This window comes from Salmonella sp. SAL04213 (assembly GCF_046550535.1).
GTDB lineage: Bacteria > Pseudomonadota > Gammaproteobacteria > Enterobacterales > Enterobacteriaceae > Salmonella > Salmonella enterica.
Genome location: NZ_JBGDXS010000015.1, coordinates 1 through 57,671 on the forward strand (window position 1 = coordinate 1; position 57,671 = coordinate 57,671).

Below are 57,671 nucleotides of genomic sequence, written 5' to 3' on the forward strand. Positions count from 1 at the left end.
AGCTGATAGAAACAGAAGCCACTGGAGCACCTCAAAAACACCATCATACACTAAATCAGTAAGTTGGCAGCATCACCGGTCATCTCTATCTCAATACCCAACTGGGCGATGACAGCTCGCCCACCGATAAACTGATCGTCACCGGCGACACCGCCGGCAGCACCACGCTGCATATCACCAACGTCAATGGCCTGGGCGCACAAACAGTTAACGGTATTGAAGTTATTGAGGTGGGCGGTCAGTCCGACGGTGATTTTAGGCTCTACAAAGGGCATGTTGATATTAACGCCTGGACCTATACGCTGAAACAAGACGGCGGCGACTGGTACTTGCGCTCCGAGTCTGATGACGTGCCGGACGACGGCGGTGATGTTATCCCGCCGGACGACGGCGGCGATGTCACTCCGCCGGACGATGGCGGCGATATCACCCCGCCGGACGACGGCGGCGATATCACCCCGCCTGACGATGGCGGCGATGTCACTCCGCCAGACGATGGCGGCGATATCACTCCGCCTGATGATAGTGGCGATATCACTCCACCTGACGGCGGCGACGTCACGCCCGTGGCGCCGCAGTACCGCGCCGACATTGGCGTTTATCTCGGCAACCAGTGGATGGCGCGCAACCTGCAAATGCAGACCCTCTACGACCGGGAAGGCAGCCAGTACCGTTCCGCCGACGGCAGCGTCTGGATGCGTTTTAAGGCCGGTAAAGCCGAATCGCTGGCGGTTAACGGCAATGTAGATATCGACAGCGACTACTCGCAGTTCCAGCTCGGCGGCGACATCCTGACCTGGAGCGACGGCGCGCAGAGCGTCACCGTTGGCCTGATGGGCAGCTACATCAACGCTAACACCGACAGCACCGGCAACCGGGGGGCGGACGGCAGCCAGTTCTCCGCCAACGGTAGCGTGGACGGCTACAATCTCGGCCTCTACGCCACCTGGTTTGCCGATGCGCAAAGTCATCGCGGGGCTTACATCGACAGTTGGTATCAGTACGGCGTTTACAACAACAGCGTGGATAACGACGGACTCAGCGCCAGCCGTTACGACTCCGCCGCGCACGCTGTCTCGCTGGAAACGGGTTATCGTTATGATATTGCGTTAAGCAACCGCAACACGGTCAGCCTGACACCGCAGGCGCAGGTCACCTGGCAGCGCTACAGCGCCGACACGGTTATTGACGATGGCGGTACCCGCATCAGCGGCCAGAACGATGATAGCTGGACGACGCGCTTAGGCGTGCGTGTGGACGGTAAACTGTACAAAGAGAGCGGCAGGATCCAGCCGTTTATGGAGGTCAACTGGCTGCACGCCAGCGACAATGCCTCGGCTACCTTTGGCGACACGAAGGTATCGCAGGATTTGCCGAACGACCGCGTGGAAGTGAAAGTGGGGATTCAGGCAAACGTCAGCGAACGGCTAAGCGTCTACGCCCAGGCCGCCGGTCAGAAGGGAAAGAACGACTACGGCGACGCCAGCTTTAGCCTGAACATGCGCTATAACTGGTAAGTTGCACACCAGGCATAGTACAACATTTATGCCGGATGGCGGCTACGCCTTATCCGGCCTATAGGGTTATCAATATGTGATAATTCGTAGGCCTGATAAGCGAAGCGCCATCAGGCGTAGGTTGGGTGGAGCGCAACGCAACATTCGGTATCCGGTTCCGCAAGCAGGCAGTGGAACAACTCTCCCAACTGTTTTCGTGACCCGTTTCCCGGATAAATGTTTATTCATCGACTTCAATGGGAAAAATTTGATCTGAAGCGTATTTCTGTCAGCGTTTTTCAGGGCGTCCGATCGCGCTCAGTCCATAATTTCGTGTGACGGCGGCATATAATCTCTTTCCATCAATAACGTGAGTGTCGGCACGGCTTAATGGATTGCTGTTTGGTGGGTTGTAAAAGGAAGTATCGGCGAGGGTACAGTGCAGATAGTCCCCCATCTTATATATTCACTTTTGGTAAATCGGTCATCTGTAAATAGTGTTCTTCACGCAGAATCTGTGGGTCGAACGCCAGCAACTGATTAAGCCGTTCATCTTAAACGTAAATATTATTTGCCTCAAAAATATAATTATCTTTTTTATTATGGGTGGTTATTAACGCAGATAATACCATTTTCTACTTTCGTCATGCTGATAATAAAAGTAAAGCGGAATATAATGCAGGACATCTGCAGAGAATTACCCGAATATAATTGAAAAGGAATTTGTATGCTTAATGGAAAAACATTAATGCTGTTGTTGGGTGGGGTTGTTCTCTCGGGCTGTGGGCCGGAGCCCTCCGACCCGCAGGGAAATAATCCGGCTGAGTTAAAACAGGAGCAGGCTATCCAGAAAGAAAATAGCGCTCAGGCCGGGGATGACACTGTCCAGAAAAGACAAGCCGAGGCCGCCCAACAGGCTGCGAAAAAAGCAGCCGAATATAAAGCGAATGCTGAAGCCAAAGCCCTGGCAGATGCCAAAGCGGCATCTCTGACAACAGCTGAAGCACCGCAATATGAAATGCGGACACGTGCCGCGGCATCAAAAGCGTTCGCTGCACAAGGCGGTAATGTAATGGGGACCGCGCGTTACGAACACTACGATGAAAATCCGATTAAACAGGTAAGTCAGGCGCCGCTCGCCACGTTTAGTCTGGATGTAGACACTGGCAGCTACGCTAACGTGCGGCGCTTTCTGAATCAGGGACAACTGCCGCCGCCGGAAGCCGTGCGGGTAGAAGAGATGCTCAACTATTTTCCCGCGCCTCAGCCCGTTGCGGATAAGCAGGATAACACGAAACCCATTGCGGCCTGTATACCGATGCCATTTGCGGTTAAATACGAACTGGCTCCCTCGCCGTGGAACGCGCAGCGTACGCTATTAAAAGTTGATGTTCAGGCCCGGGACATGCAGACCAGAGATCTACCACCTGCCAACCTGGTTTTTCTCATTGATACTTCCGGCTCTATGCAGCCAGCGGAACGCCTGCCGTTGATCCGGTCGGCGCTAAAACTGTTGGTGAACGATCTGCGTGCGCAGGATAACATCACGATTGTGACCTACGCGGGCGGCACTCACGTCGCGCTGGCGTCTACAGCGGGAAATAACACAACCGCGATTAAAGCGGCAATTGATAATCTGGATGCTTACGGGAGTACCGGTGGTGAAGCGGGATTACGACTAGCCTACGAGCAGGCCGAAAAAGGGTTTATCAAAGGCGGCGTTAACCGCATTTTGTTGACCACCGACGGTGATTTTAACCTCGGTATTACCGATCCCAAAGACATCGAAGCGCTGGTAAAAAAAGAGCGCGAGAAAGGTATTACCTTATCTACGCTGGGCGTCGGCGATGACAATTTCAACGAAGCCATGATGGTGAGAATTGCTGATGTGGGTAACGGCAATTACAGCTACATCGACTCCCTCTCTGAGGCGCAAAAAGTCCTCAAGGATGAGATGCATCAAACGCTGGTCACCGTTGCCAAAGATGTAAAATCGCAAATCGAATTTAATCCGCAGTGGGTGACTGAGTACCGGCAGATTGGTTATGAAAAACGCCAACTGCGCGACGAGGATTTCAATAACGATAAGGTTGATGCCGGTGATATCGGCGCGGGTAAACACGTCACGCTATTCTTTGAACTGACGCTTAACGGGCAGAAAGCCTCGGTGGATAAACTGCGCTACGCTCAGGACAAAGCCGCCTCAAAGCCAACAAAATCAAGCGAGCTGGCGTGGATCAAATTGCGCTGGAAAGCGCCGCAGGGCAGCGAAAGTACATTAGCCGAGTTCCCGGTCGTTATGGGAAAGATGCCGATCTTTGCTGACGCCTCTGAAGATTTTCGTTTCCGCGCGGCGGTAGCGGCTTTCGGGCAAAAACTGCGTGGCTCAGAAACGCTGGCAGATACGAGCTGGCCGCAAATTATTAAATGGGGTGAACAGGCGCGCGGGGAAGATAAACAAGGCTATCGCGCGGAGTTTATTAAACTGGTAAAACTGGCGGAAGGCTTGTCTCACTAAGCGTCAGGGGATGCCTGTACTGTAGGCATCCCCTGTTACGTCAGGCGCTTTTGCGGCTGATCAGTGGTCCCTGGCTGTTTGTTGCTGCGCGCTCCAGCACTTCCTGAATGACCGAAGAGAGTTCGTTAATCTCAAACTTGGCCACGTAGCCGTCGGCCTGCACTTTACGTATATGATCTTCGTTGGCGCTGCCGGAAAGGGAAGAGTGAATAACGACCGGGATCTTTTTCAGCCGTTCATCGGTTTTAATTTTACGCGTTAACGTAAAGCCATCCATCTCCGGCATCTCAAGATCTGTCAGGACCAGCGCGATTTTCTCGCTAATTGGCTTACCTTCGGCCTCCGCTTCCTGCGCCAGTTGCTGGATTCTCTCCCATGCATCCTTGCCGGTCACATGCATCTGATGCGGAATTCCCATCGCGTTCAGCCCTTTTTCCAGCATCGCGCGGGCGACTTTGGAGTCTTCCGCCACAATGGCTACCGCGCCAGGGGTAATATAAAATTTATTGGTCTTCAGATTGGTGGCGCGCAGATCGTGGCTGGAGGGGACAATATCATAAAGAATCTGCTCAACGTCGAGCACCAGCGCCAGGTTGTTGGTTTCTTTGTTGTCATCCAGGCAGGCAATACTGGTGATGTAGCGACCGTTGACGGCTTTCTCGGCGGTATGCACCTGTTGCCAGTCAAGACGCATAATATTTTCCACCGACTCGACGGCAAATGCCTGTACGCTGCGCGCATATTCGGTGATCAGCAAAATATTCAGCCCGGTTTCCGGCTTGCAGCCCGCTACCGCTGGTAAATCAATTACCGGAATGACCTGATCCCGAATATTGACCATGCCCAATAGCGGCGCTTTCATGCCTGCCGGGCGCGTAAAGGCGGGCATTGGTACGATTTCGCGCAGCTTAAATACATTGATGCCGAACAGCTCTGACTTCTGTTCATGCAGCGATGTACCAAGACGGAATAACAGCAGTTCAAAACGGTTGGACAGGGTTAAATTGGCCCTGTCATCAATATCTTTCTGAAAATTGTCCATCCTAACCTCATTATGAAAGCCTGCCTTTTTTAGTGTTATCGGCAATGAGGACAAAAAATGGAGCGCTAAACCGGGAAAACAGAAAAATCGTAAGCCAGCTCCGTCGCCGGGAAAATAGCGCGGCATTCCGCCAGTAAGCGCTGACAGCCTTTATCGTCATAGCGTGAGCTAATATGGGTCATGATCAGCCGACCGACGGCAGCTTCCCGCGCCAGCGTCGCGGTTTGACGGGTGGAGCTGTGTCCGCGAGCGTTGGCTTTCTCCTCCATTGACGCATCCAGCGTGGTTTCATGGACCATCACATCCACGCCTTGCGCCAGCGCGAGGGCGGCCTCGCAGGGCGCGGTATCGCCGAAAATCGCCACTGATTTCCCGGCCACGGCGGGAGCAAGGTAGTCGGCGCCATTGATCTGCCTTCCATCGGCAAGCGTGACGGTTTTTCCTGCCTTCAACGCCTGAAACAGCGGGCCGGGCGTAACGCCTGCGGCTTTTAACGCCCTGGCATTCAGCGCGCCAGGCTTGTCATGTTCAACAACACGATATCCGTAGCACTCCAGTGGATGCTCCAGCCTGAACGCGGTCACTTTACGCAGACCGTCGTCAAGAATATCGCCTGCGCTAATTTCTTCAATTTGCAACGGAAAATCGGTCCATGAACCGCTAAGGCGCAGTGTGGTTGCAATAAACTCACGCACGCCTTGAGGCCCGTATACGGTTAGCGGATGGGGATTCCCCGCCATCGACCGGCTGCATAGCAGACCCGGCAGGCCAAACAGATGATCGCCGTGAAGATGGCTGATAAAAATGCGCTCAAGCTTACCGGGATGAAACGCGGTATTAAGCATTTGATGCTGTGTCCCTTCGCCGCAATCAAAAAGCCATACTCCCGGCTGCGTTGGATGTTGCAGATGTAATAAAATTGCCGTTACATTGCGTGAGCGCGTGGGAACGCCTGCGGACGTACCTAAAAAAATTAATTCCATCTTGTCCATACACGTTTGGTTATCGTTTAACCCAAGATTACCACAACACAGGAGCGCATCATGATTGACTGGCAGGATCTCCACCATAGCGAACTTACCGTTCCTCAACTTTACGCGTTACTCAAATTGCGCTGCGCAGTCTTTGTGGTAGAACAGCGCTGTCCTTACCTGGATGTGGATGGCGATGATTTAGTCGGCGACAATCGGCATATTCTGGGCTGGCATCAGGATGAGCTGGTGGCGTATGCGAGGATTCTGAAAAGCGATAACGAATCAGACCCGGTTGTCATTGGCCGGGTGATCGTCAGCGATGCCTGGCGAGGGGCGAAACTGGGCCAGCAATTAATGGCGAAAACGCTGGAATCTTGTGGGCGGCACTGGCCGGATAAGCCGCTATATCTGGGGGCGCAGGCGCATCTGCAACCTTTTTATGCGCGGTTTGGTTTTATTCCCGTCACCGATGTTTATGACGAAGACGGCATTCCGCACCGGGGAATGGCGCGGGAGGTTCATCAGGCATAAACCGAAACCGTTGACTATAGTTAGGAGCAGGTGTTAACACAACGGAGAATGAGAATGTCATATCAATTTGGTGAATCACGTGTTGATGATGATCTGACTTTGCTCAGCGAAACGCTGGAAGAGGTTTTACGTTCCTCAGGCGATCCCGCCGATCAAAAATACATTGAGCTGAAAGCCCGCGCGGAACAAGCGCTGGAAGAGGTGAAAAACCGCGTAAGCCATGCGTCGGATAGCTATTATTACCGGGCAAAGCAGGCCGTTTATAAAGCGGATGACTACGTTCATGAAAAACCCTGGCAGGGTATTGGCGTAGGCGCGGCGGTAGGACTGGTACTTGGACTGCTGCTGGCGCGGCGCTAAATCCCCCACTGAACAGAATTGCAACCCTCCCTAAATGAGGTACTGCTTTTTTAGGGCAGTACCCCGTATAATGTGGGGTTTTTAACAGGGAGGGTCCGCGTGCATTCTATTACTACTGCGCTGGAAAATCTGACGCGTCAGCTATCGCAAGAGATACCGGCGACGCCAGGGCTTTGCGTTTTCGATGCGCCTTTCCCTTTAAACGATGCCTTCGATGCATTGAGCTGGCTGGCCAGCCAGTCATCCTTTCCGCAATTCTACTGGCAACAGCGCAATGGCGACGAAGAAGCTGCCGTTCTCGGGGCAATCACCGTTTTTTCATCGCTCGATCTGGCGCAACGGTTTTTACGTCAGCACGCGCAGCCTGATCTGCGTATTTGGGGGCTGAATGCGTTCGAGCCGAAAGAGGGCTACTTATTGCTGCCGCGGCTGGAGTGGCGACGTAGCGGGGGTACGGCGACCTTACGCTTACATCTGCACAGTGACGTTTCGCTACGCGATGATGCGCGCCAGGCGAAAGCGTTTCTCGCTTCTCTGGTCGGCATTAAGCCTGTTCCGGCGCTGCGCCTTTCGCTCACGAGCGAACAACACTGGCCGGACAAAGACGGTTGGGTGAAGCTGATTCAGCAGGCCACCCACACCATTGCGCAAGAGGCGTTTGATAAAGTTGTGCTGGCGCGGGCCACCGACTTACAATTCTCCCGTCCGGTCAATGCCGCCGCGATGATGGCGTCCAGTCGTCGTTTAAATCTCAACTGCTACCACTTTTTTATGGCTTTTTCCGCCGATACCGCCTTTCTGGGATCATCGCCGGAGCGGCTCTGGCGGCGGCGTGAAACGGCGCTGCGTACCGAAGCGCTGGCCGGGACGGTGGCGAACCATCCGGATAACCATAAAGCCTGGCAGCTTGGCGAATGGTTAATGAAAGACGATAAAAACCAGCGAGAAAATATGCTGGTTGTCGAAGACATCTGCCAGCGACTGCAAAACTGCACCCACTCGCTGGATGTGCTGCCGCCGCAGGTGCTCAGACTGCGCAAGGTACAGCATTTGCGCCGCTGTATCTGGACGGCGCTTAATCAGGCGGACGACACGCTCTGCCTGCACCAGTTACAGCCTACCGCAGCGGTCGCCGGGATCCCTCGTGAACCCGCGCGTTATTTTATAGAACAACATGAGCCGTTCGAACGTGAATGGTATGCCGGGTCGGCAGGCTATCTCTCCACGCGGCAAAGTGAGTTTTGCGTGACGTTACGTTCAGCCAAAGTGACGGCCAATGTGGTGCGATTGTATGCCGGCGCGGGAATCGTCCGCGGCTCCGATCCGGAACAGGAATGGCAGGAAATAGATAATAAAGCGGCCGGGTTACGTACCTTATTGCAGATGGATGCGTAATGAGTCACATATTCCCGACCCATATCAATAATCCATTTTTGCAGCTCTTTATACTTAGTCCCAATGATTGATACCGGACAAACTCATGTCAGTAAGTGCATTTAACCGGCGCTGGGCGGCGGTCATCCTGGAAGCCTTAACCCGTCATGGCGTCAGGCATGTTTGTATCGCCCCTGGTTCCCGTTCCACGCCGCTCACGTTGGCGGCGGCAGAGAATCCTGCTTTTATTCACCATACGCACTTTGATGAGCGTGGGCTTGGTCATCTGGCGTTAGGGCTGGCGAAAGTCAGCCAACAGCCGGTTGCCGTTATTGTCACTTCAGGTACCGCCGTGGCGAACCTCTATCCGGCGCTGATTGAGGCGGGTCTGACGGGCGAGAAGCTCATTTTACTTACCGCCGATCGCCCGCCGGAGCTGATTGACTGCGGCGCCAACCAGGCGATCCGTCAGGCGGGGATGTTTGCCTCGCACCCCTCCCAAACTCTGTCGTTGCCGCGTCCCACGCAGGATATTCCGGCGCGCTGGCTGGTGTCGACCATCGACAATGCGCTCGCCATGCTTCATGCGGGCGCGCTGCACATTAACTGTCCTTTTGCCGAACCGCTGTATGGCGATATGAATGACACCGGTCTGGTCTGGCAGCAGCGCCTCGGCGACTGGTGGCAGGATGAAAAACCCTGGCTGCGCGAAGCGCGTCGACTGGAAAGCGACAAACAGCGCGACTGGTTCTTCTGGCGACAAAAACGCGGCGTCGTTGTCGCCGGGCGTATGAGCGCGGAAGAAGGCAAAAAAGTGGCGCAGTGGGCGCAAACTCTGGGATGGCCATTAATTGGCGACGTATTGTCGCAAACCGGGCAGCCGCTGCCGTGCGCCGACCTGTGGCTCGGCAACGCCAAAGCGGTGACCGAACTGCAGCAGGCGCAGATTGTCGTCCAGCTTGGCAGTAGCCTTACCGGAAAACGCTTACTGCAATGGCAGGCAACCTGCGAGCCGGAAGAGTACTGGGTAATCGACAATATTGAAGGTCGTCTGGACCCGGCGCACCATTGTGGACGCAGACTGGTAGCGAAAATCGCCGACTGGCTGGAGATGCATCCGGCGGAAAAACGTAAACCGTGGTGTGTAGAGATCCCGCGTCTGGCGGAACTGGCGTGGCAACGGGTGGTCGCGCAGCGAGACACCTTTGGCGAAGCGCAGCTGGCGCACCGTATCCGCGACTATCTGCCGGAGCAGGGGCAATTGTTCGTGGGCAATAGTCTGGTGGTGCGTCTGATCGACGCGCTGTCGCAGTTGCCGGCTGGCTATCCGGTATACAGCAATCGCGGGGCGAGCGGCATTGACGGCCTGCTTTCCACGGCGGCGGGCGTGCAGCGCGCCAGCGCCAAATCGACGTTGGCTATCGTCGGCGATTTATCCGCGCTGTACGATCTTAACGCGCTGGCGTTACTACGTCAGGTATCCGCGCCGTTTGTGTTGATTGTGGTCAACAATAACGGCGGGCAGATCTTTTCCCTGCTGCCGACGCCGCAAAGTAAGCGTGAGCGCTTTTATTTGATGCCGCAAAACGTCCATTTTGACCATGCGGCTGCCATGTTTAACCTACGCTATCATCGCCCGGAAAACTGGGAAGAACTTGAATCTGCGCTGGCTGGCGCGTGGCGAACCCCGGCGACAACGGTGATTGAGCTGGTGGTAAACGATACGGATGGCGCGCAGACGCTGCAGCAACTTTTGGCTCAGGTAAGCCATCTATGATGTTGCACGCGCAGCACATGCCCGGACAGCCTGGGGCGCCCTCGCTGGTTTTCCTGCACGGTTTTTCTGGCGATTGCCGTGAATGGCAGCCGGTTGGCGAACAGTTTCACGGCTGTTCGCGGCTTTATATTGACTTACCGGGACATGGCGGATCTGCGGCTATTCCGGTCGGCAGATTTGCCGATGTCATCAGATTGCTGCGCGCTACGTTAATTAGTTACAACATACTAAAGTTTTGGTTGGTGGGATACTCTCTTGGCGGCCGGGTGGCGATGATGGCAGCCTGCCAGGGAATACCAGGCCTGTGCGGCCTGGTGGTTGAAGGCGGTCATCCGGGGCTGCAAAATGAACAGGCGCGCGCTGAAAGACGATTGTCCGACGGGCGCTGGGCAGAGCGTTTTCGTCGTGAACCCCTGACTGAGGTTTTTCACGACTGGTATCAGCAGCCGGTGTTCGCCTCGCTGACGGCGCAGCAAAGGCAGGCGCTGACGGCGCTGCGTAGCCAGAATAACGGCGAAACGCTGGCTGCGATGCTGGAGGCGACATCGCTTGCCGCCCAGCCGGATTTACGCGAGGCGCTCAACGCGCTGGCATTTCCGTTTTATTATTTATGTGGCGAACGCGACAGCAAATTCCGCGCCCTGGCGCAGGAAGTGGCGGCGACATGCCATGTCATTCGTAACGCCGGACACAACGCGCATCGGGAAAACCCCGCTGGCGTGGTAGACAGTCTGGCTCAGATTCTGCGTCTCTGACTAAAGGACACACTATGATCTATCCTGATGAAACAATGCTTTACGCACCGGTAGAATGGCACGACTGCTCGGAGGGTTACACCGATATTCGTTATGAAAAATCCACCGACGGTATTGCAAAAATCACCATTAATCGTCCGCAGGTGCGCAATGCATTTCGTCCGTTGACCGTCAAAGAGATGATTCAGGCGCTGGCGGATGCCCGTTACGACGACAACGTGGGCGTGATTATTCTGACCGGCGAAGGCGATAAAGCGTTTTGCGCGGGCGGCGACCAGAAGGTGCGCGGCGATTACGGCGGTTATCAGGATGACTCCGGCGTGCATCACCTGAACGTGCTGGATTTCCAGCGCCAGATTCGTACCTGTCCAAAACCGGTTGTCGCGATGGTCGCGGGTTACTCCATCGGCGGTGGGCATGTGCTGCACATGATGTGCGACCTGACCATCGCGGCGGAAAACGCCATCTTCGGCCAGACCGGTCCGAAAGTCGGCTCCTTTGACGGCGGCTGGGGCGCTTCGTATATGGCGCGTATCGTTGGTCAGAAGAAAGCGCGTGAAATCTGGTTCCTGTGCCGCCAGTACGATGCGCAACAGGCGCTGGATATGGGGCTGGTTAACACCGTCGTTCCGCTGGCGGATCTGGAAAAAGAGACCGTGCGCTGGTGCCGCGAAATGTTGCAAAACAGTCCGATGGCGCTGCGTTGCCTGAAAGCGGCGCTGAATGCCGATTGTGACGGTCAGGCCGGGCTGCAGGAGCTGGCCGGCAACGCTACCATGCTGTTCTACATGACCGAAGAAGGGCAGGAAGGCCGTAACGCCTTTAACCAGAAGCGTCAGCCTGACTTCAGCAAATTCAAACGGAACCCATAATGCGTAGCGCGCAGGTATACCGCTGGCAGATCCCCATGGACGCGGGGGTGGTTCTGCGCGACAGGCGGTTAAAAACTCGCGACGGGCTGTATGTTTGTCTGCGTGACGGCGAGCGTGAGGGATGGGGAGAGATCTCTCCGCTGCCGGGGTTCAGTCAGGAAACGTGGGAAGAGGCGCAGACGGCGCTACTAACATGGGTGAACGACTGGCTTCAGGGGAGCGAGGGATTACCCGAGATGCCTTCGGTCGCGTTTGGCGCAAGCTGCGCGCTGGCGGAACTGACAGGCGTATTGCCGGAGGCGGCGGACTATCGCGCTGCGCCGTTATGCACTGGCGATCCTGACGATTTGGTGCTGCGGCTTGCCGATATGCCCGGCGAGAAAATCGCTAAGGTCAAAGTGGGTCTTTATGAAGCGGTACGCGACGGCATGGTGGTTAATTTGCTGCTGGAGGCGATCCCGGATCTGCATCTGCGTCTGGATGCGAATCGCGCCTGGACGCCGCTAAAAGCCCAACAGTTCGCAAAGTATGTTAATCCGGACTACCGCGCTCGTATCGCCTTTCTCGAAGAACCGTGTAAGACGCGGGATGATTCCCGCGCCTTTACCCGTGAAACCGGCATCGCGATTGCCTGGGACGAAAGTCTGCGCGAAGCGGATTTCACCTTTGAAGCCGAAGAGGGCGTCAGGGCTGTGGTTATCAAACCTACGCTGACCGGATCGCTTGATAAAGTGCGTGAGCAAGTCGCTGCCGCCCATGCGTTGGGACTGACGGCGGTCATCAGCTCTTCGATCGAGTCCAGCCTCGGCCTGACGCAACTGGCGCGGATTGCCGCCTGGTTGACGCCGGGAACGCTGCCCGGACTGGATACCTTGCATCTGATGCAGGCGCAACAGATTCGCCCCTGGCCCGGTAGCGCGTTGCCTTGTCTGAAGCGTGATGAGCTGGAACGACTGTTATGACATTCACGGACTGGCCGTGGCGCCACTGGCGTCAGGTTCGCAGTCAGGCGCCCGCTCTGCGCCTGAACGATGAAGTGCTAAGCTGGCGCGCCCTCTGTGAGCGTATTGATGCGCTGGCGGGCGGGTTTGCCGCGCAGGGCGTACGGGAGGGCGACGGTGTCCTGCTGCGCGCCGGGAATCAGCCGCGCACTCTGTTGGCATGGCTTGCGTTGATGCAGTGCGGCGCGCGGGTTCTGCCCGTCAACCCGCAGTTGCCCCAGACGTTGCTGGAGGCGCTGGTGCCGAAGTTAACGCTGCGTTTTGCGCTGACACTGGAAGGCGAAAATGCGTTTTCCGGATTAACCGCGTTGCAGATACAAAAGAGCACAGCGGCGTATGCTGTGGACTGGCAACCGCAGCGTCTGGTTTCCATGACGCTGACATCGGGTTCCACAGGATTGCCAAAAGCGGCCGTACATACGTGCCAGGCGCATCTTGCCAGCGCGCAGGGGGTGCTTTCGCTAATGCCGTTTGGCCCGCAGGATGACTGGCTGCTATCGCTGCCGCTGTTTCATGTATCCGGGCAGGGTATTATGTGGCGTTGGCTCTTCGCCGGGGCGCGCATGACGGTACGCGATAAGCAACCGCTGGAGCAGATGCTGGCAGGGTGTACTCATGCTTCGCTGGTGCCGACGCAGCTATGGCGGTTGCTGGCGAATCGGGCGGCGGTGACGCTGAAAGCCGTTTTGCTCGGCGGCGCGGTGATTCCGGTTGAACTCACCGACCAGGCCAGCAAACAAGGGATTCGCTGCTGGTGCGGGTATGGGCTCACGGAGTTCGCGTCTACGGTATGCGCCAAAGAGGCCGATGGTTCGGATGATGTTGGCGCGCCGCTTCCCGGCAGAGAGATCAGAATCGTCGATAATGAAGTCTGGCTGCGCGCCGCCAGTATGGCGGAAGGTTACTGGCGTGATGGCAAACTGATCCCGCTGGTTAATGACGAAGGCTGGTTTGCCACGCGCGATCGCGGCGAGCTGAACCACGGCAGGCTAACCATCGCCGGGCGGCTGGACAACCTGTTCTTTAGCGGCGGCGAAGGCATTCAGCCGGAGGAAGTCGAACGCGTTATTAACGCGCATCCGCTGGTGCAACAAGCCTTTGTCGTGCCGGTAGAAGATAAAGAGTTTGGCCATCGTCCCGTTGCGGTTGTGGAGTATGCATCGCAGGCCGGAGACGTGAACCTCGCTGAATGGGTTCGCGATAAGCTGGCGCGTTTTCAACAGCCGGTTCGCTGGTTGACGCTGCCGTCAGAACTGAAAAACGGAGGGATTAAAATATCTCGCCGTGCGCTCCAGCAGTGGGTGTGTAAGATCTGTAAAAATTAATGTTAGGTTAATATACAACCATTCCATCGCTATTGCCGTTTTGTTTATCCGTTGATGTGTAACGTGTTATGAACAATCAGCGTGAAACGGGGGCGCTATGGAATGGTTGGTTAAGAAATCGCATTATGTCAAAAAGAGGGCGTGCCATGTTCTGGTGCTGTGCGATAGCGGCGGTTCGCTAAAAATGATCGCCGAGGCGAATTCCATGATATTACTGAGTCCCGGCGATATCCTGTCGCCTTTACAGGATGCGCAGTATTGTATTAATCGGGAAAAACACCAGACCTTAAAAATCGTTGATGCACGCTGTTATTCCTGCGACGAATGGCAGCGGTTGACGCGCAAGCCATCATGATCTGGCGGGCAGAAAAATCAGCATTACCCCCGCCATAATACACAATACGCCGAGCATCGCTTTTAGGCTGAAGGCGCCTTGCAAACCGGGTAACAACATTGAGGCTACCCAGACAAGCACATAACTGAGACTCAGTAGCGCATAGGCTTTGCTGAGCGCGAGCGTGTGTAATGTTTTATGCCAGCAGAAGACGGAAACCAGATACCCCGCCAAACCGGCGAATAGCGCCAGGGTCGCGGCATTAAGAGCGCCCAGTCCGGAAATAAACGCCAGTGGATGCGCTATCGATGGCAGCCGCATCATGGCGAATCCCAGACTCAACTGGGCGAGGGAGGCAATCGCAACGCTTATCAGTCCCCACATTACGCCCATTATGCCGCACTCCCCAGAATGATAATGCCGCTGATAATCAATGCGACGCCCAACCAGTGGCGGGGCGGAACCTGTTCATGCCAGATTTTCCAGGCCGCCAGCGTGACCCAGACAAAATTCAGACTCAACATCGGGTAAGCAATTCCCACCGGCAGGGTTTGTAGCACCAGCAGCCACAGCACCATCGCTGCGCCCATGCATATCAGCGCCAGGCCCAGCCACAGCATCAGGTGACGGCGGCGTCCGCCCGCCGTCAATGGCCGTGTCGCTTGCTTCTGGCAGAGCTGACCGCCAACGCTGAGCAGACTGGCAAGCACCAGAACGACGCCGATCATTTAGGCCGATACTGAATTAACACCAGACGCCCCTGATAATCAATATTGTCCGCAGGGGGAAGGGAAAGAGCGCTGATGTCTTCATCTTTGGCTATTGAAAGTACTAGCGTAATAATGCCCTCCTGACGATGCTGGTTGAGCCAGGCGTTAAAATCGTCGGCTTTAACGAATTTATCCTGCACATCAGGATAGCTAAGACCATACCTGAGTTCGCCCGCGTGTCCGTAGAGCATAATATCGTCTCGTTTCAGACTCCAGGCCAGCCCGGCGGCGACGCCCACGTTGTCGGCAAGAATATAGCGGCTTGATGCCAAAGGCGCCTGGGTCATTTCGACAAAAAACTGTGGCTGTTTTGACTCCATCACCCTGTCGGGGATGGAAAAGCCGAACAGCAGCGCCAGTCCCAGCGGACAAAACGCGGGTAATAGGTATTTTTGGCTATGACAGAGGCTATACCAGCCCACAAACGCCCAAACAGTAAAGACGCCCCAGACGCAAAACACTTTATAGGTTTCGATATGCGTCCACACCGGCGATTTCAGCGGGCCCCATGAGGAGACGACAAACGCCGCGACGATCCCGATTATCCCGAACACCAGGTTGATCCCGCCGTTGACACGTAGCGCGGCGACGCCTTCTTTTACGTTATGCAGGACGAAGCGCGCCATGAGTATCGCTATCGGTGCGAAACAGGAAAGAACATAGGTGGGCAGTTTCCCTTTCGCAATGCTGAAAAAGAGAAGCGGCATGATCGTCCATCCGAGCAAATAGAATGCGCCTTTTCGCTCGCGCCAGCCTAGTTTAAGCGCGCCAGGCAGTAACCCCAGCCACGGTAAACTTCCCGCGAGCAGTACCGGCAGATAGTACCAGAAAGGGGCTTTATGCTGGGCATCGCTCATGGCGAATCGCTGGATATGCTCCACCCAGAAAAAGTAATGCCAGAAATCGGCTTCGCGTCGCGCAATGGCGATCGCCCAGGGAAGGACAACCACAAAGCAGCTCAAAACCGCCAGCCAGCCGTAAAGCAAAAAGTCCTTCCAGCGTTTCTGGACAATGACCCACGGCAGCACGCTCACTACCGGTACGGCCAGGGCGAGGAAGCCTTTAGTTAATACACCCAGACCGCAGGTTGCGCCCAGTAGCAAAAACATCCCAATCTTGCCCGTTCGGGTCGTGGCCTGCATCCCCTGCCAGAAACAACACATCCCGGCCGTAAGCCAAAGCGCGATCATCGGGTCGAGTACCGCATACGTCCCGATACTGTAAACGGCAAAGAGGGAGAGAAAGATAACGGAGGCAAGCAACGCGGTACGTTTATCCCGCCATAAGCGGAACGTCAGCCACGCCACCAGCGCTGCAGCCAGCAATGTCGTTAAAATAGCGCCAGCCCGCACGCCAAAATTGGTAGCGCCAAAAAGCCACTGACCCAGACTGTTTATCCAGTAACCGGCTATCGGTTTTTCAAAATAACGTAATCCCAGAAAATGCGGCACGATCCAGTCGCCAGACGCCAGCATCTCCCGACTTATTTCGGCATAGCGCGTTTCATCCGGCTGCCAGAGCAGGCGGCTATTGACAGGAATAACATAGTAGAGCGCGATAAATGCGGCGAAAGCCAGATAATAGCGTATCGATTTCATCATGAGGCGCTCGCTGCCTGTTGGCACCCCAGCCAACCTTCACGGCCAGGGATGTGCCCACGTACAATTTGCCCCAACGGCAGAGACTCAGGCGATGTCGGCAGCAGTTCGCCCAGAGGACAAAAGGTGATCCCCGCGTCACGTGCACGAACGAGCAAATCTTCAAACAGCGGCTGATGGACAATACCTTCGACTTCCGCATGGATGGTATATACCGGCGTGCCTTTGTCCTGCAACATACGGGAGATAATCCAGGTATTGAACGACTGCGCCTGAACGGCGGGGCCGATAACCTCATCCCACGTGGGTAAGGTGACCGGGATTTGCGGCGTCCCTGTCTGGCCCGGCATCAGTAGCGGACGGAATAAGGTGGTTCCACGGCAATCGCTGTTATACCGCAGGTTGAACGGCTCTTTCGCACGAACAACGCGCCCATCCGCTCGCCAGCCGGCCGCGGCTGAGCAGGTGACGGGTTTTCCGATAATGGCCTCAAGCGCCGTTATGCCGCGCGCGATATCTTCTTCAAGCTGGCGGATACTCCAGTGGCCGCTGTGAGTCTGCCACGCATGGTGATCCCAGGCATGTAGTCCCGTCTCATGGTATGTTGCCGTTTCACGAATAATCCCGGCATTGGCGTTGCCGATATTTTTTCCCGGCCAGGCGGTACCGGCCAGCAGGATATCCCAGCCGTAGAGCGAAGCGGCGTTTGAACGTAGCATTTTCCATAAAAATCGCGGTCTTATCAGACGCCAAAGATGACGTCCCATATTGTCCGGCCCGACGCTGAAGAAAAAGCTGGCCTGAACGCCGTGGCGATGCAATGTCGCCAGCAGCCGGGGAACACCTTCACGCGTTCCTCGCAAGGTATCAACATCAATGCGTAAACCGACTTTCGTCATGATGCGCGTTCCGCGACATCTACGCTGCGCAGGAAGAAGTCCAGCGTTTCTTCAACCGTATCACGCATCGCAATAGACGGTTCCCAGCCCAGACAGCGCCTGGCATTGTCGATACTGGGTTTCCGGTGTGCGACATCCTGATAACCCTTGCCGTAATAACTACGGCTTTCGACGACCTGGAAACCGGCAAACGGTGGGAAATGGCAGCGCAGTGGATGCTTGTCAAAACTATCGAGCAACAGCGTCGCCAGTTCCTGAATACTGGCTTCGTTGTCAGGGTTGCCGATATTAATGATTTTGCCATCGCACCGATCGCCCTCATTCACAATAATGCGGAATAATGCTTCGATCCCGTCACGAATATCGGTGAAACAGCGCTTCTGCTGACCGCCGTCGATAAGCTTGATCGGCGTCCCTTCTACCAGGTTCAGAATCAACTGCGTTATCGCGCGTGAACTGCCGATACGCGCCGCGTTCAGGCTATCCAGCCGCGGCCCCATCCAGTTAAAGGGACGGAAAAGCGTGAAGCGCAATCCCTCTTTTTCGCCATAAGCCCAAATCACCCGATCGAGAAGCTGTTTGGAAACGGAGTAAATCCAGCGTGGCTTATTCACCGGCCCGACGATCAGATTCGATTTGTCCTCGTCAAAAGAGGCGTCCGTACACATGCCGTACACTTCAGAGGTAGACGGGAAAACCACGCGTTTACGGTATTTCACGCAATAACGGATAATCCGCAGATTTTCTTCAAAATCAAGTTCAAAGACGCGCAGCGGGTTGCGGGTGTATTCAATCGGGGTAGCAATTGCTACCAGCGGCAGTACGACATCGCATTTTTTGACATGATATTCGATCCATTCTGAGTGGATGCTGATATCTCCCTCCACGAAATGAAATCGAGGGTGGAGCAGGAATCGGCTAATGGCGTTGCTGCCGATATCCATACCGTAGACCTCGTAATTCTCTTCATTCAGTAACCGTTCGGTCAAATGATTGCCGATAAAACCGTTGACGCCGAGGATGAGAACGCGAATGCGACGTTTACCGCTGGTCGCTGGTGGACGGTTCAAACGCGCGCCCGCCACCAGACCAAGCGTCTGTGCAAGCTGCGAGCCTTGTACAGTAATACCGTCTCCGGCCTGGCCGGTAATAATCTCCAGCGCGCCATCGGCGCAGGCGACCCGCAGCGGAGAGACCGAAATTACCGAGCCGGGAAGCGCGCCCTGCGCATCCGGACAAATTCGGGAAGACCAGATAGTGAATTTTTGCGAGCCGTTATAGCTGAACGCGCCGGGCCAGGGGGCGGCTACCGCCCGCACCAGGTTATGCACCGTGGAAACCGGTTTGTGCCAGTCGATAAGGCCATCTTCCGGCCTGCGGCGACCATAATACGTAGCGTCAGACTCACGCTGGGGAACAGAAGGTATATCGCCGCATTTCATGGTGGGCAGGATGCTATTAAGCAACTGGCGCGCGGCCTGGCATAGCTTATGATGCAGGGTAAGCGCAACATCGTCCTGCGCAATAGCAACGCGTTGACTGGCGACAATCTCTCCGGCGTCGGCACGTTTGACCATACGATGCAGCGTTACGCCCGTTTCGCTTTCGCCGTTAACCAGAACCCAGTTTAGCGGCGCACGGCCACGATAGGCAGGCAATAGAGAACCGTGCAGATTGAACGCGCCAGCCGGGGCGAGGTGCAGAATTTCTTCGCTTAACAGGTTGCGGTAATAGAACGAAAAAATAATATCCGGCGCAAGCTCAGCGATGCGGTCGACCCAGATAGGATGGTTTACGTTATCCGGTGCATAAACCGGAATCCCTAATTCTGCCGCCAGCCGGGAGACGGAGCCAAAAAAGGTGTTTTCCGCAGGATTGTCGGCATGAGTAAAAATCGCGGCAATCTCATACCCGGCATCCAGTACGGCCTGCACGCCCTGACATCCCATATCGTGATAGGCAAAAATAACGGCTTTCATTGGTGACTTTCCTCAGTAAACGGCGTGCTTTCCGGGTAGATAACTTGTTGAACAAAATAGCGGGGGCGGGCGCGGACATCGTTATAAATGCGACCGATGTATTCGCCCAGCAGTCCCATACCGATGAATTGCGCGCCGATGAAGGTAAACAGGACGGCAAAGAGCATAAATACGCCTTCCGCCGCCCACTGCGGCCCCAGCGCCAGGCGAAGTACAATAAGCAATACCGACAGGCTAAACCCGCCGATGGCGATAACGCTGCCCAGCAGACTCAACAGGCGCAGCGGCGTCGTCGTCAGGCAGGTCACCAGGTCATACATCAGGTTAATGAGACGCATAAAACTGTATTTAGAGTCGCCAAATTCACGTTCAGCGTGATGCACCGGGATCTCGGTAGCCCGACGAGCGAAAATGTTGGCCAGAATAGGGATAAAGGTGCTGCGTTCATGGCAGCGCAACATAGTATCGATAATAGGGCGGCGATAGGCGCGTAACATGCAGCCGTAATCGCCCATCGCTTTGCCCGTTGTGCGCTGGATCAGCAGATTAATGATTTTTGACGCCGATTTGCGAAACAGGCTGTCCTGTCGGTTCTGGCGCACGGTGCCTACCACATCGAACCCTTCATCGGCTTTCGCCACCAGACGTGGGATCTCTTCCGGCGGGTTTTGCAGATCGGCATCCAGCGTAATGATAAGATCGCCGCTTACATGGCTAAACCCCGCCATAATTGCTGCATGTTGACCGTAGTTACGGTTGAGTAAAATAGAGATGATATGGCTATCGGCCTCCTGGGACGCCTTAACCATCAGCTCCGCCGAGCTATCGCTGCTACCATCATCTATCAATAAAATCTCCCACGCTTTGCCCAGACTCTCGCAGGCGGTGGTGGTGCGTCTTATCAATTCCGGCAGGCTTTCCTGTTCGTTATAGACAGGAATAACCACCGAGACTTTTTTTATGGGGGCGGCGTCAAACATGCTTATTGTCCTGCTATCTGATGAAGGGCGGTAATGACCCGATCAAAGTCACTCTCGGTCATGTCCGGGAAGAGCGGCAGTGAGCAGATTCGCTCGCTGTTCCACTCGGTGTCAGGCAGCGTGAGCGTTGGGAAACGTTCGCGATAATATTTTTGCGTATGCGCGGCGCGGAAATGCAGCCCTGTGCCGATGCCTTTCGTTTTCAGCGATGCCATCAGAGCATCCCGGGTAATACCGCAGCGGGCTTCATCGACCCGGATAATGAATAAATGCCAGGCGTGAATATGTTCCCACGACGGAAGGCTCAGAGGCTGAAAAGGCAGGTCTGCCATTGCCTGGTGGTACTGCGCTGCGATGGCGGCGCGGCGAGCGTTAAGCGCATCCAGTTTCTGTAACTGAGCAAGCGCGATAGCGGCGTTGAGGTCGGGCAAATTATATTTGTAGCCCGGCGCCAGGACTTCCGCTTGTGGCGCGCGTCCCCCGCTCTGTCGATCCCAGGCATCAATGCCAAGCCCGTGAAACTTGAGACTGCGCAGTTTATCGGCGAATTGCGGGTTATCCGTGACGACGATACCGCCTTCAGCGCAGGTAATGTTCTTAATGGCGTGGAAGGAGAAAATCGCGGTGCCCCTGGCGCCAATGTGGCGACCTTTGTAGCTGGTTCCTGTCGCGTGCGCCGCGTCTTCAATCACTGGAATGCCATAACGCTCGCCAAGAGCGTAAATAGCGTCCAGATCGGCGGGCGCGCCAGCGTAGTGGACGGGAATAATTGCTTTGGTTTGTGGCGTAATCGCGGCTTCGATATGTTCAGGCGTGACCATCAGCGTATCGCGATCGACATCGACCATGACGGGGGTCGCGCCGAGTAAAACGATCATATTTAGCGTAGAAACCCACGTCATTGACGGTGTAATGACCTCGTCGCCTTCACCAATGCCCAGCGCCATCAACGCGATGTGCATACCGGCAGTGGCTGAACTGACGGCAACGGCATATTGATTGCCTGTTAGCCGACAAAACGCCGCTTCCAGTTCCTGATTTTTCGGGCCAGTTGTTATCCAACCTGAGTCCAGTACGGTCTTAACGGCAGCAAGCTCTTCCGCGCCCATCGCCGGACGGGAGAAAGGCAAAAAGTCCGACATCATTTTTCCTTCAGCCATTGAAAGCCGCTTTTCAAATATTTCGGCAATAGAAAAGGGCTTATTTTTTAACGCATTTAGCTGAACCCTACTGGATGAATATTAAATTAACATTAAGAAATTAAGGTGAAGTAAAAAGATAATTTTTAACGGAATTATGCTTTGCTTTCGCCGAAAGTTTAAGGCATTTTATGCATGCCCAAAAGCTGTTTTTATGTTTCTGGCCTGGTCTTCCGTTGCGGAATTTCATTTTAATCGTATTGCTATTAAGTTAGCTGCACTGTCTGCCTGAGAGGTTAATGTGCTGGCATTTACCCTACGCTTTATTAAAAACAAACGCTATCTCGCGACTCTGGCGGGGGCGTTGGTTATTATCGCCGGGTTGACCTCACAACATGCCTGGAGTGGTAACGGTCTACCGCAGATTAACGGTAAAGCGCTGGCGGCGCTGGCGAAGCAGCATCCGGTAGTCGTGTTATTCCGCCATGCCGAGCGGTGCGATCGTTCCGATAATACCTGCCTGTCAGACAGCACGGGGATTACGGTCAACGGTGCGCAAGATGCCAGAGCGCTGGGTAAAGCCTTCAGTGCTGATATACAAAATTACAATCTCTATTCCAGTAATACGGTGCGCACCATCCAGTCGGCAACCTGGTTTTCTGCGGGCAGGTCGCTTACGGTGGATAAAAAAATGATGGATTGCGGCAGCGGTATTTATGCTTCAATCAATACGTTACTGAAAAAGTCGCAGAATAAAAATATAGTCATTTTTACCCATAATCATTGTTTGACGTATATTGCAAAAAATAAGCGCGGCGTAAAGTTTGATCCGGACTATCTTAATGCGCTCGTTATGCATTCGGAAAACGGAAAACTCTTTTTAGATGGTGAATTTGTTCCCGGCTAGCCGCATGTTAAAAGCGTAAAGACAGCCTGAAGCGGCTGTCGTCATTATAATAACCCTTTCAATGCTAATGTGTGGCGTGTCGCTACATTCAAATCATACAGCGCCAGTTCTTCTGGCTTGACCCAGGCGTAGTCCTGAAATTCGTCGTTAATACATATATCGCGATTAGCGGAAACACAGTCGAAGATGAGATAAATCATATAAATCTCTTCTTGTCTGCCATCAGCGTAGGTTTTAACGCGGATATCGTCGCGGAAGGTCCACGGCGTAATATCGCTCAGAATCAGTTGTTCGCCGAGTTCCTCCCGAATCTCCCGACGCAGCGCCTCTTCAATGCGTTCGCCCGGCTCGACCCCGCCGCCCGACAGCGCCCACTGACCGGGAAAGACGCCGCGGTTGTCGGCCATTTTGCACAGCAGATAACAGCCATCATTTTGAATTAATGGGCAAACTATAGTTCGTTGACGCATAAGTCGCTTCCTTAAACCACCAGGTCATCAGCTTAACAAATCGTTCTGCGAAATTCTTTGTGAAAAATGGAAGCGATAACGCAGACTGCGTTTTTTGTTAATCCTGTTGATGCAGGCGTCGCCATGTGATGGCGCAATGATGCGGCATGGCGAAAGTAGTATTTCGTTACAATATGTTTTTGGAATGGTTTTTTAGTGCATTGATTCCTCAGCGTCTGGCAGTACAATTCTGCCGTTTTGGGGAGTTTTTCTTTATGTGCTTGCTGGAAAGGGTAAAAATGAAAAAAAGCATATTATTAGGTTTTGCCGGAATGCTGTTCGTTTCTGCATCGGCGCAGGCCATCAGTATTAGCGGCCAGGCGGGCGAAGATTACACCAACATTGGCGTGGGTTTTGGTACGGAATCGACGGGACTGGCGCTAAGCGGCAACTGGATGCACAACGATGATGATGGCGACGCTGCGGGCGTGGGTCTGGGGCTGAACATTCCGGTGGGACCGCTGCTGGCGACGGTAGGCGGTAAAGGTATTTATACCAATCCGAAAGACAGCGATGAAGGCTATGCGGCGGCTGTCGGCGGTGGGCTACAATGGAAAATCGGCAACAGCTTCCGTCTGTTCGGCGAGTATTATTATTCACCAGATTCGCTGTCCAGCGGTATCGACAGTTATGAAGAAGCGAATGCAGGCGCGCGTTTCACCATTATGCGCCCGCTGAGCATTGAAGCCGGTTATCGTTACCTGAACCTGGCGGGTAAAGACGGCAACCGCGATAATGCGATTGCTGACGGCCCTTATGTTGGCGTAAACGCCAGCTTTTGATGCTAACGGCGCGGCAATCGTCGCGCCATATTCCTCCTTTTCCCGTCATTCTTCTTTCCACGTCATATTCGTCTTTGCGTTATAGTGTTTTCATCATAAGAGCAGGAGAACACAATGCTAAATGTGGAAATGCTATCCACCGGGGATGAGGTGTTGCACGGACAAATCATTGACACCAATGCCGCCTGGCTGGCTGATTTTTTCTTTCATCAGGGCGTTCCGTTATCACGGCGAAATACGGTAGGCGATAATCTGGACAGTCTGGTCGCTATCTTGCGTGAACGCAGTCAACATGCTGATGTTTTGATTGTTAATGGCGGGTTAGGGCCGACCAGCGATGATTTAAGCGCGCTCGCCGCGGCAACGGCAAAAGGCGAAGGATTAGTACTGCACCAGGCGTGGCTGACCGAAATGGAACGTTACTTTCAGCAGCGTGGTCGCGTGATGGCGCCGAGCAACCGTAAACAGGCGGAACTGCCTGCCAGCGCGGAGTTTATTAATAATCCGGTCGGCACTGCCTGTGGATTTGCGCTCCAGCTCAACCGCTGCCTGATGTTTTTCACCCCCGGCGTACCGTCGGAATTTAAGGTTATGGTGGAGAAGGAAATCTTACCGCGGTTACGCGCGCGTTTTTCGCTGCCGGAGCCGCCGCTTTGCCTGCGGTTAACGACTTTTGGACGTTCAGAAAGCGACCTCGCGCAGCGTCTCGATTCACTGCCGTTGCCGCCCGGCGTGACGATGGGGTATCGCTCATCAATGCCGATCATTGAACTGAAGTTGACCGGCCCGGCGACGCAACGGGAGGCGATGCTGGCGTTATGGCCAGAGGTCAAACGGGTTGCCGGGCAGAGTCTGATTTTCGAAGGTACGGAGAATCTGCCGGCGCAAATAGCCCGCCGCCTGCAGGAAAGGCAGTTGAGTCTGACGTTGAGCGAGCAATACACCAGCGGTTTACTGGCGCTACAGCTTTCCCGCGCCGGGGCGCCTGTTCTTGCCAGCGAAGTCGTTCCTTCTCAGGAAGAGACGCTGGCGCAAACGGCGCACTGGACGACAGAACGGCGCAGCAATCATTATGCCGGTCTGGCGCTGGCCGTGTCGGGGCTGGAAAACGAACATCTTAATTTCGCGCTGGCGACGCCGGATGGCACGTATGCCTTACGCGTGCGTTTTAGCGCCAATCGGTATAGTCTGGCAATACGTCAGGAGGTCTGCGCGATGATGGCGCTAAATATGCTGCGCCGCTGGCTTAATGGCGAGGACATTATCAGCGAGCATGGCTGGATAGACGTGGTTGAATCATTGACATCATAATCCCTTTCTCTTATCTGCGATGGGAACGACATCGTGAGCCGGATAAGGCCGCTATGCCATTATCCGGCAATATTATCTGCTTTTTTGTCCAGCCAATTGTACTGAATACAAAGTAATACGTGCGTTAATTCACATTTATATGGTTAACCCTTCCACTCCGTTGGAAGGCGGATAAGCTTTGACGCGCTTCACAATTTTTTCCCTGCTGACCTTTCACACTGATTCCAGTGTCTCAGACTGGAGTCCAATATGTTGGAATCAAGTAAAGTCCCGGCTCTTACTCGCGCAATCGACATCCTCAATTTGATCGCGCGTATTGGCCCATGCAGCGCGGCAATCATTATTGAAACGTTGCGTATTCCAAAAAGCACCGCGTACCTGCTGTTGAATGAATTAAAACGTCAGCGATTTATTAGCCTCGATCATCAGGAGAACTACTGCCTGTGGACTAAGCTCGTTGAATTGTCGGGTCATGCGCTCAGCAAGATGGATCTGCGGGAGCTGGCGCGTCCTCGTCTAACACAACTGATGGATGAAACCGGGCTGCTGTGTCACTTGGGGATCATCGACCACGAAAATGCGTATTACATACTGAAAGTGGAATCCTCATCCACTATCAGCGTGCGCTCGCATGAGGGGAAAAGCCTCTCTCTTTATCGTTCCGGCATCGGCAAATGCCTGCTGGCATGGCAGCCGGCCGCCGTACGCAAAGCCATTATTGAAAAAATGGTATGGGAGCGAGCCACGCTGACCACCATCACCGAGCCGCAACAATTGAATGATGAGCTGGAACGCATTCGCCAGCGTGGATGGAGCTTTGATAACGGGGAGGATTATCCGGATGTCCGCTGCGTTGCCGCACCGGTATTTAATGCCAGAAACGAACTGACCGCGGCAATTTCAGTGGTCGGCACACGCCTGCAAATCAACGAAGAGAATCTTGATTATTTGGCCGGTAAAGCTATTGCCTGTGCCAAAGATATTTCACGCCTGTTGGGATGGAAAAGTCCCTTCGACTCACTCGCATCTTAAAATGGAGAATATTATGACTCTTCCTAAAATTAAACACGTTCGAGCCTGGTTTATTGGGGGCGCTACCGCAGAGAAAGGGGCTGGCGGCGGGGATTATCACGACCAGGGAGGAAATCACTGGATTGATGACCATATCGCCACTCCCATGAGCAAATATCGCGACTATGAGCAGTCTCGTCAGTCTTTTGGAATCAACGTGTTAGGGACGCTGATCGTCGAAGTAGAGGCGGAAAATGGGCAGACGGGGTTCGCCGTTTCGACAGCAGGGGAGATGGGCTGTTTTATCGTAGAAAAACATCTTAACCGGTTTATTGAAGGCAAATGCGTAAGCGATATCAAACTTATTCACGATCAGATGCTCGGCGCGACCATGTACTACTCCGGTTCCGGCGGTCTGGTGATGAACACGATTTCCTGTGTGGATCTGGCGTTGTGGGATCTGTTTGGCAAGGTGGTTGGGCTGCCGGTTTATAAATTGCTGGGCGGAGCGGTACGCGATGAAATTCAGTTTTACGCCACCGGCGCACGCCCGGATCTGGCTAAAGAAATGGGCTTTATCGGCGGTAAAATGCCGACTCACTGGGGGCCGCACGATGGTGATGCGGGGATCCGTAAAGATGCCGCGATGGTGGCGGATATGCGTGAAAAGTGCGGGCCGGATTTCTGGCTGATGCTCGACTGCTGGATGAGTCAGGATGTGAACTATGCGACTAAACTGGCTCACGCCTGTGCGCCATTTAATCTCAAATGGATTGAAGAGTGTCTGCCGCCGCAGCAGTATGAAGGCTATCGCGAATTAAAACGCAACGCGCCTGCAGGGATGATGGTTACCAGCGGCGAACACCATGGTACGCTGCAATCCTTCCGCACTCTGGCAGAAACCGGCATTGATATTATGCAGCCGGATGTTGGCTGGTGCGGCGGATTAACCACGCTGGTTGAGATCGCCGCGCTTGCCAAATCGCGCGGGCAACTGGTGGTGCCGCACGGTTCGTCTGTCTATTCGCACCATGCAGTTATTACTTTCACTAATACCCCTTTCAGCGAGTTCCTGATGACCAGCCCGGACTGCTCCACCCTGCGTCCGCAATTTGACCCGATTCTCCTGGATGAGCCGGTGCCGGTGAATGGGCGCATCCATAAATCAGTGCTGGATAAGCCGGGCTTCGGCGTCGAGCTTAACCGTGACTGTCACTTGAAACGCCCTTATAGCCACTAATAACTCGTGCGTTGCCTTTGTACGGCAACGCCCTCATCCTGTTGAGGATATTGCTATGAGCATCACTTTACTTGACGGCGTAGTGAAGAAAAACCGCGCACGTTTAATTCCTTTTATGTTGGCGCTGTATGTACTGGCGTTTCTGGATCGTTCAAATATTGGTTTTGCCAAAGAGACCTATCAGATAGATACCGGGCTAAGTAATGAAGCCTACGCGCTAGGGGCTGGTATTTTCTTTGTGGTTTACGCTTTCCTTGGCGTACCGGCTAACCTGCTGATGCGCAAATTTGGCGCAAGAACCTGGATCGGCACGACTACCCTGCTGTGGGGCTTTCTCTCTGCTGCGATGGCCTGGGCGGATAGTGAAGCAAAATTCCTGATAATCCGCACGCTATTAGGCGCGGCGGAGGCTGGATTTTTCCCCGGCATGATCTATCTAACTTCACAATGGTTCCCGCAGCGTAACCGTGCCAGCATTATGGGGCTATTTTATATGGGGGCGCCGCTGGCGTTAACGTTGGGTTCGCCGCTCTCCGGCGCTCTGCTGGAGATGCATGGTTTTATGGGGCACCCGGGATGGTTCTGGATGTTCGTTATCGAAGGCCTACTGGCGATTGGCGCAGGGATATTCACCTTTTTCTGGCTTGATGACACTCCGCAGCAGGCGCGTTTTCTTAGCCTGGAAGAAAAGAACGCGCTTATCAGGCAACTGGCGAGCGAAGAAGAGAAAAAGGTCACGTCAAGGCTTGCGGATGCGCTGCGTAATGGACGCGTCTGGCAACTGGCTATTATTTATCTGACGATTCAGGTGGCGGTATACGGACTCATCTTTTTCCTGCCGACCCAGGTTGCCGCGCTATTGGGCACTAAAGTGGGCTTTACCGCTTCGGTGGTAACAGCGGTTCCCTGGGTGGCGGCTTTGCTTGGCACATGGCTTATTCCTCGCTACTCCGACCGTACCGGCGATCGCCGTAACGTTGCGGCAGTGACGCTACTGGCTGCGGGCATTGGCATTGGCCTGTCAGGTCTGGTTTCTCCGGTGCTCGCTATTCTGGCGCTCTGTGTTGCAGCAGTAGGATTTATTGCCGTTCAGCCCGTATTCTGGACCATGCCGACGCAGCTACTTTCCGGTACGGCTCTGGCGGCAGGAATTGGTTTCGTTAATCTCTTTGGCGCTGTGGGCGGTTTTATTGCCCCAATTCTGCGCGTAAAAGCGGAAACGTTGTTTGCCAGCGATGCGGCGGGCCTGCTGACGCTGGCCGGAGTCGCCATCATTGGCTCATTAATTATCTTCACGCTGAGCGTTAATCGTCCGGTGGCGCAATCCGGCGCTGCGCATCATTAATCTTATCTACGTTGTAAGGATCGCTATGAACGCATTGTTATCAAATCCTTTTAAAGAAGGATTACGTAAAGGGGATACGCAAATTGGTTTGTGGCTCAGTTCAACCACCTCTTATATGGCGGAGATTGCGGCGACGTCGGGTTATGACTGGTTGTTAATAGATGGCGAGCACGCGCCTAATACGGTGCAGGACTTGTATCATCAGTTACAGGCCATCGCCCCATATGCCAGCCAGCCGGTGATTCGCCCGATCGAGGGAAGTAAAGCGCTCATTAAACAGGTACTGGACATCGGGGCGCAAACGCTACTGATCCCGATGGTTGACACCGCAGAACAGGCGCGCCAGGTCGTTTCCGCTACCCGATACCCGCCGTTGGGGCAACGAGGCGTTGGCGCGAGCGTGGCGCGTGCGGCGCGCTGGGGGAGAATCGACAACTATATGGCACAGGCCAATGAGTCGCTCTGCCTGTTGGTGCAGGTTGAAAGCAAAGTGGCGCTGGAAAACCTTGACGCGATTCTGGAGGTTGAAGGCATTGATGGCGTCTTTATCGGTCCGGCAGATCTCTCTGCTTCATTGGGTTACCCCGATAATGCCGGACACCCGGAAGTGCAGCGGATCATTGAAGCGTGTATTTATCGTATTCGCGCCGCCGGAAAAGCGGCGGGTTTTTTGGCGGTCGATCCGGCAATGGCGCAGAAATGTCTGGCGTGGGGCGCGAATTTTGTCGCGGTCGGGGTAGATACGATGCTCTACACCGAAGCGCTGGACAGCAGGTTGGCGATGTTTAAATCTGTTCAGTCAGTAAGCACGGCAAAACGTAGTTATTGAGAAAAATGCCGGATGGCACGTATGCCTTACGCGTGCGTTTTAGCGCCAATCGGTATAGTCTGGCAATACGTCAGGAGGTCTGCGCGATGATGGCGCTAAATATGCTGCGCCGCTGGCTTAATGGCGAGGACATTATCAGCGAGCATGGCTGGATAGACGTGGTTGAATCATTGACGGCATAGAACTTTTAGTGGGAAGGCCTGGCCTTCCCACCCTTATATACTTATAAATTCTTCGCAGAGCATCATTTCAGGATAAGAGCCTATCCCACCAGGCGTAATTGTTGAAGCCAGTTTGGGGCCAGCCAGCGCGCAGAAACCGGAGCGTACACGTAGTACGTGAGGATTTTGAGCACTGCCCGGTCCCAAAATGGCGAATAAAATAGCCTAATGGGATAGGCTCTAAGTACTCACCATTACTGGAGACTGTATTCATATATTTGTCGCCGGGTTTGGGTGTTAAATAGTGTTTGTTCCTCTACTGGAAGCGTTAAGAAATTTTCCGCAAATTCTCGTAGTGTGGTAACAGGATCGTTTTGTCCGGCATTCGATAAGAGTTGAATTGCATGGTAACAAAATAGACCACAGCCGTTGGGTACATTATTCTGTAAATTAATTTCGATAAAATTAACCTCATCGTTTTCTGATATACCTGCAATCTTTGCTGCTTCTATAATCTCTTGCTTAGTATTTTCATTTAAATCATGATAACTGTTAAATATGAGACATTTTATTTTTTCTGCAAGTTTATAAAATAAACAGAGAAGCCAGTGATCTCCTGTATTTATCAGAAAGATTTCATTTTCACATAATCCTGATTGAGCAATCTTTTCAAGTAGCTGAGTGCTTAATATATTTTCTTTGGTGGTAGGATGAATAAGCCCAATGGGATAGTTTACCGAGAGAAAAGGTGATTCTTGAACCAGACCTTGCGTTGCAGCTGCCAGCTCATCTGACGACATCATTCGCACACCACACCAAAGATTTTCAACTCCAACCTGTTCTTTATCTGTCTGAGCGAACTGGTTGCCCATAATTTTATGTGCTATTTCTATTTTTTTAGAAAGGTCGGTTGTCGCGGAACCGGCCATATAAAGTAATCTGGAAGGGGCATGTAGCTTTTTCCACTCAGTATTATTTTTTGTTATATCGTTATTGGCAATTTGATGTAATACAAGGCAAGCCTGATTGATTTTTTTATCTATATCTGGTGAGCCCGATCTTTTTCCGCTAAAGAGTTCAAAAAGAAATTTCTCAACTCTATGTCCCAGGTCATCGTTGCGTAACGCAAGATTGCATAACAGATCAATACAATTCTGATTACCATTCTCTACTTCGCCAATCAACAACGCAAGCGTCTCATCGCTCACCTCTCCTGCATATAAACTGTGAAATTGCGGTGTGCTCAATCGGTAAAGTGAATTTACACATATATTCATTTTGCTCTGTTTCCTGGTAGGTGAAAGTAGCGAATATGATGTAATTTATAATTATTTGTAAAAATATTATTGTTAGTGGGGGATATATTAAATCAGGCATAGACCTGATTTTCTTCTTATTCACATAACTCTCAATTATTATTGGAGATATTCAGTTATCCCCCTCTTTAAAGGAGACTGGTAACGCGTCGATACAAGAGATATTGCTCTATAAACAGTAACGTCGTTATCTGTCATGCCACCGTGGGTTAGCGGTCATGGTTAACCAAATAGGGCAGGTTATTGCAAAGAGACATCCGCGTTTATACCCAAAATAATCCGTAGCCAACACATAAGCAACTTGAAGTATGAAGGGTATATGTCTGATGGAAAATCGGTCCCGGTTAGTAGGGTAATGGCGCCGGAGGGGCTCCGGCGCTTTTTACTTAGCCGAGCGCCTGGGCCAGTAGCGTAATGGGGTGTTCGCAGCGTTTGCTTGTAGACATCTCAATTTGCCACTTACAGGTTTCACAATCGGTGACGACAATGTCGGCGCCGCTCTCTTCAATCTGGCGGAACAGCGGCGCGCCGATGGACTGTGATGTCGGATAGTTTTCCTTTTTAAATCCATACGTACCGGCAATGCCGCAGCACTGTGAATCAAGTACCGTCAATTCAAGCCCCGGAATTTGCCGCAATAATTCAAGCGTGTAAAGCGTCCAGCCCATTTTTTCCATATGACACGGCGTATGGTAGACCACTTTCAGCGGCAAAGGATTAAGCGGCAGCGTTTTCCCGGCATCCAGTTTGCGCCATAGCCAGCGGGTGGCCAGCTCGATATGTTCGCGCAGCCCGGCGTTGTCCACGTCCAGCACTTCAGGATATTCATCGCGCAACGCAAACGTACAGGTGGATGACGTGGCGATGACCGGAATACCTTTGACGGCAATCGCCTCGCGTAGCGACTCCACATTGCTGATAGCCTGTTTGCGAGCTTTATCCGTAAAACCGTTAGCGATCAGCGGTACGCCGCAACACTTCTCTTTACTCAGCAGCTGTACGCCGGTACCCATTGCGTTCAGCACCTTAATCAGATCTTTTCCGAGCTGCGGATGGTTGTAATTCACAAAACAGCCATGGAAAAAGGCGACCTGATCTTTGTATTTAGCCTGCTGCGCCGCCACGCTACGATACCAGCGGCGGAAGGTGCCGAAAGAGTATTTTGGTAAGGTGCGGCGATGATCGATTTTGAGCGCGTAATCAAGCAACTGGCGCACTGGCTTTAATGCGGTGGCGGTATTGACCACCGGCGCGAACGGCGTTGAAACGCTGCCCATCAGATCGGTATGGCTGAGAATAAAGTTACGCAATGACGGGCGCGTCGTATCGTATTTCGCGCGGGCGCGCTGGATGATATCGCCAATCTTCACGTCCGACGGACAGGCGACCTCACACCGTTTGCAGTTAATGCAATATTTCAGCGCCTCATCATACAGCGCGCCGTCTTTCAGACGCAGGCGTTCGCCATCCGGTCCGGCCTGTTTAGGGCCAGGGTAGCCAGGATTAACGCGGCTGACCGGGCACGCGGTGGTGCACACCGTACATTTAATACAACTTTCAAAACGTGTGTCGCTCATTGCTGTTCTCCTGCACGCTCAGCGATATGGTGCGCGGCCTGGAGGGCGCTGACTGCGCAGACGCCGCCGCCGCATCCCTCAGCTATAGGATCGAATCCCGCCAGCACAGAACCTATTGCATACAGATTTTCTACCGTGTTGCCCGCAAGGGAGGGGCGGAAAGCGTCATCCGTCACGACGCCAAACTGCTGCCAGGGCTGTGGGTCGAAGAAATGTTGTTGATACCATTCGGCGCGGGTGGCCGTTTGCTGTACGTCGAGCCCTAAAATAGGTTCGCGGATCCCTTCGCGCTCGGCAACCAGACCGCTACTAAAGAAGCTACCGCTGGCAAGTACGGCAAAACGCGGGCGCAGTGGGATATCGGCATGGTTGCGGGTCCATATTTCGCTCACGGTACCGCGACGGCAGGTGACTTTCTTCACTTCATCGCCCGGCATCCAGATGCCGCCCTGACGGACAAACTGGCGCTGGAGCTGATTGTGCAGACGAATACCGAGCACCGATGGCGGCAGCGTCGGCAGCAGCGTGAGCGCGCAGGGCAGACGTTCGTTAAGCCAGCGCCACAGCGTATCGTTCGCCAGCCCGAAACAGGCGGGCATGATGATCATGTCGCAGTTTGTCGCTATTGGCGACAGCGCGTCGTACAACAGTGGCCATTTTTCTTCGTTATCAAGCAGACGCGCAATATTGACCGCGCGAAATTCCGTCGGGTTATCACGCAGTACGTCCAGTTCCGGAAGGTCGATTTCTGCGGTTTCCACGTTGAGGTCGCGTTGGCGCAGCGACGCTGCCGCAAGGTGCGCCTGGAAATCCAGTAATCCGCTAACGCCGACGACGCAAATTCGCTGTGCGGATAACGGCCAGACCGGTACTTCCGGCGAGCTAAGCCAGGTTGAACGCAATGTGCCAAGCGGCGTGACACGCTGGTGCGCCTGCTGTACGTCGCCGTATAACTGCGCGCCGCTGGCGTTAAGTAGCGTTTGCGCCTGTTGCGCCAGCGTAAGGACTTTTTGCGCGCCTAAACGCGAATAAGGATGTTCAGGCGCCTGGCGGCGCAGCGCATCAAGCCCGGCGGTAATGTCGGTCACCGGTTGGCCGTCGGGCAGGGCGCTGAGTAGATCCAGCGAGCCGGAGGAAAAATGCAGCGCGCTTTGTCCGCGGGTGACGATGGCGCAGCGTAATCCATGCTGCTGGAGCTGCAGTCCGCATAGCAAACCGGCGAGACCGCCGCCCATAATAACCGTATCAAATTTCATCCTGGTGCTCCTTCTCCAGACCGCATAATCCCTGATAAACCCAGCGCGTGAATTCGCTTTCGCGTAGCGCGTCTCCCCAGGCGACAGGTTGTACGCCTTTCCAGCGCTCATTCAGAAATTCAGAGAGTTGCGTAATAGATTGCGCCGCGGTCGTCACATTAAAACGCTGCAATAGCCCGGCCGCGCGGCAGGCGCACAGTTCGCCCTGGCAAGTGCCCATCCCTACGCGGGTGCGACGGCGCAGATCCAGCAGGCTGTTCACGGTTAAGTTTTCGACGGCATACTGCACTTCCCCCGCCGTGACGGCCTCGCATTCACAGACCAGGCTACGGTGTTGGCGGCCTTCACTCAGCCACCCCGGCGTGCGATCGCCATGCCGATAAACCGCCGATCCGCGTAGCGGCGCGGGAAGCGAGATAATGCGTTTCAGCGTATGTTCCGTAGACTCTTTTGAGCCAGGCAACGGCGTATCCGCCGTGATGCAGGGGCGAGTATTGCCCAACTTGCGGCACACGGCGTCGGTCGCCCATTCCGCCATCAGGCGGTAAGTCATTAGCTTCCCGCCGGTAATGGTAATGAAGCCATCAAGCCCGTCGCGTTCGGCGTGGTCGAACAACACAATACCGCGGCTGACGTTACGACCGCTGGGATCGTCATCGCTGGCCACCAGCGGGCGGACGCCGGAATACGCGCGCAGAATACGCGTCTTCGCCATGACAGGGGCCAGTTTTTCCCCTTCACGCAGCAGGATATCGACTTCATCTGCGGTGACGCGGTTGCTGTCTATCTCATTGTAATCAATATGGGTAGAGGTGGTGCCGATCAGTGAAATCGTATCGCCAGGTACCAGAATGTCGGCATCCGATGGTTTCCGGCAGCGGTTAATGACATGCTGGTTGATCCGATGGTCCATGATCAATAGCGAGCCTTTCGCCGGGAACATGCGAATACTCAGGTCGGCGTATTCGGCGATCCGTTGCCCCCAGATACCTGCCGCATTGACCACCACCGGCGCGTGAAGCGTCTGGGTTTCGCCAGTGAGATGGTTGCGCACATGGACGCCGCAGACCGTTGCGCCTTCACGAATGAGCCCGGTCACTTCATGCGCCGTTAACACGATTGCGCCATGTTCTCTGGCATCCAGCATATTGGCGGCGGTAAGGCGGAAAGGGTCCACGGTGCCATCCGGCACTTTTACCGCACCGATGAGCGCAGGGTTAACGGAAGGTTCGATGATGCGAGCCTGCTGCGGATCGATGGCTTCAGCGCGAATGCCTGCCGCTTCACAGGCGCGAATAAAGGTGGCCTGAAACGCAAGATCATCTTCCGGCAACGTAATAAACAGACCATCCGTCGGTTCGACGCAATGGCGGGCGATCCGTTTTAAAATCTGGTTTTCACTAATGCACTCGCGCGCGGATTCCGCGTCGGTAACCGCATAACGAGCGCCGCTGTGCAGCAGCCCGTGGTTACGCCCGGTTGCGCCGGTCGCTATATCATGCCGCTCCACCAGAATGACACGTAAACCGCGCAGCGCGCAGTCGCGGGCGATCCCTGCGCCTGTTGCTCCACCGCCAATGATAATCACGTCACTTGCTTGCGAGTCGCGAGTTTTCATTGTTTTTCCTCACAGTTCGTTTTTTATCATTTAGCCATACAAATCATATGGAATGTTTGATTTCGCGCATAATCGCTCACTATTCGAAAATGAAACGTGATTTCGTGCGCCTTTCTGAACATTAGTCATAAATCTGTAACAATATGTGCTGTAATTCACATTAACGTGACGTATCTTTACTTAACATCGCGGCCACACTGGGAGCAGCGGGGTTGTTTGAACGAACTGCGGTGTTTACCTCTAAATAAAATATGGGCCACGGAGGCTACAATATGTTGAGTATTTTTAAACCAGCGCCGCATAAAGCGCGCTTGCCAGCGGCGGAGATTGATCCGACCTATCGCCGATTACGCTGGCAGATTTTCCTGGGGATATTCTTTGGCTATGCCGCGTATTATCTGGTGCGCAAGAACTTTGCCCTCGCGATGCCCTACCTGGTAGAACAGGGTTTTTCACGCGGCGATCTGGGCTTTGCGCTGTCCGGGATTTCCATCGCTTATGGTTTTTCGAAATTTATAATGGGTTCGGTGTCCGATCGCTCGAATCCGCGCGTTTTCCTGCCGGCAGGGTTGATTCTGGCCGCAGCAGTCATGTTGTTTATGGGCTTTGTGCCGTGGGCGACATCCAGCATCGCCGTGATGTTTGTGCTGTTGTTCCTTTGCGGCTGGTTCCAGGGGATGGGGTGGCCGCCGTGCGGTCGTACGATGGTTCACTGGTGGTCGCAGAAAGAACGCGGCGGCATTGTGTCGGTCTGGAACTGTGCGCATAACGTCGGCGGCGGGATCCCGCCACTGCTGTTCCTGCTGGGGATGGCGTGGTTTAACGACTGGAAAGCGGCGCTCTATATGCCAGCCTTTGGCGCGATTGTGGTGGCGCTGTTCGCTTTCGCAATGATGCGCGATACGCCGCAATCCTGCGGTCTGCCGCCTATCGAAGAGTATAAAAACGACTATCCGGACGACTACAACGAAAAAGCGGAAGAAGAGCTGACTGCGAAGCAGATCTTCATGCAGTACGTACTGCCAAACAAACTGTTGTGGTACATCGCTATCGCCAACGTGTTCGTCTACCTGCTGCGCTACGGTATCCTCGACTGGTCGCCGACCTACCTGAAAGAAGTGAAGCATTTCGCACTGGATAAATCCTCCTGGGCCTACTTCCTGTATGAATACGCGGGTATTCCGGGCACGCTGCTGTGTGGCTGGATGTCGGATAAAGTTTTCCGCGGCAACCGTGGCGCGACGGGCGTATTCTTTATGACCCTGGTCACTATCGCGACCATCGTTTACTGGATGAACCCGGCAGGCAACCCGAACGTTGATATGGCTTGTATGATTATCATCGGCTTCCTGATCTACGGCCCGGTAATGTTGATCGGTCTGCACGCGCTGGAACTGGCGCCGAAAAAAGCGGCGGGTACGGCGGCGGGCTTTACCGGTCTGTTTGGTTACCTGGGCGGTTCTGTCGCTGCAAGCGCCATTGTGGGTTATACCGTTGACTTCTTCGGTTGGGATGGCGGCTTTATGGTGATGATTGGCGGCAGCATTCTGGCGGTAATCCTGCTGGTGGTCGTGATGATTGGTGAAAAACGCCATCATGATGAGCTGCAGTTAAAACGCAACGGAGGCTAATAACATGAAAACCACACTGAAAAACCTTAGCGTGGCGTTAATGTTGGCAGGAATGACCATCGGAAGCGGCGCCGTGGCGGCTGAAAAAGTCGTTATCGCCCACCGTGGCGCCAGCGGTTATCTGCCGGAGCATACGCTACCGGCGAAAGCGATGGCGTATGCGCAAGGGGCAGATTATCTGGAACAAGATTTAGTGATGACAAAGGACGACCATCTGGTCGTCCTCCATGACCACTACCTTGACCGGGTAACTGACGTCGCTGATCGTTTTCCGGACCGGGCGCGTAAAGATGGGCGCTATTACGCTATCGATTTTACGCTGGATGAAATTAAATCCCTGAAGTTTACCGAAGGGTTTGATATTGAAAACGGCAAAAAAGTACAAACTTATCCGGGCCGTTTCCCGATGGGAAAATCTGATTTCCGCATTCATACCTTTGAAGAGGAAATTGAATTCGTTCAGGGATTAAATCACTCTACCGGTAAAAATATCGGTATTTATCCGGAAATTAAAGCGCCGTGGTTCCATCATCAGGAAGGGAAAGATATTGCCGCGAAAACGCTGGAAGTGCTGAAGAAGTATGGTTACACCGGCAAGCAGGACAATGTCTATTTGCAGTGTTTTGATGTCGCTGAACTGAAACGTATTAAGAATGAACTGGAACCCAAAATGGGGATGGATCTCAATCTGGTTCAACTTATTGCGTATACCGACTGGAATGAAACACAGCAGAAACAGCCGGACGGTCGTTGGGTAAATTACAACTACGACTGGATGTTTAAGCCGGGCGCCATGAAGCAGGTGGCGGAATATGCGGACGGTATTGGTCCGGATTACCATATGCTGGTCGCGGAAGGCTCAACGAAAGGGAATATCAAGCTGACTGGAATGGTGCAAGACGCGCATCAGAATATGATGGTAGTGCATCCTTACACTGTGCGTGCCGATCAATTGCCGGACTATGCCACAGACGTCAATCAGTTGTACGACATCCTGTATAACAAGGCGGGCGTCGACGGGCTGTTCACTGACTTCCCGGATAAGGCGGTCATGTTCCTGCAAAAAAATGACTAAAGGTTTGCCATAGTCGAAGTGACGCGCCGGATGAGGGCATAAACGCCTCATCCGGTCTGGCGCAACGTTTGCCAGCGTAAGTCTGGTAAACGCAATGCCATCAGGCGGGGTTGTTTTATAGCAACCCCTCATCGGTCAGTGTTTCCATACATTTTTGTAATAAAAATAACGGACTTCCTTCTACCGGCGGTTCTTTTGCTAACAGGGAAATTTGTCGATAAAAGGTGGGTTCCAGCGCCACGGAGCATAATTTTCCTGTCGTGGCTTTTAAGGTTAATTCTGGCAATAAGGCGATACCTAATCCCTGGCGAATAAAATTCAGCGCAGTATCGGGATGGTTAAATTCATATTTAAATATCGGCTCAATACCCTTTTCTTTAAACAACGCCATAATGCTTAATTCATAACGACCTTTACTGACAATAAGTGGTTCGTCCATCAGTTCTTCGACCGTGACTGTACTATTGGCCGCCAGGGGATGATTTTCAGGCACCACTACGGTGAATTTATCCCGGTAAATGGGGACGCAATACATACCGTTGACCGGAAAAGGAACGAAACCGGCATCAATACTTCCGTCCTGCAGCGAATCAATAATAGCCGTACTGTTCTCTTCATAAGGGATAATTTTTACATTTGGATGATGGCTTTCAAAATAGCGAATGACGCCGGGTAAAATGCAGGCGCAGGCGCTGGGAAAACAGCCAATCCGTAGCGTACGGGCCGGGTTCTTTTTTTCTTGTTCGGCAATCTCTTTTACCGCGTTGACGTCGCGCTGGATCGCGCGTAAGTGCCTGACGATGCGGCTACCGGCGGCGGTAAGCTCAATCTCTTTACGACGCTCACGAATCAATATGTCAACGCCGAGCTCCTCCTCAAGCGCGGAGATGGCCTGGCTGACGGCGGATTGCGTCATGTATAGCCGTTTGCTGGCTTCGGTAAATCCGCCGTACTCCAGTACGGCAAGCAGGGCGTGGATTTGGGTTAGTGTCATTAGTAAAACCTAATCAATATAATTAAAACGATTAATTTTTCTAATAGAGTGCACTTGTTTATACTGCGATTCTATCGAATACATCACATTTTGACGCACCTGATAGGTGTTCAGTTGAGCTGAGCGTTGCCTGCGTGCGCCATCTGAGCGGGTCGTTAAGAATGAAAGAAAAATTATGGACGAAGGATTTTTGGGCAATCACCATAGTCAGTTTTATTATCTTTTTTGTTTTTTATGTACTGCTAACTTTATTACCCATTTATATCGCTGACCGCCTGCATGCTTCTGCAGATAAGGCCGGGCTGTTAGTGACATGTTTCCTGGCCGCGGCAATTGTTATTCGGCCGTTTGCCGGGCAGTGGGTGGGAAAATATTCGAATAAAAAGATTCTGGTGCTCTCTTCTCTGGCTTTTTTGGTGATTACTGCGCTGTATCCGGTTTGCCATTCTATCGAGTCGCTGCTCTTTATCCGCGTACTTCATGGGATTACGTTTGGTGTTATTACCACGGTAAAAGGAACTATTTCAGCGCGGTTAATTCCGGCCTCCCGACGTGGAGAGGGCATCAGCTTTTTCTCTTTAGCGATGGGCCTGGCGATGGTCGTAGGACCGTGGATCGGTTTGAATATGGCCCGCTGGAACGCGTTCACTGCCGCATTCTGGCTTTGTTCCGCTGTAGCGGCGTTAGGGATTGTACTTTCCCTGATTGTGACGGTCCCTCCGGTAATTCGTCATGCCGATGGTTCGAAACCGAATCTGGGTTTTGCCGCGATGTTTGACCGCGCCGCCTTGCCTTTTGCGCTGGTCACCTTTTTTATGACTTTCTCCTATGCCGGCGTGTCGGCTTTCCTGGCGCTGTATGCTCGTGAGCTGGATTTAATGGCGGCGGCCAGTAATTTCCTGCTGTGCTACGCGATTTTCCTGATGATATGCCGTACCTTCACCGGGAATATTTGTGATAAAAAAGGGCCGAAATACGTTGTTTTCCCATGCCTGTTGGCTTTTACCATCGGTCTGGTGGCGCTGGGCTACACCAATGGCAGCATCATGATGATTATTTCCGGCGGTCTCATCGGTATCGGCTACGGTTCGGTCACACCGGTTTTCCAGACGCAAATTATCAGCTCGGTTGAACCGCATAAAATCGGCGTGGCGAATTCACTGTTCTTTAACGCGATGGATGCCGGAATGGCGATTGGCGCCTTTATCATGGGAATGATGGTTGAGTCGGTTGGCTATCGTATGATTTATGTCGCTGGCGCGGTGCTGGTGGTACTCGCTGGCGCACTGTATGCCGTGCAGATGAAAAAACGTGGCGTGATGCCTTTGGTTTCCACCAGCGAGTTGCACTGAGTTACATCTCGATTTCGATATCGCCTTTTGCCCTGCAGCAGCAGGGCAAAATCTCTCCCGGCTGGATAAACGCTAAAGGTTCCGTAATCCAGTCAACCTGACCGGCAACCAGCCGGGTACGACAGGAGCCGCAATAACCTTCGCGGCACTGATACTCCACCTCAACGTTATGCGATTCCAGCGCGGCCAGCAGAGAAGGGTGTTCATCCTGGCACAGCAGTTGTGTGCCAGTGATACGCAGCGTGACGCGTCCCATCAGAGCTGGAAATTACTCAGATCGTCGGTATCGACTTCCGAATCGATTTGTCCGACCAGATAAGAGCTAACTTCCACTTCCTGTGGCGCGACCTGAACGTTATCGGACACCAGCCAGGTATTGATCCACGGGATTGGGTTGGAGCGGGTCTGGAACGGCAGATCCAGCCCTACCGCCTGCATACGAATATTAGTAATATATTCAACGTATTGACACAGGATATCTTTATTCAGGCCGATCATCGAACCGTCGCGGAACAGATAGTCCGCCCACTCTTTTTCCTGCTGCGCCGCCTGCACGAACAGGTCATAACATTCCTGTTTACACTCTTCGGCGATTTCCGCCATCTCCGGGTCGTCCACGCCGCTACGCAACAGGTTCAGCATATGTTGCGTGCCGGTCAGATGCAGAGCTTCGTCACGGGCGATCAGACGGATAATTTTGGCGTTGCCTTCCATCAGTTCACGCTCGGCAAATGCGAAAGAGCAGGCGAAGCTGACGTAGAAGCGAATGGCTTCCAGCGCGTTCACGCTCATCAGGCACAGATACAGTTTTTTCTTCAGCTCACGCAGATTCACGACAACCGTTTTGCCATTAACGGTATGGGTGCCTTCACCGAGCAGATGCCAGTAGCTGGTCATCTCAATAAGTTCGTCGTAGTAGGCGGAGATCCCTTCGGCGCGCTTCTGAATTTGCTCATTGGTCACGATATCGTCAAAAACGACCGCCGGATCGTTGACGATGTTACGAATAATGTGGGTGTAGGATCGTGAGTGAATCGTCTCAGAAAACGCCCAGGTCTCTACCCACGTCTCCAGCTCCGGGATGGAAATGAGCGGCAGCAGGGCGACGTTCGGGCTACGTCCCTGAATGGAATCCAGCAGCGTCTGGTATTTGAGGTTGCTGATGAAGATATGTTTTTCGTGCTCCGGCAACGCCTGATAATCGATACGATCGCGGGAGACGTCGACCTCTTCCGGACGCCAGAAGAAAGAGAGCTGTTTTTCGATCAGTTTTTCGAAGATGTCATATTTCTGCTGGTCATAGCGTGCAACGTTGACCGGCTGGCCAAAGAACATGGGTTCCTTGAGCTGATCGTTTTTCGTCTGTGAAAAAGTGGTGTATGCCATTGAAGTGAATCCTTTATGGGATGAGCGCCGGATGGCGGCGCAAGCGCCTTATCCGGCCTACAAACCGTACAATCGTAGGCCGGGTAAGCATAGCGCTACCCGGCACTATTCATCAGATCTTACAAGCGCCGCTTTCGCAGCCATCGTCCTGAATAGAAGGCGCCAAATCGTCCTGCGCATCTTCCGCGCCGTCGCGGGTATTTTGATAGTACAGAGTTTTCACGCCAAACTTATACGCGGTGAGCAAATCTTTCAGCAGTTGCTGCATCGGTACTTTTCCTGACGGGAAACGTGACGGATCGTAGTTGGTATTGGCGGAAATCGACTGATCGATAAACTTCTGCATGATACCCACCAGTTGCAGATAACCGTCGTTGTTCGGCATCTCCCACAACAGTTCGTAAGCGTCTTTCAGATGCTCATAATCCGGCACGACCTGACGCAAAATACCGTCTTTCGAGGCCTTGATGCTGACGTAGCCGCGCGGCGGCTCAATACCGTTGGTGGCGTTGGAGATCTGGGACGACGTTTCCGACGGCATTAGCGCCGATAGCGTGGAGTTACGCAGACCGTGGGTTTTGATCGATTCACGCAGCTGTTGCCAGTCGTAGTGCAGCGGTTCGTTGACGATCGCATCCAGATCCTTTTTGTAGGTGTCGATCGGCAAAATGCCTTTTGCATAGGTGGTTTCGTTGAACCATGGGCAGGCGCCTTGCTCTTTCGCCAGTTCGTTGGACGCTTTAAGCAGATAGTACTGAATGGCTTCAAAGGTTTTATGCGTCAGATTATTGGCGCTGCCGTCGGAATAACGTTTACCGTTTTTCGCCAGCCAGTAGGCGAAGTTAATCACGCCAATGCCCAGCGTACGACGGCCCATTGCGCCGCGTTTGGCAGCCGGAATCGGGTAATCCTGATAATCGAGCAGAGCATCCAAAGCGCGTACTGCCAGAATAGCCAGTTCTTCCAGCTCGTCCAGAGTTTTAATGGCGCCCAGGTTGAATGCAGACAGCGTACACAACGCAATTTCGCCGTTTTCATCGTTGACATCGTTCAGCGGTTTGGTCGGCAGGGCAATCTCCAGACACAGGTTAGACTGGCGTACCGGGGCGACAACCGGATCGAACGGACTGTGAGTATTGCAGTGGTCAACGTTCTGGATATAGATACGACCGGTAGAGGCGCGTTCCTGCATCATCAGCGAGAACAGTTCGACCGCTTTCACACGCTGTTTGCGGATGCTGTCGTCGTTTTCATATTTCACGTACAGGCGTTCGAATTCGTCCTGGTCGGCGAAGAACGCATCGTATAGCCCGGGTACATCGGACGGACTGAACAGCGTAATGTCGCCGCCCTTCAGCAGGCGGGTATACATCAGTTTGTTGATCTGTACGCCGTAGTCCATGTGACGTACGCGGTTGCCTTCCACGCCACGGTTGTTTTTCAGTACCAGCAGGCTTTCCACTTCCAGGTGCCACATCGGATAGAACAGTGTCGCCGCGCCGCCGCGCACGCCGCCCTGCGAGCAGGATTTCACCGCCGTCTGGAAGTGCTTGTAGAACGGAATACAGCCGGTGTGGAAGGCTTCGCCGCCGCGAATCGGGCTGCCCAGCGCACGAATGCGTCCCGCGTTGATACCGATACCGGCGCGCTGAGAAACGTATTTCACGATAGCGCTGGAGGTGGCGTTGATGGAATCCAGACTGTCGCCACACTCGATCAGTACGCAGGAGCTGAACTGACGGGTCGGGGTACGCACGCCGGACATGATGGGCGTCGGCAGCGAGATTTTGAACGTAGAGACCGCATCGTAAAAACGTTTTACATAGTCAAGACGCGTTTCACGCGGGTAGTTCGAGAACAGGCAGGCCGCTACCAGAATGTAGAGGAACTGCGCGCTTTCATAGATTTCGCCGGTCACGCGGTTTTGCACCAGATATTTCCCTTCCAGCTGCTTAACGGCAGCGTAGGAGAAGGTCATATCGCGATCGTGAACGATAAACGAATCCATCTGCTTGAACTCTTCTTCCGTGTAGTCTTCCAGCAGATGATTGTCGTATTTGCCAAGCTCAACCATTTTTACCACATGGTGGTAAAGTGCGGGCGGCTCAAACTGGCCGAAGGCTTTCTTACGCAGGTGGAAAATCGCCAGACGCGCAGCCAGGTATTGATAATCCGGCGCATCGCGAGAGATCAGGTCTGCGGCAGCCTTAATGATAGTTTCATGGATATCGGAGGTCTTAATCCCATCATAAAACTGAATATGCGAGCGTAGCTCGACCTGAGAAACCGATACGTTATTCAGTCCTTCTGCCGCCCAATCAAGAACGCGATGAATTTTGTCGAGATTGATGCGCTCAGTACGGCCGTCACGCTTTGTCACCAGCAGACTCTGATTCATGTGGTTTTCTACCTGTTTACCTGTCCGTGAAAGAAAAATATCCCCCCGCTTATCCACAACGCCACGTTGTGACTAACTCTGTGGATAAATACTATATATAGGGGGTAATCGATAAGTGAAACGCTATATGGTGAGTATTCTAGTAGGGATTCTTTTGAGTACAAGAGTTGATTTTGGCGTTAAATTGCGGTTGCAAAAGCGTAAGAATCGCTAAATGCGCGTCTGATAAGGCCTGGAGAGGATGTCAACAATTCATAAAAAAAAATCAAAATTTGATCGAATGCTGATTTCTTCATCGAAGAGAAAGGTTGCGCCCGATGATCTAACGCAACCCTTATAGGAAAATTCTTTGATGTCAGGCTTTTTTAGCGCGGGTATGCAACATGTAGTTAACGTCTACTCCGGGACCGAGTTTGAAAGTATTGGTTATCGGGTTGTAGTGCAGCCCGGTGATATGTTGCTCTTTCAGGACGGTTTCATCTACCCAGCTTAACAGTTCAGCAGGCTTAATGAATTTCTTCACGTCGTGCGTGCCTTTTGGCACCATGCGCAGAATATACTCAGCGCCGACGACCGCCATCAGCCAGGATTTCCCATTGCGGTTCAACGTTGAGAAGAACACCTCGCCGCCGGGTTTAACCAGTTGGGCGCAGGCGTGGACGACCGATTGCGGATCGGGAACGTGCTCCAGCATTTCCATACAGGTGACGACGTCGTATTGCTGGGCGTGTTTTGCCGCATGTTCCTCAACCGTCTCCTGCACGTACTCTACCTCGATGCCGCTTTCCAGCGCATGCAGTTTGGCGACCTGCAAAGGCTCAAAGCCCATATCCAGCCCGGTGACGGTTGCGCCTTCGCGCGCCATGCTCTCCGCCAGAATACCGCCGCCACAGCCGACGTCGAGCACCTTTTTACCGAACAGGCCGCCTGAGCGCTCAGTAATGTAGCCAAGGCGTAGGGGGTTGATGCGATGCAATGGCTTGAATTCGCCCTCCAGATCCCACCAGCGCGACGCGACGGCTTCGAATTTGGCGATTTCATTATGGTCAACGTTGTGAGCTACCGACGGTTTTTCAGTGTTCATGAGTACATGAGATTCCGCTATTGATCTATCGGGGCAGTATAGCAGGTGCAAAGTCGCTGCGTTATATCTACTGCCGTCTTTATTACGCTTTCAGCGCAAGAAGTTTTCTTGCGCGTTCTGTAAAACCGCTACCGATGTGGTGCGTGATAAAATTACAGACGCCCTCGACGTTGTTGTTTTTTAACATATCCAAAATAGTGGCATGTCCACGGTTAGAGCTGGTGATATATTCAGCGGTAAAATCCAGTCTGTAGCGAATTGCCAATAAACGTGCTGAGATCAACAGGTGTGCTTGTGAAATGTATTTATTATCGGCATATTTCACAAAAACATAATGAAAATCATGATCCAGTTTGAGGTAAGCTTGCGTATCTCGCTCTGCATTAATTTTTGCTGACTTCGATAAAATATTGCTTAATTCGACTATGACATTGTTAGCATTTTTCTCCATCGCTTCACGAATTGCGCCCTGTTCAAGGATAACCCTCATTTTGATGAGATCATTGATATCCTCGTCGGTGACAGAAAAAACAAATGTCCCACTGCGGGGAATGATGTTGACCAGGTTTTCATTATAACTCAGCCAAATAAAAGCTTCACGAATTGGTGTTTTACTTACCATCAGAATATTTGATAGTTCATTTTCACTGATCGCTTGCCCAAGATCGAAATCGCCATGGATAATCATCTCCCTTATTTTCTCTTTAATCACCTGGGTGATGGATTTGGGTATTTCAATTGATATGTGACTAAAATCACGCTTTAATCTATTTTTCATTTTCTTCTCCTCCATGGTTAAACCCGGCTCCATTGTAATTAATTTATTCAAAATTAACGGATCTAATATATCAGATATAAGAAAAATTACATACTTTATTGTTGTTATTGTATATTTCATTAAGTTTGCTTACTGATATATCAGATATGACGCATTAGCTTTTGAATTGTATTGTTTTTTACGTAACATCGATTCCGGTCAATACCCTTATTCATTGAATCATAAAAGGTGATGCAAAATGAGTAGTCCACAAGAAAATTTATACGATGCAATTCGTATTGTAAAAAGGAAAATCATTCCTTTGGCCTTTATTCTTTACTTTTTTAACTATATGGATCGTGTCAATATTGGGTTTGCTGCATTACGCATGAATGAATCTCTCGGTATTACGCCTGAGGATTTCGCTAATATTTCTTCTATATTCTTCATATCATATTTAATCTTTCAAATTCCGAGTAGCATTGGCTTGCAAAAGCTTGGTGCAAGAAAATGGATTAGTTCCATTATTATCGGCTGGGGAGCGGTAACAGGGCTGATTTTTTTTGCTAAAGATACTCAACATATTTTGCTGGCTCGCATTTTTTTGGGGGTATTTGAAGCTGGCTTTTTCCCGGGCATGGTTTATTATCTTGCATGCTGGTTCCCGGCTCGTGAACGCGGAAAAGTCAATAGTTTCTTCATGTTATCTATTGCTGTTGCATCGGTATTGGCTGCACCGATGTCTGGTTGGATCATCGAGCATTTGAATACCCCGGATTATGAAGGCTGGCGCTGGCTTTTTGCTATTGAAGGTATCCCTACCGTATTCCTTGGCATCCTGACATTTTATTTACTGCCTGACAGTCCAGAAAAGGCTAAATGGCTTACGCCACAGCAGATATCGGCCTTAGTTAATAAATTACGCACTGACAATGAAACCGCAGCTGCATTAAATAAAAATACCAACTCATCCTTTCTTTCCGTAATCAAAAATCCAGTTTTGCTTCAGCTTTCTTTCGCCTACATGTTGATTCAGGCGGCTGCTCTGGCGGCAAACTACTGGTTACCGGGGTTGGTGAAGGGATTTTCAGCTGATTTTACGGATACTGACGTTGGTTTAATCATGAGTATTCCGTTTATTTTCGCTATGTTCAGCATGCCCTGGTGGGGCTGGCATTCCGATAAAAAGAATGAACGAAAATGGCATGCTGCATTACCCATGTTTCTGGCAGGCTGTGGTTTTCTGATGATTGCTCTTGTCCCCTCAATGTCGTTGAGAATGCTGGGGCTAACGTTCTATGGTGTTGGGATCCTCAGCTATTACGGACCTTACTGGGCGCTGCCTTCTGCATTATTGTCGCCGTCAGGGTTGGCTATCAGCATTGCGTTTATTAACTCATGTTCAAGTCTTGGCGGATTCCTGATTAATAAATCACTGGGATTCGTTTCTACTCATTATGGTGCGACAGGAATATTTATTGTAGAGGCAATACTTTGCTTCGCTGCGGTAGCCGTTCTGGCGTTAATGAAAATTGATGTGAAAAAAGAAAAAAGCCAACAAACAAATGTTGTATCACGAACCTGATAAATGGAGAAATTATGAAAATTACGTCTATTGAAGTTTTTGACTGTGAATTAAAAAAAAGAGATCAAACGATGTCCTCCTATAATCCAGTACTTATTCGGGTGAATACCGACTCAGGATTAAGTGGTATTGGCGAAGTAGGACTGGCCTATGGCGCAGGCGCTAAAGCTGGCGTAGGGATCATCAGAGATCTGGCGCCATTGATTGTGGGTGAAGATCCACTAAATATCGAAAAAATTTGGGAGTTCTTTTTCAGAAAGACTTTTTGGGGGATGGGGGGCGGGAACGTTTTTTATGCCGGAATGAGCGCTATTGATATTGCTCTTTGGGATATCAAAGGTAAATATTTAGGTGTACCTGTTTATCAGCTCCTTGGCGGGAAAACTAATGAAAAATTAAGAACCTATGCTAGTCAGTTACAATTTGGTTGGGGGGATAAACGCCAGATATTAGTGACACCTGATGAATATGCTGAGGCGGCGCGTGCGGCTCTTGACGATGGATATGATGCGATTAAAGTGGATCCACTCGAAATCGATCGTAATGGCGATGACTGTGTTTTTCAGAATAAAAATCGTAACTATTCAGGATTGTTACTGGCCGATCAATTAAAAATGGGGGAAGCGCGAATTGCCGCTATGCGTGAAGCAATGGGGGATGATGCTGATATTATCGTGGAAATCCATTCTCTTCTCGGTACAAACTCAGCTATTCAATTTGCGAAGGCGATAGAAAAGTATCGTATCTTTCTTTATGAAGAACCGATTCATCCATTAAATTCTGATAATATGCAGAAAGTTTCCCGTTCAACAACGATTCCAATCGCCACTGGCGAGCGTTCCTACACAAGATGGGGATACAGGGAATTACTGGAGAAGCAGTCTATTGCCGTAGCGCAACCTGATTTGTGTCTCTGCGGCGGAATTACCGAAGGAAAGAAAATCTGTGACTATGCTAATATTTATGACACCACTGTACAGGTGCATGTTTGCGGCGGTCCTGTTTCCACGGCAGCCGCGCTGCATATGGAAACAGCAATTCCCAACTTTATTATTCATGAGCATCATACCAATGCGATGAAAGCATCTATTCGGGAACTTTGTACCCACGATTATCAACCGGAAAATGGCTATTATGTCGCGCCGGAACAGCCCGGATTGGGTCAGGAATTAAACGATGAGGTAGTGAAAGAATACCTGGCCTATGTGATTAAATAGCATCTGGTGATACTGATTATGGTTTATGCCTTCCGGCATATCCCCTAAATAATTCGAGTTGCAGGATAAAATGGTTAACCGTCTTGAACAGCGCTTGCGCTAACCCCGACGGGGCGAGGCCCAGGGATGGGCCGAGTAACTTGCCGCCAACGCACATGAAACTTGAAGTATGACGGGTATACATGGGAGGTATTGATTTTCCAGCCTCTTCCTGGCCAGACCCCGATCTCCCCTGTGTCGCCTCTGAAGCCGATCGCCGATAAACGCCGAGACCACGCTTATAAATGAAGAGAGCATGCGGCACCCGAATAAAGCATTGTCTGGCTGCATTCCGTTTACCAGTACGTGGGCGAATGTGTTATAATTTGCGACCTTTGAATCCGGGATACAGTAGAGGGATAGCGGTTAGATGAGCGACCTTGCGAGAGAAATTACACCGGTCAACATTGAGGAAGAGCTGAAGAGCTCCTATCTGGATTATGCGATGTCGGTCATTGTTGGCCGTGCGCTGCCGGATGTCCGAGATGGCCTGAAGCCGGTACACCGTCGCGTACTTTACGCCATGAACGTATTGGGCAATGACTGGAACAAAGCCTATAAAAAATCTGCCCGTGTCGTTGGTGACGTAATCGGTAAATACCATCCCCACGGCGATTCCGCAGTGTATGACACCATCGTTCGTATGGCGCAGCCATTCTCGCTGCGTTACATGCTGGTGGATGGTCAGGGTAACTTCGGTTCTATTGACGGCGACTCCGCGGCGGCAATGCGTTATACGGAGATCCGTCTGGCGAAAATCGCCCACGAACTGATGGCCGATCTCGAAAAAGAGACGGTGGATTTCGTGGATAACTATGACGGTACGGAAAAAATTCCGGACGTCATGCCGACCAAAATTCCGAATCTGCTGGTGAACGGTTCTTCCGGTATCGCAGTAGGTATGGCGACGAATATCCCGCCGCACAACCTGACGGAAGTGATTAACGGCTGCCTGGCGTATATCGACAACGAAGACATCAGCATTGAAGGGCTGATGGAACATATTCCGGGTCCGGACTTCCCGACCGCCGCGATCATCAACGGTCGTCGTGGTATCGAAGAAGCCTACCGCACCGGTCGTGGCAAAGTGTACATTCGCGCCCGCGCGGAAGTTGAAGCTGACGCGAAAACGGGCCGTGAAACCATCATCGTCCATGAAATTCCCTATCAGGTGAACAAAGCGCGCCTGATCGAGAAAATCGCCGAGCTGGTGAAAGATAAACGCGTGGAAGGCATCAGCGCGCTGCGTGACGAATCCGACAAAGACGGGATGCGCATCGTGATTGAAGTGAAACGCGATGCGGTGGGCGAGGTGGTGCTTAATAATCTCTACTCCCAGACCCAGCTACAGGTTTCCTTCGGTATTAACATGGTGGCGCTGCATCACGGCCAGCCGAAGATCATGAACCTGAAAGACATCATTTCAGCGTTCGTGCGCCACCGCCGTGAAGTGGTGACGCGTCGTACTATTTTTGAACTGCGTAAAGCCCGTGACCGCGCGCATATCCTTGAAGCTCTGGCGATTGCGCTGGCCAACATCGACCCGATTATCGAACTGATTCGCCGCGCGCCAACGCCGGCAGAAGCAAAAGCGGCGCTGATTTCGCGTCCGTGGGATCTGGGCAACGTTGCTGCGATGCTGGAGCGCGCTGGTGATGACGCTGCGCGTCCGGAATGGCTGGAGCCAGAATTTGGCGTGCGTGACGGTCAGTATTACCTGACTGAGCAGCAGGCGCAGGCGATTCTGGATCTGCGTTTGCAGAAACTGACCGGCCTGGAGCATGAAAAACTGCTCGACGAATACAAAGAGTTGCTGGAGCAGATTGCTGAACTGCTGCACATTCTGGGCAGCGCCGATCGCCTGATGGAAGTGATCCGCGAAGAGATGGAGTTAATTCGCGATCAGTTCGGCGATGAGCGTCGTACCGAAATCACCGCCAACAGCGCCGATATTAATATCGAAGATCTGATTAGCCAGGAAGATGTTGTCGTGACGCTGTCTCACCAGGGTTACGTCAAATATCAACCGCTGACGGATTACGAAGCGCAACGTCGTGGTGGGAAAGGTAAATCTGCCGCGCGTATTAAAGAAGAAGACTTTATCGACCGCCTGCTGGTGGCCAACACCCATGACACCATTCTCTGCTTCTCCAGCCGGGGCCGTCTGTACTGGATGAAGGTCTATCAGTTGCCGGAAGCTAGCCGTGGCGCGCGCGGTCGTCCGATCGTTAACCTGCTGCCGCTGGAAGCCAACGAACGTATCACCGCGATTCTGCCGGTTCGTGAATACGAAGAAGGCGTCAACGTCTTTATGGCGACCGCCAGCGGTACCGTGAAGAAAACGGCGCTGACCGAATTCAGCCGTCCGCGTTCCGCCGGTATTATCGCGGTGAACCTCAACGACGGCGACGAGCTGATTGGCGTTGACCTGACTTCTGGTTCTGACGAAGTCATGCTGTTCTCGGCCGCGGGTAAAGTGGTGCGCTTCAAAGAAGACGCCGTCCGTGCGATGGGGCGTACCGCGACCGGTGTGCGCGGTATTAAGCTGGCGGGAGACGATAAAGTAGTCTCTCTGATCATCCCACGCGGCGAAGGCGCTATTCTGACCGTAACGCAAAACGGCTACGGGAAGCGTACCGCAGCGGACGAGTACCCGACCAAGTCTCGTGCGACGCAGGGCGTTATCTCTATCAAAGTGACCGAGCGCAACGGTTCCGTTGTCGGTGCGGTACAGGTAGACGATTGCGACCAGATCATGATGATCACGGATGCCGGTACTCTGGTGCGTACCCGTGTGTCCGAGATCAGCGTAGTGGGACGTAATACCCAGGGCGTTATCCTTATCCGCACGGCGGAAGATGAAAACGTGGTGGGTCTGCAACGCGTTGCTGAACCGGTAGATGACGAAGAACTCGACGCTATCGACGGCAGCGTGGCGGAAGGGGATGAGGATATCGCCCCGGAAGCGGAAAGCGATGACGACGTTGCGGATGACGCTGACGAGTAATGTTATTGCTGTGCGAGGGCCGGATATCCGGCCCTTTTTCTTTGCCGTTGCGGGCTACGTCATTTACCGCTACCTTAGTCACACTCTATTTACATCCTGAGGCGGAGCTTCGCCCCTTTGAAATACCTTGCTTCCTTTCGAACTACGCTGAAAGTCTCGCGCTACTTATTCAGAGCGTTAGCGTTACTCATTTGGCTCTTAATCGCCTTTGTTTCGGTGTTTTACATCGTCAATGCCCTGCACCAGCGGGAGTCTGAAATTCGTCAGGAGTTCAACCTTAGCTCCGATCAGGCGCAGCGTTTTATCCAGCGCACATCGGACGTGATGAAAGAGCTCAAATATATCGCCGAGAACCGTTTAACGGCGGAAAACGGCGTCATGTCGTCGCGTGCGCGTGATGACAAAATGGTGGTGCCGGACTTTGAACCGCTATTCGCCGACTCAGACTGTGCGGCGATGGGCTCCGCCTGGCGCGGTTCGCTGGAGTCGCTGGCATGGTTTATGCGTTACTGGCGCGACAACTTTTCAGCGGCGTATGATCTTAACCGCGTTTTCCTGATTGGCAGCGATAACCTCTGTATGGCGAATTTCGGCCTGCGTGAAATGCCCGTGGAGCGCGATGATGCGTTAAAAGCGTTACATGAGCGGATTATGAAATACCGCAACGCGCCGCAGGAAGAAAGTGGGAATAACCTTTTCTGGATAAGCCAGGGCGCGCGTCAGGGCGTGGGCTACTTTTATGCGCTGACGCCGGTGTATCTGGCCAATCGTCTGCAGGCGCTGCTGGGCGTCGAGCAGTCCATCCGTATGGAAAATTTTTTCACGCCCGGCAGTTTGCCGATGGGCGTCACTATTATTGATGAGAACGGCCATTCGCTGATTTCGTTGACCGGTCCTGACGGCAATATTAAAGCGGAGCCGCGCTGGATGCAGGAGCGCTCCTGGTTTGGTTATACGCCAGGTTTTCGTGAACTGGTACTCAAAAAAAGCCTGCCGCCATCCTCGCTCAGTATTGTCTATTCTGTGCCTGTAGATTTAGTCCTGGAGCGTATTCGTATTCTTATCCTGAACGCTATCCTGCTGAACGTGCTGGTGGGCGCAGGGCTGTTTACGCTTGCGCGGATGTATGAGCGGCGAATTTTCATTCCGGCGGAGAGCGATGCTCAGCGCCTGGAAGAACATGAACAGTTCAACCGTAAAATCGTCGCCTCCGCGCCGGTGGGGATCTGTATTCTGCGCACTATTGATGGTGTCAATATTCTGAGTAACGAACTGGCGCACACCTACCTGAACATGCTCACGCATGAAGACAGACAGCGCCTGACGCAAATCATTTGCGGCCAGCAGGTCAACTTTGTTGATGTATTGACCAGCAATAATACCAATTTGCAAATTAGCTTCGTCCATTCCCGCTATCGCAATGAAAACGTCGCGATTTGCGTGTTGGTAGATGTGAGTACGCGCGTCAAAATGGAAGAGTCGCTGCAAGAGATGGCGCAGGCGGCGGAGCAGGCAAGCCAGTCTAAATCCATGTTCCTTGCAACGGTCAGCCATGAATTGCGCACACCGCTGTACGGTATCATTGGCAATCTCGATCTGCTGCAAACCAAAGAGCTGCCAAAAGGCGTGGATCGTCTGGTCACGGCGATGAATAACTCCTCCAGTCTGTTGCTGAAAATTATCAGCGACATTCTCGACTTCTCGAAAATTGAGTCGGAACAGCTAAAGATTGAGCCGCGCGAATTTTCACCGCGAGAGGTGATGAACCATATCACCGCCAATTATCTGCCGCTGGTGGTGCGTAAGCAGCTCGGCCTGTATTGTTTTATTGAGCCTGACGTGCCGGTATCGCTGAACGGCGACCCGATGCGTTTACAGCAGGTCATTTCAAACCTGTTGAGCAACGCCATTAAGTTTACCGATATTGGCTGCATCGTGCTGCATGTGCGCTGTGATGGGGATTATCTCAGCATTCGCGTGCGGGATACCGGCGTCGGTATTCCGGCAAAAGAGGTGGTTCGCCTGTTCGATCCCTTCTTCCAGGTGGGAACCGGCGTACAGCGTAACTTTCAGGGGACCGGTCTGGGGCTGGCGATTTGCGAAAAATTGATCAGCATGATGGACGGCGATATTTCCGTCGATTCGGAGCCTGGCATGGGAAGCCAGTTTACGCTGCGCATCCCGCTTTATGGCGCGCAATACCCTGTGAAAAAGAGCGTGGAAGGACTCGCCGGAACCTGCTGTTGGCTGGCGGTGCGCAATACTTCTTTGTGCCAGTTTATTGAGACCAGTCTGGCGCGTAGCGGCGTTCATACGCAGCGTTATGAAGGGCAAGAACCCGCCGCGGACGATATTTTGATTGTCGATGACGCGCTGGAGCATACCTGGCAGGGGAGGGCGGCGGTCGTCTTTTGCCGCCGTCATATCGGGATTCCGTTGGAAAGAGCGCCGGGCGAGTGGGTGCATAGTGTGGCGTCGGTGCATGAGTTGCCCGCGCTGTTGGCGCGTATTTATAGTATTGAGCTGGATAGTGAAGCGCTTTCCAGCGCATTGCCGACGACGGATAAAACCGCAGATTCAAATGACGACATGATGATTCTGGTCGTTGACGATCATCCGATCAATCGCCGTCTGCTGGCCGATCAATTGGGATCGCTGGGGTATCAGTGTAAGACAGCCAATGATGGCGTGGACGCTCTGAATGTGCTGAGTAAAAATGCTATCGATATTGTTCTGAGCGATGTGAACATGCCGAACATGGACGGCTATCGCCTGACGCAGCGTATCCGTCAGCTTGGGCTGACGCTGCCGGTCGTCGGCGTGACGGCGAACGCGCTGGCGGAAGAGAAACAACGTTGCCTGGAGTCCGGTATGGATAGCTGTTTGTCGAAGCCTGTGACGCTGGATGTGTTGAAACAGACGCTGGCGGTGTATGCCGAGCGGGTACGTAAAACGCGGGCATAAAAAATGCCGGATGGCGGCGTCGCCTGTCCGGCCTGTAAAAGATGAGTCGACTGGTAGGCCTGATAAGCGTAGCGCCATCAGGCTGGGTAACATAAAAGCGATTTATTCTTTGTCTGTCGGACTCAGGGTGACGGAAGAGAGATAGTTGAGCAGCGCGATATCATTCTCTACGCCCAGTTTCATCATCGCCGATTTCTTCTGGCTGCTGATGGTCTTAATGCTGCGGTTGAGCTTCTTGGCGATTTCGGTGACCAGGAAGCCCTCGGCGAACAGGCGTAATACTTCGCTCTCTTTTGGCGACAGGCGCTTATCGCCGTAACCGCCTGCGCTGATTTTCTCCAGCAGGCGAGAAACGCTTTCTGGGGTGAATTTTTTGCCTTTTTGCAGCGCGGCCAGCGCCTTAGGCAGATCGGTTGGCGCACCCTGTTTGAGTACGATCCCTTCAATATCAAGATCCAACACGGCGCTCAGGATCGCCGGATTGTTGTTCATGGTCAGAACGATAATAGACAGGCTCGGAAAATGACGCTTGATGTACTTGATCAAGGTGATCCCATCGCCGTATTTATCTCCCGGCATGGAGAGGTCAGTGATCAACACATGCGCATCTAATTTCGGCAGGTTGTTGATCAATGCTGTGGAATCTTCAAATTCGCCGACAACATTCACCCACTCGATTTGTTCAAGTGATTTGCGAATACCGAACAGTACAATCGGGTGGTCATCGGCAATAATTACGTTCATATTGTTCATGTATTGGGCTACCTTGCTACAGCAAGCTTTTGACGTAGGCGTCAATGTCGCTGATATATTTTTCTATACCTGGAGCATCTTTCTCACGAATCAGATGTTCCAGCGTTTCACATAACTGCTTGCCGGGTACCAGATTAAGCATGGCAAACACCCCTTTCAGGCGGTGGGCCGTTTGGGCCAGCGCAGCGAAATCGCTGGTTGCCGCCTCAGTATACAACCTCTTAACATCATCCGGTACTGTGTCTACAAATAGCGCATAATAGCCGCTGGCATGAAGCTCGGCATTTTCATCTCCGCCGAGCGGGGAGGCGGGAATCTCTTCCTGCGCCAGCTGCTCTTCGATAAGTTGTAGTACAGCTTCCTGCATAGCATTGCTCATATTAAAGTTGACGCGCAACTGACCCGGGCCAATTTTCCGCACGCCTGACTCATCATCGCTTAAAAGCAAGCCCGAGGCAGTAAGATTAGACGGATTATCCGTTAAAAAGAGATCATATTCTTGACTTATCTGCCTTTCATCCGGCGTGATGCAGGTGGCGCCCCAGTTTTCTAACTGACGCAGCACAATCGCGCGAACCTCGTTGGACGTCACATCGACCATCACGCTCACGTCGTCCAGCAGGCGCTCTTCGACCTGAGTATGCTGATCGTGAGGAAGCATTTTGACATGAACGGTATAGCGCGTGCCCAGCGTTTCTCGCGCTTTAATGTTGAGATGACCGCCCAGTTTGCGCGCCAGTTGATTGCACAGCCAGAAGGTGAGCGGATTCGCTTTGCCGTAACGATCGCCCTGCGTTTCATTCATATACGGGAAATGCAGATTATCAATCTCGTTTAACGTTACACCTTCGCCCGTATCCAGAATACGGAAAGTCAGACGCTCCGCGATAGATTCATCCTGCTCGACTTCAAGCGTAATTTTACCCATAGCAGTCGTCGTGACGGCATACTGAATCAACAGCAGCAAAATCCGGCGCAGGGCGTCGCGATCGCCCCAGCGTTCATCGTTGCCGCTAAGATGGTTATTAATCAGCAGTTGCAGCCCTTTACGCTTAATGGCGGGCAGCACTTCCGGCACGACTTCGTCAATAAGATCCTGCAGGGAGAACAGCGTTGCTTCGCTCTTCCATGCGTCATTTTCCAGCATATTCGCCAGTTGGATTTCATCGATCATACGTACCAATACATCCGCCTGATCCGCCAGTTTCAGGCTTTCCGGCGTGGTGACTGCCGCGGCGTTAACCGCCAGTTGGCGTACGGGCTCTTTAAGCGTGTTGCTGATATTTTGCATAAAGGCGGCGCGGCCCTGCTGATTCTTCTCATACAAACGCTGCGCCTGTTTAAGCTTCTTATTCACCAGAACTTCCCGGTCCTGATCGCGAATAATAAAGATCTGCGTGCGGGGAGCGATCTGGCTGCGAAACAGACGGATCTCATACAGTTCGTTATTAATTGTCGCCTGAATCACGCCCTGATGCTGTTCCGCCATGCTGGTAATATTTTGCAGGTTAAGATGCGGCAACAGATGATCGGCGATTTTATTGCTGATCACGGTGCGGTTGCCTTCCTGATCGTAGACCAGCAGACCCAGCGGCAGCAGAGAAACGATCTCTTCATTAATGGCGCGTAAGACGCGAAGCTCATTATTCGCCGCGTTGCCGGATGTCGATTCCGTCGACCGTCCCGGCTGATGACGGAACGTGGCGTAGCCAAATAACGCCAACGCCAGCAGCCCGATGTTCAGCAGTAAAGGCAGCAAAATATTTTGCAGCGTATCAAGCAAAAGCGTACCGAACGGTACCTGCCAGATCAGGCGCATTCCGGTAGAGTTAAGCGCTGAGGA

Annotated in this window: 47 protein-coding genes and 1 pseudogene (1 of these 48 running past the window's edge); 26 read left to right on the top strand and 22 right to left on the bottom strand. The window is 52.7% G+C overall.

The features are described 5' to 3' along the window. Positions 1-77: 77 nt before the first annotated feature. A pseudogene (locus ACLJPQ_RS21425) lies at positions 78-1,517 on the top strand (autotransporter outer membrane beta-barrel domain-containing protein); the annotation flags it as partial. 706 nt (positions 1,518-2,223) lie between these two features. Further along, positions 2,224-4,014 (top strand): vWA domain-containing protein, encoded by a 1,791-nt coding sequence (locus ACLJPQ_RS21430; RefSeq protein WP_080185193.1) that lies wholly within the window; start codon positions 2,224-2,226, stop codon positions 4,012-4,014. 40 nt (positions 4,015-4,054) lie between these two features. Here ACLJPQ_RS21430 and ACLJPQ_RS21435 read toward each other — a convergent pair whose 3' ends face one another. Both ACLJPQ_RS21435 and rbn read right to left on the bottom strand, forming a co-directional pair. After that, positions 4,055-5,056, bottom strand: coding sequence for a chemotaxis protein (locus ACLJPQ_RS21435; RefSeq protein WP_000368560.1), 1,002 nt, complete (start codon positions 5,054-5,056; stop codon positions 4,055-4,057). Positions 5,057-5,121: 65 nt separating this feature from the next. Beyond that, a complete protein-coding gene (gene rbn, locus ACLJPQ_RS21440; RefSeq protein WP_000419093.1) occupies positions 5,122-6,039 on the bottom strand; it encodes a ribonuclease BN in 918 nt (305 codons plus the stop codon). 60 nt (positions 6,040-6,099) lie between these two features. Between rbn and ACLJPQ_RS21445 the strand changes: the two genes are divergently transcribed. The 9 genes from ACLJPQ_RS21445 (at position 6,100) to pmrD (ending at position 14,380) form a co-directional block, all read left to right on the top strand. Then, positions 6,100-6,561, top strand: a complete 462-nt coding sequence (locus ACLJPQ_RS21445; RefSeq protein ID WP_000568155.1) for a GNAT family N-acetyltransferase — start codon at positions 6,100-6,102, stop codon at positions 6,559-6,561. Positions 6,562-6,615: 54 nt separating this feature from the next. Beyond that, entirely contained in the window at positions 6,616-6,921 is a 306-nt protein-coding gene (gene elaB / locus ACLJPQ_RS21450) for a stress response protein ElaB (RefSeq protein WP_001522308.1), read from the top strand. Between the two features lie 99 nt (positions 6,922-7,020). Then, the gene (gene menF / locus ACLJPQ_RS21455; RefSeq protein WP_076726926.1) at positions 7,021-8,316 is read left to right on the top strand and encodes an isochorismate synthase MenF; all 1,296 of its coding nucleotides are present in this window, start codon (positions 7,021-7,023) and stop codon (positions 8,314-8,316) included. Between the two features lie 85 nt (positions 8,317-8,401). Continuing rightward, the gene (gene menD, locus ACLJPQ_RS21460) at positions 8,402-10,072 is read left to right on the top strand and encodes a 2-succinyl-5-enolpyruvyl-6-hydroxy-3-cyclohexene-1-carboxylic-acid synthase (RefSeq protein WP_080185194.1); all 1,671 of its coding nucleotides are present in this window, start codon (positions 8,402-8,404) and stop codon (positions 10,070-10,072) included. After that, positions 10,069-10,827: a 2-succinyl-6-hydroxy-2,4-cyclohexadiene-1-carboxylate synthase gene (gene menH, locus ACLJPQ_RS21465; protein ID WP_000979141.1), complete on the top strand. Its 759-nt coding sequence runs from the start codon at positions 10,069-10,071 to the stop codon at positions 10,825-10,827. The genes menD and menH overlap by 4 nt, the downstream gene beginning before the upstream one ends. Before the next feature lie 14 nt (positions 10,828-10,841). Continuing rightward, positions 10,842-11,699 carry a 1,4-dihydroxy-2-naphthoyl-CoA synthase gene (menB, locus tag ACLJPQ_RS21470; RefSeq protein WP_000640013.1) on the top strand — a complete coding sequence of 286 codons (858 nt, stop codon included), beginning with the start codon at positions 10,842-10,844 and terminating at the stop codon, positions 11,697-11,699. Then, positions 11,699-12,661, top strand: coding sequence for an o-succinylbenzoate synthase (gene menC, locus ACLJPQ_RS21475; protein ID WP_080185195.1), 963 nt, complete (start codon positions 11,699-11,701; stop codon positions 12,659-12,661). Before menB ends, menC begins: the two co-directional genes overlap by 1 nt. Further along, positions 12,658-14,025 (top strand): o-succinylbenzoate--CoA ligase, encoded by a 1,368-nt coding sequence (gene menE, locus ACLJPQ_RS21480; protein ID WP_000144666.1) that lies wholly within the window; start codon positions 12,658-12,660, stop codon positions 14,023-14,025. Before menC ends, menE begins: the two co-directional genes overlap by 4 nt. A 97-nt stretch (positions 14,026-14,122) precedes the next feature. Continuing rightward, positions 14,123-14,380, top strand: a complete 258-nt coding sequence (pmrD, locus tag ACLJPQ_RS21485) for a signal transduction protein PmrD (protein WP_000455132.1) — start codon at positions 14,123-14,125, stop codon at positions 14,378-14,380. Here pmrD and arnF read toward each other — a convergent pair. From arnF to arnB, 7 genes are read right to left on the bottom strand one after another with little or no spacing between them, the layout of a single operon-like run. Continuing rightward, the gene (arnF, locus tag ACLJPQ_RS21490; RefSeq protein ID WP_000538696.1) at positions 14,375-14,752 is read right to left on the bottom strand and encodes a 4-amino-4-deoxy-L-arabinose-phosphoundecaprenol flippase subunit ArnF; all 378 of its coding nucleotides are present in this window, start codon (positions 14,750-14,752) and stop codon (positions 14,375-14,377) included. The genes pmrD and arnF overlap by 6 nt on opposite strands. Next, a complete protein-coding gene (arnE, locus tag ACLJPQ_RS21495) occupies positions 14,752-15,087 on the bottom strand; it encodes a 4-amino-4-deoxy-L-arabinose-phosphoundecaprenol flippase subunit ArnE (RefSeq protein ID WP_000580685.1) in 336 nt (111 codons plus the stop codon). The genes arnF and arnE overlap by 1 nt, the downstream gene beginning before the upstream one ends. Next, the gene (arnT, locus tag ACLJPQ_RS21500) at positions 15,084-16,730 is read right to left on the bottom strand and encodes a lipid IV(A) 4-amino-4-deoxy-L-arabinosyltransferase (protein ID WP_080185196.1); all 1,647 of its coding nucleotides are present in this window, start codon (positions 16,728-16,730) and stop codon (positions 15,084-15,086) included. The genes arnE and arnT overlap by 4 nt, the downstream gene beginning before the upstream one ends. Then, entirely contained in the window at positions 16,727-17,626 is a 900-nt protein-coding gene (gene arnD, locus ACLJPQ_RS21505) for a 4-deoxy-4-formamido-L-arabinose-phosphoundecaprenol deformylase (RefSeq protein ID WP_000169766.1), read from the bottom strand. The genes arnT and arnD overlap by 4 nt, the downstream gene beginning before the upstream one ends. Continuing rightward, on the bottom strand, positions 17,623-19,605 hold the full coding sequence (gene arnA / locus ACLJPQ_RS21510; RefSeq protein WP_021000543.1) for a bifunctional UDP-4-amino-4-deoxy-L-arabinose formyltransferase/UDP-glucuronic acid oxidase ArnA: 1,983 nt from the start codon (positions 19,603-19,605) through the stop codon (positions 17,623-17,625). The genes arnD and arnA overlap by 4 nt, the downstream gene beginning before the upstream one ends. Continuing rightward, positions 19,602-20,585, bottom strand: coding sequence for an undecaprenyl-phosphate 4-deoxy-4-formamido-L-arabinose transferase (gene arnC, locus ACLJPQ_RS21515; protein WP_000458893.1), 984 nt, complete (start codon positions 20,583-20,585; stop codon positions 19,602-19,604). Before arnC ends, arnA begins: the two co-directional genes overlap by 4 nt. 2 nt (positions 20,586-20,587) lie before the next feature. Beyond that, positions 20,588-21,727 (bottom strand): UDP-4-amino-4-deoxy-L-arabinose aminotransferase, encoded by a 1,140-nt coding sequence (gene arnB / locus ACLJPQ_RS21520; protein WP_138010044.1) that lies wholly within the window; start codon positions 21,725-21,727, stop codon positions 20,588-20,590. Between the two features lie 298 nt (positions 21,728-22,025). On the opposite strand from arnB, the gene pmrG reads away from it, so the two are divergent. Continuing rightward, positions 22,026-22,631, top strand: a complete 606-nt coding sequence (gene pmrG, locus ACLJPQ_RS21525; protein ID WP_064035074.1) for a lipopolysaccharide core heptose(II)-phosphate phosphatase PmrG — start codon at positions 22,026-22,028, stop codon at positions 22,629-22,631. A 44-nt stretch (positions 22,632-22,675) separates the two neighbouring features. Here the strand turns inward: pmrG and nudI are convergent, their stop codons facing one another. Further along, positions 22,676-23,101: a nucleoside triphosphatase NudI gene (gene nudI / locus ACLJPQ_RS21530; RefSeq protein WP_001249902.1), complete on the bottom strand. Its 426-nt coding sequence runs from the start codon at positions 23,099-23,101 to the stop codon at positions 22,676-22,678. A gap of 278 nt (positions 23,102-23,379) precedes the next feature. On the opposite strand from nudI, the gene ACLJPQ_RS21535 reads away from it, so the two are divergent. From ACLJPQ_RS21535 to ACLJPQ_RS21565, 7 genes are all read left to right on the top strand, one after another. After that, entirely contained in the window at positions 23,380-23,922 is a 543-nt protein-coding gene (locus ACLJPQ_RS21535; RefSeq protein ID WP_001670658.1) for a YfaZ family protein, read from the top strand. Between the two features lie 114 nt (positions 23,923-24,036). Further along, positions 24,037-25,233, top strand: a complete 1,197-nt coding sequence (locus ACLJPQ_RS21540) for a nicotinamide mononucleotide deamidase-related protein YfaY (RefSeq protein WP_138010039.1) — start codon at positions 24,037-24,039, stop codon at positions 25,231-25,233. Positions 25,234-25,482: 249 nt separating this feature from the next. After that, entirely contained in the window at positions 25,483-26,265 is a 783-nt protein-coding gene (locus ACLJPQ_RS21545) for an IclR family transcriptional regulator (RefSeq protein WP_000894173.1), read from the top strand. Positions 26,266-26,278: 13 nt separating this feature from the next. Then, positions 26,279-27,484: an L-rhamnonate dehydratase gene (rhmD, locus tag ACLJPQ_RS21550; protein ID WP_001530644.1), complete on the top strand. Its 1,206-nt coding sequence runs from the start codon at positions 26,279-26,281 to the stop codon at positions 27,482-27,484. A gap of 55 nt (positions 27,485-27,539) precedes the next feature. Next, positions 27,540-28,829 (top strand): MFS transporter, encoded by a 1,290-nt coding sequence (locus tag ACLJPQ_RS21555; protein ID WP_000028931.1) that lies wholly within the window; start codon positions 27,540-27,542, stop codon positions 28,827-28,829. A 25-nt stretch (positions 28,830-28,854) separates the two neighbouring features. Beyond that, positions 28,855-29,658 (top strand): 2-keto-3-deoxy-L-rhamnonate aldolase, encoded by an 804-nt coding sequence (yfaU, locus tag ACLJPQ_RS21560; RefSeq protein ID WP_000992941.1) that lies wholly within the window; start codon positions 28,855-28,857, stop codon positions 29,656-29,658. 5 nt (positions 29,659-29,663) lie between these two features. Next, positions 29,664-29,840 (top strand): hypothetical protein, encoded by a 177-nt coding sequence (locus ACLJPQ_RS21565; RefSeq protein WP_001112765.1) that lies wholly within the window; start codon positions 29,664-29,666, stop codon positions 29,838-29,840. Between the two features lie 233 nt (positions 29,841-30,073). Here the strand turns inward: ACLJPQ_RS21565 and sseL are convergent, their stop codons facing one another. The 4 genes from sseL to glpA all read right to left on the bottom strand — a co-directional run bounded on the left by sseL (position 30,074) and on the right by glpA (position 35,586). Beyond that, positions 30,074-31,096 carry an SPI-2 type III secretion system effector deubiquitinase SseL gene (gene sseL / locus ACLJPQ_RS21570; RefSeq protein ID WP_080185163.1) on the bottom strand — a complete coding sequence of 341 codons (1,023 nt, stop codon included), beginning with the start codon at positions 31,094-31,096 and terminating at the stop codon, positions 30,074-30,076. 425 nt (positions 31,097-31,521) lie between these two features. Beyond that, positions 31,522-32,712, bottom strand: a complete 1,191-nt coding sequence (glpC, locus tag ACLJPQ_RS21575; protein ID WP_001285726.1) for an anaerobic glycerol-3-phosphate dehydrogenase subunit GlpC — start codon at positions 32,710-32,712, stop codon at positions 31,522-31,524. Beyond that, complete coding sequence (gene glpB / locus ACLJPQ_RS21580) at positions 32,709-33,968, bottom strand: glycerol-3-phosphate dehydrogenase subunit GlpB (RefSeq protein ID WP_000667152.1); 1,260 nt, start codon at positions 33,966-33,968, stop codon at positions 32,709-32,711. Before glpB ends, glpC begins: the two co-directional genes overlap by 4 nt. Continuing rightward, entirely contained in the window at positions 33,958-35,586 is a 1,629-nt protein-coding gene (glpA, locus tag ACLJPQ_RS21585; RefSeq protein WP_000857205.1) for an anaerobic glycerol-3-phosphate dehydrogenase subunit A, read from the bottom strand. The genes glpB and glpA overlap by 11 nt, the downstream gene beginning before the upstream one ends. A gap of 272 nt (positions 35,587-35,858) precedes the next feature. Here glpA and glpT point away from each other — a divergent pair, with 272 nt between their 5' ends. Then, positions 35,859-37,217 (top strand): glycerol-3-phosphate transporter, encoded by a 1,359-nt coding sequence (glpT, locus tag ACLJPQ_RS21590; RefSeq protein ID WP_000948739.1) that lies wholly within the window; start codon positions 35,859-35,861, stop codon positions 37,215-37,217. Positions 37,218-37,221: 4 nt separating this feature from the next. Continuing rightward, a complete protein-coding gene (gene glpQ, locus ACLJPQ_RS21595) occupies positions 37,222-38,292 on the top strand; it encodes a glycerophosphodiester phosphodiesterase (RefSeq protein WP_080185165.1) in 1,071 nt (356 codons plus the stop codon). A 115-nt stretch (positions 38,293-38,407) separates the two neighbouring features. On the opposite strand, the gene ACLJPQ_RS21600 is transcribed toward glpQ, so the two are convergent. Then, positions 38,408-39,286, bottom strand: a complete 879-nt coding sequence (locus tag ACLJPQ_RS21600; protein ID WP_000176719.1) for a LysR family transcriptional regulator — start codon at positions 39,284-39,286, stop codon at positions 38,408-38,410. Positions 39,287-39,447: 161 nt separating this feature from the next. Here ACLJPQ_RS21600 and ACLJPQ_RS21605 point away from each other — a divergent pair, with 161 nt between their 5' ends. Next, complete coding sequence (locus tag ACLJPQ_RS21605) at positions 39,448-40,638, top strand: MFS transporter (protein WP_000660247.1); 1,191 nt, start codon at positions 39,448-39,450, stop codon at positions 40,636-40,638. Between the two features lies 1 nt (position 40,639). On the opposite strand, the gene yfaE is transcribed toward ACLJPQ_RS21605, so the two are convergent. From yfaE to ACLJPQ_RS21630, 5 genes are all read right to left on the bottom strand, one after another. After that, positions 40,640-40,894, bottom strand: a complete 255-nt coding sequence (gene yfaE / locus ACLJPQ_RS21610) for a ferredoxin-like diferric-tyrosyl radical cofactor maintenance protein YfaE (RefSeq protein ID WP_000533921.1) — start codon at positions 40,892-40,894, stop codon at positions 40,640-40,642. Beyond that, positions 40,894-42,024 carry a class Ia ribonucleoside-diphosphate reductase subunit beta gene (gene nrdB, locus ACLJPQ_RS21615; RefSeq protein ID WP_000332026.1) on the bottom strand — a complete coding sequence of 377 codons (1,131 nt, stop codon included), beginning with the start codon at positions 42,022-42,024 and terminating at the stop codon, positions 40,894-40,896. Before nrdB ends, yfaE begins: the two co-directional genes overlap by 1 nt. 112 nt (positions 42,025-42,136) lie before the next feature. Further along, on the bottom strand, positions 42,137-44,422 hold the full coding sequence (gene nrdA, locus ACLJPQ_RS21620; RefSeq protein ID WP_001076495.1) for a class 1a ribonucleoside-diphosphate reductase subunit alpha: 2,286 nt from the start codon (positions 44,420-44,422) through the stop codon (positions 42,137-42,139). A gap of 355 nt (positions 44,423-44,777) precedes the next feature. After that, entirely contained in the window at positions 44,778-45,506 is a 729-nt protein-coding gene (ubiG, locus tag ACLJPQ_RS21625) for a bifunctional 2-polyprenyl-6-hydroxyphenol methylase/3-demethylubiquinol 3-O-methyltransferase UbiG (RefSeq protein WP_001091009.1), read from the bottom strand. Positions 45,507-45,588: 82 nt separating this feature from the next. Beyond that, positions 45,589-46,404, bottom strand: a complete 816-nt coding sequence (locus tag ACLJPQ_RS21630) for a GntR family transcriptional regulator (RefSeq protein WP_226999123.1) — start codon at positions 46,402-46,404, stop codon at positions 45,589-45,591. A gap of 118 nt (positions 46,405-46,522) precedes the next feature. Between ACLJPQ_RS21630 and ACLJPQ_RS21635 the strand changes: the two genes are divergently transcribed. The 4 genes from ACLJPQ_RS21635 (at position 46,523) to rcsC (ending at position 55,075) form a co-directional block, all read left to right on the top strand. Continuing rightward, entirely contained in the window at positions 46,523-47,848 is a 1,326-nt protein-coding gene (locus ACLJPQ_RS21635) for an MFS transporter (protein WP_000098078.1), read from the top strand. A 14-nt stretch (positions 47,849-47,862) separates the two neighbouring features. Beyond that, positions 47,863-49,065, top strand: a complete 1,203-nt coding sequence (locus ACLJPQ_RS21640) for a mandelate racemase/muconate lactonizing enzyme family protein (RefSeq protein WP_017442122.1) — start codon at positions 47,863-47,865, stop codon at positions 49,063-49,065. Between the two features lie 409 nt (positions 49,066-49,474). Next, positions 49,475-52,111 (top strand): DNA topoisomerase (ATP-hydrolyzing) subunit A, encoded by a 2,637-nt coding sequence (gene gyrA, locus ACLJPQ_RS21645; protein WP_001281271.1) that lies wholly within the window; start codon positions 49,475-49,477, stop codon positions 52,109-52,111. Between the two features lie 117 nt (positions 52,112-52,228). Beyond that, positions 52,229-55,075 (top strand): two-component system sensor histidine kinase RcsC, encoded by a 2,847-nt coding sequence (gene rcsC / locus ACLJPQ_RS21650; RefSeq protein WP_000876084.1) that lies wholly within the window; start codon positions 52,229-52,231, stop codon positions 55,073-55,075. A 102-nt stretch (positions 55,076-55,177) separates the two neighbouring features. On the opposite strand, the gene rcsB is transcribed toward rcsC, so the two are convergent. Both rcsB and rcsD read right to left on the bottom strand, forming a co-directional pair. Next, complete coding sequence (gene rcsB / locus ACLJPQ_RS21655) at positions 55,178-55,828, bottom strand: response regulator transcription factor RcsB (RefSeq protein ID WP_001061919.1); 651 nt, start codon at positions 55,826-55,828, stop codon at positions 55,178-55,180. A 16-nt stretch (positions 55,829-55,844) separates the two neighbouring features. After that, positions 55,845-57,671, bottom strand: the 3' portion of a protein-coding gene (gene rcsD / locus ACLJPQ_RS21660; RefSeq protein WP_000083201.1) for a phosphotransferase RcsD. 843 nt of this gene lie beyond the right edge of the window; 1,827 of the gene's 2,670 nt are visible here — the last part of the coding sequence; its start codon lies off the right edge, out of view; its stop codon occupies positions 55,845-55,847.

Coding starts and splice junctions, on each gene's coding strand:
- ACLJPQ_RS21430 (WP_080185193.1), top strand. CDS start 2,224: ATGCTTAATGGAAAAACATTAATGCTGTTGTTGGGTGGGGTTGTTCTC.
- ACLJPQ_RS21435 (WP_000368560.1), bottom strand. CDS start 5,056: ATGGACAATTTTCAGAAAGATATTGATGACAGGGCCAATTTAACCCTG.
- rbn (WP_000419093.1), bottom strand. CDS start 6,039: ATGGAATTAATTTTTTTAGGTACGTCCGCAGGCGTTCCCACGCGCTCA.
- ACLJPQ_RS21445 (WP_000568155.1), top strand. CDS start 6,100: ATGATTGACTGGCAGGATCTCCACCATAGCGAACTTACCGTTCCTCAA.
- elaB (WP_001522308.1), top strand. CDS start 6,616: ATGTCATATCAATTTGGTGAATCACGTGTTGATGATGATCTGACTTTG.
- menD (WP_080185194.1), top strand. CDS start 8,402: ATGTCAGTAAGTGCATTTAACCGGCGCTGGGCGGCGGTCATCCTGGAA.
- menH (WP_000979141.1), top strand. CDS start 10,069: ATGATGTTGCACGCGCAGCACATGCCCGGACAGCCTGGGGCGCCCTCG.
- menB (WP_000640013.1), top strand. CDS start 10,842: ATGATCTATCCTGATGAAACAATGCTTTACGCACCGGTAGAATGGCAC.
- menC (WP_080185195.1), top strand. CDS start 11,699: ATGCGTAGCGCGCAGGTATACCGCTGGCAGATCCCCATGGACGCGGGG.
- menE (WP_000144666.1), top strand. CDS start 12,658: ATGACATTCACGGACTGGCCGTGGCGCCACTGGCGTCAGGTTCGCAGT.
- pmrD (WP_000455132.1), top strand. CDS start 14,123: ATGGAATGGTTGGTTAAGAAATCGCATTATGTCAAAAAGAGGGCGTGC.
- arnF (WP_000538696.1), bottom strand. CDS start 14,752: ATGGGCGTAATGTGGGGACTGATAAGCGTTGCGATTGCCTCCCTCGCC.
- arnE (WP_000580685.1), bottom strand. CDS start 15,087: ATGATCGGCGTCGTTCTGGTGCTTGCCAGTCTGCTCAGCGTTGGCGGT.
- arnT (WP_080185196.1), bottom strand. CDS start 16,730: ATGATGAAATCGATACGCTATTATCTGGCTTTCGCCGCATTTATCGCG.
- arnD (WP_000169766.1), bottom strand. CDS start 17,626: ATGACGAAAGTCGGTTTACGCATTGATGTTGATACCTTGCGAGGAACG.
- arnA (WP_021000543.1), bottom strand. CDS start 19,605: ATGAAAGCCGTTATTTTTGCCTATCACGATATGGGATGTCAGGGCGTG.
- arnC (WP_000458893.1), bottom strand. CDS start 20,585: ATGTTTGACGCCGCCCCCATAAAAAAAGTCTCGGTGGTTATTCCTGTC.
- arnB (WP_138010044.1), bottom strand. CDS start 21,727: ATGTCGGACTTTTTGCCTTTCTCCCGTCCGGCGATGGGCGCGGAAGAG.
- nudI (WP_001249902.1), bottom strand. CDS start 23,101: ATGCGTCAACGAACTATAGTTTGCCCATTAATTCAAAATGATGGCTGT.
- ACLJPQ_RS21535 (WP_001670658.1), top strand. CDS start 23,380: ATGAAAAAAAGCATATTATTAGGTTTTGCCGGAATGCTGTTCGTTTCT.
- ACLJPQ_RS21540 (WP_138010039.1), top strand. CDS start 24,037: ATGCTAAATGTGGAAATGCTATCCACCGGGGATGAGGTGTTGCACGGA.
- ACLJPQ_RS21545 (WP_000894173.1), top strand. CDS start 25,483: ATGTTGGAATCAAGTAAAGTCCCGGCTCTTACTCGCGCAATCGACATC.
- rhmD (WP_001530644.1), top strand. CDS start 26,279: ATGACTCTTCCTAAAATTAAACACGTTCGAGCCTGGTTTATTGGGGGC.
- ACLJPQ_RS21555 (WP_000028931.1), top strand. CDS start 27,540: ATGAGCATCACTTTACTTGACGGCGTAGTGAAGAAAAACCGCGCACGT.
- yfaU (WP_000992941.1), top strand. CDS start 28,855: ATGAACGCATTGTTATCAAATCCTTTTAAAGAAGGATTACGTAAAGGG.
- ACLJPQ_RS21565 (WP_001112765.1), top strand. CDS start 29,664: ATGCCGGATGGCACGTATGCCTTACGCGTGCGTTTTAGCGCCAATCGG.
- sseL (WP_080185163.1), bottom strand. CDS start 31,096: ATGAATATATGTGTAAATTCACTTTACCGATTGAGCACACCGCAATTT.
- glpC (WP_001285726.1), bottom strand. CDS start 32,712: ATGAGCGACACACGTTTTGAAAGTTGTATTAAATGTACGGTGTGCACC.
- glpB (WP_000667152.1), bottom strand. CDS start 33,968: ATGAAATTTGATACGGTTATTATGGGCGGCGGTCTCGCCGGTTTGCTA.
- glpA (WP_000857205.1), bottom strand. CDS start 35,586: ATGAAAACTCGCGACTCGCAAGCAAGTGACGTGATTATCATTGGCGGT.
- glpT (WP_000948739.1), top strand. CDS start 35,859: ATGTTGAGTATTTTTAAACCAGCGCCGCATAAAGCGCGCTTGCCAGCG.
- glpQ (WP_080185165.1), top strand. CDS start 37,222: ATGAAAACCACACTGAAAAACCTTAGCGTGGCGTTAATGTTGGCAGGA.
- ACLJPQ_RS21600 (WP_000176719.1), bottom strand. CDS start 39,286: ATGACACTAACCCAAATCCACGCCCTGCTTGCCGTACTGGAGTACGGC.
- ACLJPQ_RS21605 (WP_000660247.1), top strand. CDS start 39,448: ATGAAAGAAAAATTATGGACGAAGGATTTTTGGGCAATCACCATAGTC.
- yfaE (WP_000533921.1), bottom strand. CDS start 40,894: ATGGGACGCGTCACGCTGCGTATCACTGGCACACAACTGCTGTGCCAG.
- nrdB (WP_000332026.1), bottom strand. CDS start 42,024: ATGGCATACACCACTTTTTCACAGACGAAAAACGATCAGCTCAAGGAA.
- nrdA (WP_001076495.1), bottom strand. CDS start 44,422: ATGAATCAGAGTCTGCTGGTGACAAAGCGTGACGGCCGTACTGAGCGC.
- ubiG (WP_001091009.1), bottom strand. CDS start 45,506: ATGAACACTGAAAAACCGTCGGTAGCTCACAACGTTGACCATAATGAA.
- ACLJPQ_RS21630 (WP_226999123.1), bottom strand. CDS start 46,404: ATGAAATATACAATAACAACAATAAAGTATGTAATTTTTCTTATATCT.
- ACLJPQ_RS21635 (WP_000098078.1), top strand. CDS start 46,523: ATGAGTAGTCCACAAGAAAATTTATACGATGCAATTCGTATTGTAAAA.
- ACLJPQ_RS21640 (WP_017442122.1), top strand. CDS start 47,863: ATGAAAATTACGTCTATTGAAGTTTTTGACTGTGAATTAAAAAAAAGA.
- gyrA (WP_001281271.1), top strand. CDS start 49,475: ATGAGCGACCTTGCGAGAGAAATTACACCGGTCAACATTGAGGAAGAG.
- rcsB (WP_001061919.1), bottom strand. CDS start 55,828: ATGAACAATATGAACGTAATTATTGCCGATGACCACCCGATTGTACTG.